This is a genomic window from Caballeronia sp. LjRoot34, from assembly GCF_964253815.1.
Lineage (GTDB): Bacteria > Pseudomonadota > Gammaproteobacteria > Burkholderiales > Burkholderiaceae > Caballeronia.
Window position 1 is genome coordinate 859,836 of the sequence record NZ_CAXUSB020000003.1, and the last position, 57,130, is coordinate 916,965.

Below are 57,130 nucleotides of genomic sequence, written 5' to 3' on the forward strand. Positions count from 1 at the left end.
TGGTTATCAAAAAGGAAGCTGACCCGCTCGATCAGCCTTTGGCGAGCTTGATGCTGGACGCGTCCGCGGTCAGGTAACCGACCGTGGCGCCGAAGCGGTCCTTGAAGTTGGCCCGCACGATCGGGTCCAGCGCGGCTTTCACCTTGTCGTGGACCGGGCTTTCCCAGTCGCCGGCGTGCTGGAAGTTGCTCATGATGTAGGTCCAGCCGTTGATCTCGTCAACCGCATGAAGGCCAGTCGATTCCGCGCCGGCCGGACACGACAGCACCCGTGACAGGGTCTGCGTGTCCACGTTGTAGGCCCACAGGAAGTTGTTCACGTGCATGCTCGAATCTTCGCCGATGAAGAGCGTGCGCAGCTTCTCCGAGAACTTCACGTTGTCCGGGTTCGCGATCTTGGCCGGGTTCGCGGTATTGCCAAGCGCATCGGACGGCGAAAGGTCTTCGCCCACCAGCGCAGCCGGCGCAGCCATGTCGACCGGTACCCATTCGCTGTTGATCGCGGCGCCGCTCGTGTCCCGCTGCCCCGTTTTCAGGTTCAACGCGTAGACCGCACCTGCGTTGATGGTTTTATCGACGGCTACATCGGTTGATGCCGCGTTGCCCTTGACCATCGACTTCTCGATGCGTGACATCGCTGTGTACACGATCTTGTCCTTCGCGTTGATCGTCGTGCCCTCGAGCTTCGTAAAGCCCATGCTCCCGCCGATATACGCCGCATACCGATGCGTCTCCAGGTACGCCGCCGCCTTCTCCATGCCCGGCTTGATGCGCATCCAGTTGAACGTGCCGTTGAAATTGATCTTCGTGAAGCTCGCGTCGCGCGGGTCCGTTGTGCTCACGTCCATGATGTCGGACGCTTGCAGCTTCGAAGCCATTGCTTCGATCTCCGCGCTCGTCGCGCTGCCAATCCTGATCCACGTCAGGTTGGCCGCGCCCGCGCCGGCCGACGATGTTTGCGCCCACTTCGCCACATACAGCGTGCCCGACGACAAGTCCTCCGCCCGATCCGCGATGAACATGAAGAGGCCGCCGTTGGTCGCGTCGTCGCCCATCATGACGGTGCGCTTGTCCGGCATCACTTGCACCAGCTCGTGCGAGATGCGCCCGAGGTTGTAGTGTTTCTTGATCGTGCCCGTGCCGTCCGGGTTCACCGTGATTTCGGGGAGATGACCATAGTTGTAGGGGTTCGCGCGGTTCGCGTCGCCATAGAGACTCGTGCTGAACGCCTTGAACTGGCTGTTGCTTGAAATGACCGTTGCGTCCGGCTCGTATTCTTCGCTCGACAGATGCGTGTTCCACGGCGACAGGCTCGCGCCGCAGGTGATCCACAATCCGTTCGCCTTCGACGTATCCACGTTGTGATACTTCACGAGCGTGAGTTTGCCGGTGGTCTGATCCTGGTCGAGCGTAAGCACGGCGATAGGCGAAGGCAACTGTCCATACACCGACACGAGGCTCTGGTCGCGCGTCGCATATTCGAACTGCACGACGGCGAAGACGGCCTTTCCCTTGATGCCGGCAACCGTGGTTTTGTCGAGTGACAGCAGCGATGTGCCGTCCGGGCAATCGGAGAAGAACTGGCGCTCTTTGCCGGTGACGGATTGATCGATGATCGGCTGGTTGTTGATGTCGTAATAACCGCCAGCGAGCGTCGTGCCACCGCTGCCGTTCGGCACCATGTCGCCCGTCACGAAAAACGGCTGGTAGGCGAGCTTGTAGGCTTGCGTGGTGCCGTCGCTGTAGCTCACCGTGAGCGTCGAGCCGACCGTGGTGGTCGCCATGGCGGCCGTGCCCACCAGCGACGGAGCCGCCATTGAAGCGAACGAAGCGGACTTGAACGACGCCGACGTGACCGGTGCGGTCGGGTTGTCGCCGCCGCAGCCTGCCAAAAGCGTGGAAACGGAGAACGCGCCCAAGGGCAGCATGGGTGCGCCCACGAGCAGTTTCAGGGCTTTACGGCGCGATACGTTGGGCTGCTCTTGCATGTCGTCTGGTCCGGTTTTCTGTTGGGTGGGGGCCAGCGCACCCTGTCATTGAAACGCCTGAGCGAATGAACCATGAGTCGGGGGGTACGCGGTGCAGGCGAAGTGTAATTTTCATTAATGAAAGCTATATGACAGTTAATAGTATTGAATATGGAAGATTTAACGACCGCGCCTGGACGTCCGGTGGTGCAGTAGTTTTTTCAACGCAATGGCGGGGAGTGGTGGTTGGCGTGCGCGGGGGCACGGGCACGCAAAAAGCTGGCGTGGATAGAACCTTCGTCATCCGGTCCGATCAAGGAGTTTTCATGAAGCACGATCTTCAATCCGCCAGCCACGCTTCAGACCTCGACTATGAAATCTTCAGGCTGACACCGCACGCATGGGTCCCGAACAACCGGCACTTGCCGGTACTGGTTTATCGCCGCGCGCTTGACCCTTCCCGCAAGGACCTCGGCCCGGCATTCGAAGCGCTGTTCGCTCGCAATGAATGGCCGCCGCAGTGGCGCGACAGCATCTTCGACTACCACCACTTCCACTCCACGGCGCATGAAGTACTGGGGGTAATATCGGGAAAAGCGGAGGTGATCGTTGGCGGACCGGGCGGTCTGGTCGTCTCGCTGGAAGCTGGCGATGTCGTGCTGCTTCCAGCAGGAAGCGGCCACTGCCTGCAAGCGACGGAGGGACGGTTTCAGGTCGTCGGCGCATATCCCGAGGGCCAGCAATGGGATATCCGGCGTGACGCGCTATCCGAGGGAGAAATCGCTGCAATGGAAGTGTTACCGTTTCCACGCAGCGATCCCGTTGGAGGGCGCGAAGGTCCATTGCTGGAGCAATGGACTTGAATTAAGGCTCAGGTTAAAAGTTGAAACGCCCATGCCTTGATGCCGTCGGCGAAGGCAAATGAGCGTGAGATAAACGGGGTTGGGCGGGGGTTAGTGGTTGGGGTTGATGCCGGGGTGGTCGGTTCTGGGGTTAGTGGTCGGGGTTGATGCCGGGTTGCTGCTTTCGGCCGTGGTGGTCTGCGAGAGTCGGATTTTCTCTTTATCACTATTAGCCACTGTGCGTGGCGGCACGTCATTTCTTTGTCCAAAGCGACAAAGAAACGAAGCAAAGAAAGCGCTTTCAACCACGCTACCCTAAGTGTCCACAGCGTGCAGTTTCTATTCATAGGTGCCCCAAAAGCACGGTGCTCGCCAGAGCCACGGATGTGTGAACCCCTCCTTCTCCGAACACCGATACCCACACGCTTCGCCACCAGTGATTGAACCTGCCTAAGGGGCACCCCGCGCTATCCGCGGACGACCAACCACCGAATTTGTACGCACCTGGAAGCTCGTCGCCAACCCTGCTGGAAACGAGGTCGCGAAGATGCGGGTGGCCGTAACCGACGAAAATAGCTGTACAGAACGCGCAGCCAATTCACAAAAAACTGAAGCAGTAAACACAAACACGCATCAAGCTGTGGCCTACAAATACGGTCGCACAGACCACGTAGCTAAGCTGTCAAAAAACCGCAGCCGTAAATACCCGTGAGGCCGTGCGGGTTCCTTAGCAATGGTGCTTGCCCGAGAGCGTACGGGGCGAAGCGTGTTCGTGTCAGGATTCGCGAGAAGGAGGGTTTCACACATCCTCCGCTCTGGCGAGCACCGTGCTTTTGGGGCACCTATGAATAGAAACTGCACGCTGTGGACACTTAGGGTAGCGTGGTTTAAAAGCGTTTTCTTTGCTTCGTTTCTTTGTCGCTTTGGACAAAGAAATGACGTGCCGCCACGCACAGTGGCTAATAGTGATAAAGAGAAAATCCGACTCTCGCAGACCGCTAAGGCCGAAAGCACCAACCCGGCATAGACTCCGACCGCTAACCCCGGAACCGACCAACCCGGCATTGACCCCGCCCACTAACCCCAGAACCGACCACCCCAGCATAGACCCCACCCACCACAGCAAAACCCCTCAAACCCCGTCCACCGGCGCGAGCGAAAACCCTCCCCTCTAGGTGTTTAACCCGACGAAACCAAGCCCCGGTAATAACCCGCTATTACCCGCTTTTGTGTCAACGTTGCATACTGAAGCGACGTTATGACACGAGTTCCGGCATGACCAAATTCCTTCACCTCATGATTCGCGTTGAATCGCTGGATCGCTCCATTGCGTTCTATCAAAACGCGTTCGGAATGCGCGAGTCGCACCGCCTTGACTTCGATACCTTCACGCTCGTTTACCTCCGCGATCCCGACACCGGCGCTGAGATCGAACTCACGCTGAACAAAGGCACAACCGAGCCCTACACGCATGGCACAGGCTACGGCCACGTGGCATTCGCTGTCGACGATATCGAAGCATTCCGCGACCGCCTGCTAACCCAGGGCCTACAACCCGGCGACCTCAAATCGCTGACCCACAACGGCGCCATCGCCGCACGCTTTTTCTTCATCACCGATCCCGATGGCTACAAGATCGAGGTGTTATCCAGGGAGGGTCACTACGTATGAACTGACGTTGGCGCGGTACACAATATAAAAGGAGACAAATCATGCCCAAGGCAATCCCCATTGCCGTAGTCGTCGCCGAGACCTTCACCCGATCGACTGGCGACACGATCCCCGCTGTATCGTCTGCGCGCGTGAGCCGCAGGCACTTCCTCCAAGGTTCCGTCGTCCTGACTGGTTTGCTCGCGGCAGGCACCCCGATCGCCCTGCTGGCGCCAAGCCGCGCCTGGGCCGTGGAACTGAGCCATATCGATCAGAACCAGGCCGACGCCATCATGGTGCTCGCACGCACGCTCTATCCGCACAAGACGCTGCCGGACGCGGTCTACGCGCTTGCGGTCAAGGACGTGGACGCAAAAGCCACCGACCCGAAGACTGTCGATGTCATCAAGACCGGCGTGGCGAAACTGAACGATGCCGCGTCCGGTAAATGGAACGACACCGCAAGCCTCTCGGACGCGCAGCGAACCGCCATTGTCGAAGCCAATCAGACCGATCCGTTCGTCCTGCTCGTGCGGGGCCAGTGCGTCACCTCGCTCTACAACAACGAGATGGCGTTTGCCCATTTCGGTTACGAAGGTGAAGCGTTCAGCAAGGGTGGCTACGTGTATCGCGGCTTCAACGACCTGACCTGGCTGCCCAATCCGCCCGCCGACGCAAGTCCGCCGGTTGCCTGATATCCGAGATCCGGGCGCACATCTGATACTGCCGAGGAGGCAAGCATGGCTAAGTTCGACTACAACGACGACTCCGTTGTCGTGATCGTCGGTTCGGGCGCGGGCGGCGGGACGCTCGCGAACGAGTTATGTCAGAAAGGGGTGAAAGTGGTCGTGCTGGAGGCCGGCAAGCGCCAGTCGTCAGCCACGTTCATCAACGACGAATGGAAATCCTTCGGGCAACTCGCCTGGACCGATAAACGCACCACGTCAGGTAACTGGCGGGTCGCCAAGGACTTCCCGGAACTGCCCGCGTGGATCTGCAAGACGGTCGGCGGCACGACCACGCACTGGGCGGGCGCATCGCTGCGTTTGCATGAGCATGAATTCAAGGCGCGCACGACCTATGGTTCCATCGATCAGGCGAACCTGCTCGACTGGCCTATCACGCTCGCCGATCTCGAACCCTACTATGCACGCGCCGAAGACAAGATGGGCGTCACGCGCACGAACAACATTCCGGGTCTGCCGGGCAACAACAACTTCAAGATCATGTACGACGGCGCGACGAAGGTCGGCTACAAGAACTGCAGTACCGGCCACATGGCGATCAACAGCCGGCCGCGCGCCGGACGTGGCCGCTGCATGCAACTCGGCTTCTGTTTCCAGGGCTGCAAGTCAGGCGCGAAATGGTCGACGCTCTATACCGAGATTCCCGCAGGCGAAGCCACGGGCAGGCTCGAATTGCGGCCGGAGTCGCATGTGATGCGTATCGAGACGAACGCCGCCGGGAAAGCGAGCAGCGTGGTCTACATGGATGCCGACGGCAAACAGCAGCGTCAGCGCGCACGGGTGGTATGCGTCGCGGGAAACTCGATAGAAACACCGCGCCTGTTGTTGCTCTCGGAATCATCGAAGCATCCGAACGGGCTCGCGAACAGCTCGGGCCAGGTGGGCCGCAATTACATGCGGCACACGACGGGCTCGGTATTCGGCGTGTTCAAGGAGCCCGTGCATTTTTATCGCGGCACGGTGATGGCAGGCATTATCACGGACGAAGCTGAATTCAATCCGAAGCGCGGTTTTGCGGGCGGCTATGAAATGGAAACCATCTCGCTCGGCCTGCCGTTCGCCGCCGCGTTCTTCGATCCGGGCGCGTGGGGGTCGGACTTTACGTACTATATGGATAACTACGCAAATACCGCCGGCATGTGGATTGTCGGCGAGGACATGCCGCGTGAAACCAACCGCGTCACGCTGAATCATGACGTGAAGGATCAGGTCGGGTTGCCGGTGGCGAACGTCCATTACGACGATCACCCGAATGACATCGCCATGCGCGATCATGCGTTCAAGCAAGGCGAAGCAATCTACGCGGCAGCCGGGGCAGTGAAAACGCTGCGCACGCCGCCCTACCCGTCCACGCACAATCTGGGCACCTGCCGGATGAGTGCGAAAGCGAGTGATGGCGTCTGCAACAAGCACGGCCAGACCTTCGATGTGCCGAACCTGTTTATCTCGGATGGCAGTCAGTTCACCACGAGCGCGGCCGAAAATCCGACGCTGACTATTGTGACGCTGGCGATCCGGCAATCGGATTACATCGCGGACCAGATGAAACGCCGTAATATCTAGAGGCTTGCCAAAGTAAACGCGGGAGCCGCAGGAGCCGCCGCCCGGCGGTTCCTTCTTCATTGTGAGGAGTTGTCCATGTGCAGGATCTACGCTCAAACCGACCCGATTCTCTATGAATGCCGCGCGCGCTCGGTGCGCATCAGCGGCGTGACGACAACCATCCGGCTGGAAAACCTGTTCTGGCAGACCTTGTCCGAACTCGCCGCCGACAACGACATGACGACCAACCAGCTGATCGCGAAGTTGCATGAGGAGATCACGCAGCATCTGGGCGAAACGACGAATTTTGCGTCGTTCCTGCGCGTCACCTGTCTTCGATATCAAGGGCTGAGGGCGAATGCATCGATGGATTTTCGCAGCCACGTGGCAGCGACGGCGACTGACAAGGTGGCGAGCTGACCGATGATAAAACCGATGACCGGACGAACATGGGCCAGATGGTCTTGCAGCGCGCTGTTAGCGGCATTCGTAGCATTAGTGGCATTCATGCTGCCGGCAAAGGTGGCGCAAGCGGCGCCGGACGGTGCGGTTGCCTTGTCGATCGTGCAGAAGAACAACTGTCTGTCCTGTCATGCCGTGGATTCGCAGGTTGTCGGACCGGCGTACCGGGAGATCGCGAAGAAGTATCACGGGGATGCTACCGCGCCCGACAAATTGTTCGCCAAAGTCCGCAACGGCGGGGCGTTCGTTTGGGGAGAAGTCCCCATGCCGGCGAATCCTGGTATTAGCGACGCCGACTTGCGTACCGTTATCGCGTGGATTCTTGCTGGCGCGCCCGATCAATGAGAAGTGGTTTTTCGCTCGCGCCGGTGGACGGGATTGGTCGGTTTTTGGGGTTGGTCGTGGGCGGGCAGTGTTGGGGTGGTCGGTTCTGGGGTTAGCGGTTGGGGTTAATGCCGGGGTGGTCGGTTCTGGCGTTAGTGGTCGGGGTTAATGCCGGGGTGGTCGGTTCTGGGTTAGCGGTCGGGGTCAGTGCCGGGTTGGTGCTTTCGGCGTTAGTGGTCTGCGAGAGCCGGATTTTCTCTTTATCACTATTAGCCACTGTGCGTGGCGGCACGTCATTTCTTTGTCCAAAGCGACAAAGAAACGAAGCAAAGAAAGCGCTTTCAACCACGCTACCCTAAGTGTCCACAGCGTGCAGTTTCTATTCATAGGTGCCCCAAAAGCACGGTGCTCGCCAGAGCCACGGATGTGTGAAACCCTCCTTCTCCGAACACCGATACCCACACGCTTCGCCACCAGTGATTGAACCTGCCCAAGGAGCACCCCGCGCTATCCGCGGATAACCCCCCTCCGAATATGTACGCGCCTCGAACCACGTCGCCAACCCTGCTGGAAAACGAGGTCGCGAAGATGTGGGTGGCCGTAACCGACGAAAATAGCCGTACAGAACGCGCAGCCAATTCACAAAAACTGAAGCAGTAAACACAAACACGCATGAAGCTGTGGCCTACGAATACGGTCGCACAGACCAGGTAGGTAACCTGTCAAAAAACCGCAGCCGTAAATACCTGTAAGGCCGTGCGGGTTCCTTGGCAATGGTGCTTGCCCGAGAGCGTACGGGGCGAAGCGTGTTCGTGTCAGGATTCGCGAGAAGGAGGGGTTCACACATCCTCCGCTCTGGCGAGCACCGTGCTTTTGGGGCACCTATGAATCAAAACTGCACGCTGTGGACACTTAGGGTAGCGTGTTTTAAAAGCGTTTTCTTTGCTTCGTTTCTTTGTCGCTTTGGACAAAGAAATGACGTGCCGCCACGCACAGTGGCTAATAGTGATAAAGAGAAAATCCGACTCTCGCAGACCACCACGGTCGAAAGCAGCAACCCAGCATAGACCCCGACCACTAACCCCAGAACCGACCACCCCAGCACTGACCCCAACCACTACCCCCAAAATCCAGCACCCCGCCCCCGCCTGCGGCATTCCTCCCCTGTCTAGGTAAAACCCCTGATTTCCCACGACCTCCTCACGCACTATCCTCGCGCCATCAACAAACAGAACGACGTTCTACCAGACAGAACAACACCAAGCACGACGCCCATAGGAGGGTTCCATGGCAAGCCTGCCAATCGACGCGGCACACGGGTCGCCTAATTCAAGCGCCAGCGCGGGCGCCACAGCATTCGGCGTCAATGCACGCATCGACCGGCTGCCGGCAACGCGGTCCATCTGGATGCTGGTGTTCCTGCTGTCCATCGGCGGCTGGTTCGAATTCTACGACCTGTTTTTCACCGCCTACGTGGGCCCGGGCCTCGTCAAAAGCGGCCTCTATTCCACGACGACAGCGTCCTTCTTCGGCGTCTCGGGACTCGGCGCGTTCGTGGCGGCGTCATTTGCGGGCTTGTTCATCGGCACGTTCTTCCTCGCAGGCCTCGCCGATAAATACGGCCGCCGCACGGTCTTCACCGTCTCGCTGCTCTGGTATTCGGCAGCAACGCTGATCATGGCGCTGCAGACCACCGCGCCCGAAATCAACCTGTGGCGGCTGATTGCAGGCATTGGCGTAGGCGTGGAGCTTGTCACCATCGATACCTACGTCAGCGAGCTCGTCCCCAAACATCTGCGCGGCCGCGCATTCGCGTTCGTGCACCTCGTTCAATATTCAGCGGTGCCCTCGGTCGCGTTTCTGGCGTGGTGGCTGGTGCCGCAAAAGCCGTTCGGCCTGGACGGATGGCGCTGGGTCGTGATCATCGGCGCACTGGGTGCAATCGTGGTCTGGGCGATCCGCCGGCGCGTACCGGAAAGTCCTCGTTGGCTCGCGCAACAAGGCCGCACGGCGGAAGCGGAGAAGGTTTTGCAGGCTATCGAGGCAAAGGTCGCGGCGCAATACGGACGCGCGTTGCCGACGCCCGTTGCAACGGTCGAACCGGCCACGACGAAGGCCGCGTTCAGCGAAATCTGGCAGCCGCCGTATCGCAAACGCGCGATCACCATGCTCGTCTTCAATTTCTTCCAGGCAATCGGGTTCTACGGCTTTGCGTCCTGGGTGCCGACGCTGCTCGTCTCCAAAGGCGTCACGATCACGCACAGCCTGCTGTATTCGTTTGTCATCGCGATCTCGAATCCGTTTGGACCGCTGATCGGGATGGCGATTGCGGACCGGATTGAACGGAAGACGCTGATCGTGTTGTCCGCGTTCGGGATCGTGGTGTTCGGCAGCTTGTTCGCCACCCAGACATCGCCGGTCATGTTGATGATCCTCGGCGTGCTGATCACGCTCTGCGGCACCTTGCTTTCCGTCGGGTATCACGCGTATCAAACCGAGCTTTTCCCCACGCGCCTGCGTGCCCGCGCCGTGGGTTTGGTGTATTCCATCTCGCGTCTTTCAGCCATGTTTTCCGGCTTCATGATCGCGTTCGCGCTGCGCCACTTCGAAGTGACCGGCGTGTTCGCCTTGATCAGCGTGTCGATGGTGATGGTGATGGGCGCGATCGGCATCTTCGGGCCCCGTACCAACAATCGCAATCTCGATGAAATTTCGCAATGACGTCTTGCATCGGCTTTTTAGCTTTGAACATGAGGTTTTGACATGACGCTTCCGTTAACCGGCGTGCGGGTGCTGGATCTATCGAATGTGCTGGCCGGGCCGTTCTGCGCGTATCAACTTGCGTTGCTCGGTGCCGAAGTAATCAAGGTCGAGCACCCGGAAGGCGGCGATCTGGCAAGGCGTCTCGGCGCCGATAAAGACGCGTCCGCGCGCGACATGGGTACGTCGTTCGTGGCCGTCAATGCGGGCAAGCAATCGATCACGCTGAACCTGAAAGATGCGCGCGGCAAGGAGATCCTGCGCTCGCTCATCAAGACGGCGGATGTCCTCGTGGAGAACTTCCGGCCCGGCGTGATGACGCGGCTGGAGCTGGGTTACGAGGCCTTGAGCGAGATCAATCCAAAGCTCGTTTATTGCGCGATCTCCGGTTTTGGTAAGGATGGCGAATTTTCGAAGCGGCCGGCTTACGATCAGATCATCCAGGGCATTTCCGGCGTAATGAGCGTAACGGGCGATGCCGACAGCGCGCCTCTACGCGTGGGTTATCCGGTCTCGGATACGGTCGGCGGCCTGACTGCGGCATTCGGCATTTGCGCGGCGTTGGTCGATGCCCGCGCGAATGGACGCGGCCGGATGCTCGATGTATCGATGCTCGAAGCCACGCTCTCGACCATGGGCTGGGTCGTGTCGAATTACCTGAACGCCGGCGTCACCCCCGCGCCGATGGGCAACGAAAACTTCACGGCGGCTCCCTCGGGCACGTTCAAAACGGGCGATGGTTTGCTGAACATCGCGGCAAACGAAACGAAGCAGTTCGTGAGTTTGTGCGCGCTGATCGGCCGCCCGGATCTCCCCGATGACCCGCGCTTTTCCGAGCGCAACACGCGCAAGGTGAATCGCGCGGCGTTGAAGGTGGAGATTGAAGCAGCGTTGGCGACGGACAGCGCGATGAATTGGGATGCGAAGTTTACCGAGGCCGGCGTGCCGGCAGGACGCGTGATGTCGGTGCCGGAAATCCTCGCGCATCCGCATCTGGTATCGCGTGAATTCGTGCGTGAATTCAACAGCAACGACGCCACGACCCGGCAGCGCGTCACCCGAGCGGGTTTCCGTTTCTCCGATGCGGACACCGCACCCTCCACCCCCGCGCCCGCGTTGTCCGCCAACACGCGCGAGCATCTTGCCACGCTCGGTTTCGACGACACACAGATCGACGAACTGCGCGCCGAAGGAGTGATCTGACATGACGCAAGCTTTTGACGCCGCCACGCTCGCCGCGGATTACTGGAGCACGTCGATCATCGATATCCATCCGGGATCGATCAACGTGCGCGGCTTTCCGATTCAGGAGCTGATCGGCGCAGTCAGTTTCCCGCAGATGATCTGGCTGATGCTGCGCGGCGAGTTACCGGATAAAGCGCAGGCGAGCTTGTTTGAAGCGGCGCTCGTGGCGTCGGTGGATCATGGCCCGCACGCGCCGTCTATCGCCATCTCACGCATGGCGACGAGTTGCGGTTTGCCGTTGAATGGCGCGATGGCGTCGGCCATCAATGCACTCGACGATGTCCACGGCGGCGCGGGCCAGCAAGCAGTCGAGCTATACGATTCGATCGTCGCGCTCGAAGACGCGGGCGTGGCTCCAGGCGACGCCGTGGCGCAAGGCGTGGATGCGTTCATCGAAACGAAGGGCAAGTATCTGCCGGGCTTCGGGCATCGCTTTCATCCCGTCGATCCGCGTGCGGTCAAGCTGCTGGCTTTAGTCGATGCCAGCGTCGAGCAAGGCGCAATCAGCGGACGATACGCGGCGGTTGCACGCGGTATTGAAGCGTTGCTGAAGCAGCGGAAAAACAAGCCCGTGCCGATGAACATCGACGGCGCGACGGCCGTCATCTACGCGGAACTCGGCTTCGCGCCGGAGTTGGCGCGCGGGGTGTTCTGCCTATCGCGTGCGGTCGGGATCCTGTCGCATGCGTGGGAACAGCGCGGGCGCAACGAGCGCAATAAAGGTCCGATGCCGCGTCAGATGGCCTACACATACACCGGCAAACCCGAGCGTCATTTCGTTTGAACGTTGACTGCGCGCCGTTGCGCGTTGCGCAACGCGCGCGCGTCGCCGCCGAGCGCATCGGTCGCACGGGCGGCGCAATCGAACAACGCGTCAATGTTGCGCGCCACGAACGCCTGATCGATTCGTGAGCTCGGACCCGCGAGCGTCAACACGCCACGCACGGTCTGGCGCACACCGAAGACGGGCATCGAAACACCGGCGGTCTCGCGGTCGCGCTCGCCCATGGAAACACAGTAGAAGTCGTCGCGAATGCGCTGGAACACTTCGCCTTCCGCGCCGCCGAACGCAAGCAACGCCAACCCGCCCGAACCGCTTTCCAGCGGCAGGACATCGCCCTCGCGAACGTGGTAACGCACGGCATGCGTCGAATCCACGCGATGCAAACACACACGCACCGCTTCGTCACGCACATAGAACGACACGCTTTCACCGCTGATTTCAGCGAGTTCGCGCATCAACGGAACGAGGATATCGCCGAGATTCAAACTGCGTTGATACAACGCGCCGAGCATGAAGGTGGCAGCGCCGAGCTGATAGCGGCCGTCGTCGAGACGCAGCAGCAAGCGGTGCTGGATCAGCGCGCCCGCGAGACGAAGCAATGTACTTTTGTAGAGCCCGGTACGCGCCGCCAACTCAGCGAGTGTCAACGACTCATCGTCCGGCCTGAATGCGAACAGAATCGCGCAAGCACGGTCGATGACGGCAACGCCTTCGCTCTCTTTCGGGCCAGGTTTGATCTCGGGCGTTTGCATGGTTAAGTGACGTGAGCGACATACGCGACGCATCTCGTCTTGTGTTTGTATCGAAGGGGAAATTTTACGCGATGCAGGGCGCGTCTCATACGGTTCATATCGAAGGCTGAAAACCCCCTTCTCTGCGGAACCTGTTTTGATGAATTTCAAAGGCGCCTCGATCGGGCGACGGCAGATGGCAAATTCGCGTGGGCGTGGCGGGGCAGATTGTTAGTTGCTTTTTCACGAAACGGTGCGCTGCGCAAACACGCCGACGCGCGTCACGCACTAGCGTGCGAAGCTCAGGAATACGTGGCAGCATTTACGTGTCGAACGTAGCGGGCCAATGGGCCAATCTCATGGAGAACACGCATGGACGATCGGAAGCTGCTGGCACGCACGGCTAAACTTGAAATTGCGTACACCGCGTCCGGGCCGGCCGACGGGCCGCCGGTCATGCTGGTGCATGGCTGGCCTGATGCCGCGCGAGCCTGGACGCCCGTAGCGGCACGTCTCGCCGCAGCGGGTTTTCAAACGATCGCTCCAGACTTGCGCGGCGCCGGCAACACGCGCTTTCTGTCGGCGGAAACTGTGCGCGACGGTTCCGGCGTGGCCCTCGCGCAAGACGCGATCGATCTGGCCGATGTCCTGGGAATAAATCGTTTCGATGTCATCGGCCACGACTGGGGCGCACGCGCGGCCTATACGCTGGCGGCGCTGTTTCCCGGGCGCATTGGACGTATCGCCGGGCTCGCACTGCAGTTCCAGCCGAAAGGCGCGTTCGAATTGCCCCACTTCTCGCAGGCGCGGAAGTTTTGGTATCAATGGTTCATGGCGCTCGATGCCGCTCCCGCAGCGGTCGCCGCCGATCCCAAAGGTTTCGCCCGTTTGCAATGGGATACGTGGTCGCCGCCCGGCTGGTTCGACGACGAAGAATTCGCTCGGACCGCCGCCGCCTTCGACAACCCCGACTGGGTGCCCATCACGCTCAACGGGTATCGGCGGCGCTGGCGTGAGGGCGAAGCATCCGATCCGGCGTATGCCGTGCTGCGGGAAAAACTGGCGGCCATCGACCAGCTTTCGACACCGACGCTAATGATCCAGGGCGGCGCCGATTTCTGCGACGAACCGGCTTCATCGGAAGGGATGGAGGGGCACTTCACGGGCGGGTATCGGCGGGTGGTACTGGACGGCGTGGGGCACTTTCCGCCCCGCGAAGCGCCGGACGAAGTGGCGGACCTGCTCATCTCGCATCTGCGCGGCGAGTAAGTGCTTGGTGAACAGAGTCACTCAACGAACATCGCCCAAGACGTGAGACCGATTTTCGACGTGAACTAAGCGCCGATGTATTCGTCCGTGGACAGCATCGTTGCATAGCCGAAGGCAAGCGCTGCCATGAAGGCCGCATGCACGTGTGCAGCAGGAACTTTGACGCCACCGAATTCCATATCGAGCGTAGCAACGGCATCATGTATGACCGTGGCCTTGTAGCCAAAGTCGACAGATGCCCGGGTGATGGCGTCGACACACATGTGGCTCATTGCCCCGGCAATTACCACTTCTTCAATGCCGTTGGCATCCAGAATGTTCTTGAGACCGGTGTCACGAAAGGCATTGATTTGATGTTTCAAGACGACGTGTTCTCCTTCCTTATTGATTACCTGCGGAGCGATCGCGGCACCTTCAGAACCTGCGACGAAAAACGCCGCGTCGCTCTTCGGGGACTCATGGCGAACGTGCACGACGAGATGCCCCGCCGCACGCGCTGATTGAAGCAGGCGCGCCGCGTTGGCGGCAGCGGCCTCGATGCCCGTCAATGTCCATTTCCCGTTTGGGAAGTAATCGTTTTGCAGGTCTACGATGATGAGTGCACGCTGGGTCATGTCTATTCTCCTGGTATTGACGAGAAACGCGATCGTTCTCTGAGACTCAAGAGTAAGCTTGCGCGACTGTTTTGCGAATTGGCAGGACTGACAAAAAACGAGGTAAAACTGACAATGGCAAAGAAAATAGCCCCCGTGGAAATAGCACTGCTGATATATCCGGGGTGCCAGCTCGCTGCCGTTCATGGGCTAACAGACTTATTCCACATTGCCGAGCGCTTATTTCAGCGGTCAAAAAGTGTCGAACACCCGATGCTGAAGGTAAGTCACATTCAGTTTGACGCGGGCAGCTCTTCTCCACCCTGGGCAGATAGCGCACCTGATTTCGTGATTATTCCGCCCTCGCTCGGGGGACTTCCCGTCGGCGATATTTTCGCTCCGATCGTGAAATGGTTGAACGACTGTCATGCGAGAGGCGCCGTGCTGGCGTCCGTTTGTGTCGGGACGTTTCTTCTCGCTCAGACCGGACTGCTCGCGAGGCGCTCGGCGACAACGCATTGGTCACAGGCGCAACTCCTTGCCGAGAGCTTCCCCGAAATTCACGTGGATGGCGACAAACTCCTGATTGACGATGGCGACATTCTGACGGCGGGAGGTGTGATGGCCTGGGCCGATCTGGGACTCAGGATAGTCGACCGTCTGCTCGGTTCTGCAGCCATGTTGGAGACTGCCCGTTTTCTTTTAGTCGATCCTCCGGGACGGGAGCAACGTTACTACAGTGCGTTCTCCCCGAAGCTCAATCACGGCGATAAAACGATTCTTGACGTGCAGCACTGGTTACAGCAGGACAGTGCCCGCCATCCCACAGTTGCTTTGATGGCTCAGCGCGCCGGCTTGGAGGAAAGAACATTTCTTCGCCGATTTCAGAAGGCGACCGGTCTTCGCCCGACAGAGTATTGCCAGCATCTTCGGGTGGGCAAAGCGCGTGAGATGCTCGAAACGAGTCAACAGCCGTTCGATCAGGTCGCTTGGAAAGTCGGTTACGAGGATGTAGGGTCATTCCGGAAAGTATTCATCAAGCTCACCGGACTGTCTCCGGGGGATTACAGGAAGCGTTTTCGAACGCAAGGCGAAGGTGCCTCGCCGATTCCTTGAGTAAAGCCTGCATGAAACAGACAGAGAAAAAACCACATCGGGCAAGGGCACTTCTCTTCACGGCGGCTCCATGGTTCGACGCGCATCGACGCAACCGCGCACCGGTTACTGACCGATCTGGCTTACGGACGGAGGAATCCATTTTCCCGCCATGATCTCTGCCTTAGGCCAATAGGCACGAATGAACAACTCAAAGTCGCCCGCTGGCGCCGGCAGCCAGTTGGCGACTTTGTCAGCGCTTGGACGCTCATGCTGCACATAGAAGGTCAACGAGCCGTCATCGCCATAGACGAGGTTCTTGTTCTTGGTGCCAACGGAGAAACGGTTGAGCTCATTCGGAGCGAAGAAGTGGGCATTGTCGTACAGCGTTAGCGACCAAAATCCATTTACCGGCGGCGTCGCGCCCTTCGGGAAAGTAATCTGGTAGGCGTTGGCCCCATTCAGCCGCTTCTTGCTGACGTCATACTCCAGGCCGTAATAGGCGGCTTCACGGCGGGGATTGACGAAGATATTGGCCTTGGCAGCGGCCGCACGAGTGTAGTAATCCGTTCCGAACTCCGCGCCATTGATTGGCGCGACCCAACCGTTTCCAACCGGGACGCCCGCGAAAGAGTATTGATGCATCTCAGGCATCATTTCCTTGTCTACGTCCACCGCAGCCTGCTTGAGCGTCTCGGCCACTTGCGGATTCTTGGCTGCGGCATCGAGCAGGGAAGAGATCCAGCCATAAACTGCCTCCTCTCCAGGCTGCGGTGGCACTTCCTTCATCACCGCAGGTAGTTCAGCGAAAAAGGCTTCCGGTTTGACCCACTGGGTTTCAGCGCCGCTACCCTGTGTGCCGCCGGCTGGATCGGACAACGTCGGAATGGCTGCCCAGTCTTTGGTTTTCATCTTGCCGTCGTACTCGCTGAGAGGGTACGCCATGATCTGACTCACCAGCGGCTGGATTGCCTTACGGTCTTGCGCCGTATCATCGAGGAAGGCGCGCGGAATCACGTACGCAAGGTTGGTGGGCGATCGGAATACGCCCTTGATTCCCCTTGGCACAGTGCCTTTCCAGTTTGGCCCAACCACCATGTAGAAACCCGGCTTGGTGCCATACATCTTGCCGACGCCTCCAAGCGTGTCAGTACGCTGATCGCCGAGTTGATACACCCAAAAACGATCAGCGAAATCGGGCACCTGAAATACCGCCGGTTCCTTTTCCAGAGAGAAAAGTCCGAACCCGTAGACGACGTCCTGATTAGGGGTTGCAACGGCGCGTTCCTCGGGCTTGATGTAGTCGGTCAACATCGTGAGCCTGTTCAGCGGCGCTAACGGCAGCACGCCGTCACCCAGGCCGGATTCCGGCACCTTCGAAAAAATGAGGTGACGATTGTGCATGTTCACAAGCGGCCATCCCCAAACGTAGGCGATCTTCGCGAGGTTACGAACATACGATTCCGGCATCTGTGTTCCAGCGACAGGGCCAGAGGGGATCGCCCGGCTAAGGCCAGGCACTGTCACACGCTGTGTGTCGGCAAACGAGTTCGGCGCGCATGAGAGGGCGGCCAGGATCATGGCGCCCCCTAAGAGCAGTGAACGCGGGCGGAGTAGCTGAACCTCTGACTTGACCATAGGAGTCCTTGGTTATGCATCATTCCTTTCCCGGGATTCACCGGCCGGGGCCTGAGCAGGGCGCCGACATGCACCCGCTTTGCCAGAAGCGACGTCCATCGCAGAATGAGGATGTAATCCCGAGGCAAATTCGACCGATATCAGATTTTGTATCGCAATGCACGCGGCCCAGCTAACTTCCCGTATTTTTTTGGATTTCAGGACTGGTGCCTGTGAGTCCCGCATTTAGTCCCGCGTTTCAAGAAATATTTTCTTTCGACGCACACAAAGGTCCGGATATCAATTATTGGTTTAGGTCGGCGTCGTCTCATCTCGTACTCAATCAAGGGGATAAGCGAATGCAGATACACGGTGCGGCCTCTCGGTAATCGACGAGACTCAACCCATACACGCTGCGTGGCCCTTAGCCGGCCATGCCTGACAATGAGGCGGTTCCAATGCAACCCGTGCTTAAGCTCACGTTTTCAGTTTGCGTTGCTTGTCTGCTAGGCTCGTGCTCCAGCTCGCCCCCGCAGTCAGGCAGTGCGGAGGCGGCCCAGCCGGCATCAATGTCAACGTCAACGTCGCACTATGAGGCCCTCGCCGACTTACCATTCGATGGCGGCTATCCAACCCGGGACGGCATCAAGACGTTGCGGGACGAACTGCTATTCCAGCGCGGGGTGCAGAGTTATATTTGGGCGCTGCCGGCGTTGAATGTGTACGCCATGAAGGAAGGGTCCGAGGCGAAATTCGGCGCGGGCTACAACGTGCTGCCAATCTGGAAGCAACGCCTCAATGCCAAGACGCTGGTAACCACGCCAAATTCGGACGTGATCTATGCCATGGGCTACCTGGATCTGCACCAGGATGGCCCGATGGTCATTGAAGTGCCCCCGGGACTGCAAGGTATTCTCGACGACTTCTTTCAGCGTCCGATCTGCTCTATCGGCAAGATCGATGGCCGGCAGTGGTGTGGCGACGTCGGGCTGCCTGGGCCCGATAAGGGCAAAGGGGCTAAATATCTCATCGTGCCACCCGACTACCAGGGAAAGGTCCCGCCCGGTTATCTGGCGTACCGCTCACGTACCTACAATGTTTTCGTGTTTTGGCGTGGCTTCTTCAAGGACCCCAAGCAATTGGAAGCGCCCGTGCAAGTCATGCAACAGACGCGCATCTATCCGCTTGGAAAAGAGTCGTCGGCCAAGCCGATGCAATTTCCGGATGCATCGGGCGTGCCGGTAAACATGCTTTATCCAAAGGATGTGACGGCCTTCGATATGCTTTCTCGCTTTCTCGATCACGAATATGTTGACCCGCAGGACATGGAGATGCGTGGAATGCTCGCGGCGATCGGCATTGTCAAAGGGCAACCGTTCAAGACTGACACGCACAACCGTGAGCTACTCGACGACGCAGCGAAAACGGCCAGCAAAATCGGCCTCGCGGGCTCTTATGAGCCGCAGACAATCGTGTCTAACGGCACGTGGTACGAAGACCGACGCTGGCTCAATGTTTTCCCCGGCAATGCGACGTTCACGGGGGACACGTTCAACTATATCGACCCGCGTACTGGATTTTTTACGAACGCTTACTCGGCCAGCCCGGGCATGGCTGTGAACATGGAGAATGTCGGCGCAAAATATCCGGCCACATTCGTCGACGCGAACGGCGACTTCCTACGCGGCCAGAACAGCTATCGTCTGCGGTTACCCAAAGACGTCCCCGCCGCGCTGTTCTGGTCCGTTACGGTTTACGACTCGACAACTGCGTCCGGACTGGACAATGGTCAGCCCTTCCCTTCGATCAACACGATGGACAAGCCCATCCAGAACGCAGACGGTTCAACGGACATCTATTTCGGGCCCGAGTCACCAGGCACCGGCAAGAACTGGCTTGGAACGTTGCCGGGAAAAGGCTACTTTGTCATTTTGAGGCTCTATGGACCGACTAAAGCCTTCTTTGAGAAAACCTGGAAACCGAGCGATGTCGAAAAGCTGAACTAATGCAGCGGGATCGCGGTGAGCTTGGGACGCTCCACGCTTATGTCAAGGCGACGAGATTTGTCGGCCATTTTCGGTTGACGTATTCTCGCAGGTCAGATGTTCGGACACCCTTAACCACCGATCGCAATAACACCATCCGATGCAAGCACAACTCAGAATCGCCCGACCCGTCAGCGATCTTCCCCGGTTAGAGAGCATGTATTGCGCAGCCCTAAACCTGGTCGTGCTGGCACGATTTCAAGATCACCAGGGCTTTGACGGGGTAATGCTCGGACGTTCCGGAATGGACTATCACTTCGAGTTCACCCAGTGTCGAAAATATCCGCTATCGCCAACTCCGACGCCCGAGGATTTGCTGGTGTTTTACGTCCCGGATCGAGAAGCCTGGCAGTCAACGTGCGAGCGCCTTATCGAGAATGGATTCGTTTGCGTGACGTCGTCCAATCCCTATTGGGACGTATCGGGTCGAACATTCGAAGATCTCGATGGCTACCGAATCGTTTTGCAAAATGCGCCCTGGTCCTCCTGACGAGGTGTACTTTATTCGGGAGCTGGCTCGAGCTTTGCTCCATGCAACTTGACCAGGGAAAGACGAATTTCGGCCACTGTCAGCCACTCAACAATGCTGTATGGATCGTTGAAAATCGACTGCGACTGCGTGGCGCGGATCACGCCGTGGCGCCGCGCCAGAATTTCGCTGGCGCAGCGGCGCGTGCATTGAACTGACGGACGTCTTACCGATACCGTACAGACATCCCCAGCCTCGCGTGAGAGGCTTTGTAATACCCCGCATACACGCGTAATTCAGGTGTTTCTCTCACTGAGTCAAGTGCCCGCTGCTTTTGACAGGCTGAAGAGGGGTGGTAAATGAAAAATGATTTTCATACCACGGAGAATCGGCTACTGTGCCCCCTCCCCGAAGCGGAATGGGTGCGTCTGAAAACACAACCGGTGTCGGTTGACCCGGCGCCGGGATGGGTGGTGTACGAGGCTGGCGACCACGTCGACCACACCCGTTCGCGGCACGGTCGAAGAAGCAAGCTTCGAGCGCTTCTGGTTCTGGTCCTGTCGTGCTGCCTGAGCACGGCGCTTCGGGCGCAAAAGCCGGCATCCACCGATGCCACGCAGGCGAGCGCGAAGGCAACTCCCCGCGCCGGCCTTGACCGCTCCGGTAAAACCCGCAAGGGCAAGGCCTCATACTACGGCCAGAAGTTTTACTCAAAAAAGATGGCCGACGGTACGCGCATGAATCCGCAATCCAATGTCGCCGCGAGCAAGACTCTGCCGCTTGGCACCAAGGCCCAGGTAACGAATCTGGAAAACGGCGCCAGCGCGGTTGTCGAAATCAGGGATCGCGGCCCCTATGTCAAGAATCGAATCGTCGACGTGTCGCCCAAGACCGCCGATAAGCTCGGTTTGAAAGAAAATGGCACCGCCCCGGTCGAAGTCAAGCCTGTGGAAGTTCCGCAGCCCGACGGCAGCGTGAAGCCGGGCGCAGGCGCAGCGGAAACCCTGCGCGGCAAGTAACCGGTCGACTCCCAGGATAGCCATTCCTCATATTGAATTGGCGGCCCAATGACAACGGGGCGCTTCTCGTCGTTGCGCTTGTGAAACCGCTTCATGAGCGCATCGTCTCGCGTTGACTGTCAGCATCTTCATGGGCAATGGCCATCGCCATGGACTCCCTGTTGACATGCTTCGACGCTCAAAAGTGAACGACCACTGAACGACAGGAGCCGCTCGGCCCGGCTCGACCAATGACAGCGCTGGCCTTATGGCGCTCGCAACCTGGATTGCGTGTCACATGCTCACACTTTCCTCGATAGCTTGCTCGATGATCGATAACCCCTTATCGATCTCAGCCTCGGCAATGGTAAGCGGAGGAGCCAAGCGGAAGACATCTCCAAGTCCCGGCAACTGAACAATATTCATGTGCAAGCCGAGTTCGAGGCAGCGACGCGTGATTGCAGCGGAAAGAGCGGGGGCCGCAGTTTTCGTTGATCTGTTGCCGACGATTTCGATCCCGAGCATCAACCCGCGTCCGCGTACATCGCCGATACATTCGAAGCGGCCTTGAAGCGTCTCCAGACCGTCGCGCAAACGCGTACCGATTACACCAGCGCGTTCAACCAGGGCATCCCGCTCTATGATCTCGACGACTTTGAGACCCACAGCTGCCGGCATCGGATCGGATACATGTGTCGTATAAAAAAGGAACCCGCGTTCATGTGCTTGATTCTCGATGTCCTGAGTCGTCAGCACGGCAGCCAGTGGAAGGCCCGCGCCAAGCGTTTTGGACAAGGTCAGGATGTCGGGCACCACGCCGTCGTGCTCACACGCGAACATGGTTCCGGTTCTGCCCATACCGGTTTGGGCTTCGTCCACAATCAATAGCATCCCGCGCTCGACGCACTTCGCTTTTAGCGCGCGCATATAGCCTTGCGGCAGTTCAATCAAACCTCCCGAGCTCAGGATTGGCTCAGCGATGAACGCCGCGAGGCTGCCGCAAGACTGCCGGTCGATCAGGTCGAATGCATAGTCGAGTTCAGCCGCCCAATCATAAACACCGTTGCGTTCGAATCGTGGCCGGTACGGATAGGGCGCCGGAATGGCAAAGGACCCCACGGCGGCCGGACCGTAACCCTTGCGGCCGGCGCTATAAGTGGCCGAAGCCGCACCGCCGGTCATGCCGTGCCACGATTGAGCGAAGCTCACGATCTCGTGCCGGCCGGTTACGAGCTTTGCCATCTTGATCGCTGCTTCGTTGGCTTCTCCACCGGTGCTGAGCAGCAAGGAACGATCAAGTCCTGCAGGCGCGATGCCGGCGAGGCGGGTTGCCAGGTCCACGACCGGCCGCGAAAGCATCCCGCTGAAAAGATGGGTGAGATTCCGTGCGCTCTCTGCGATAACTTCGGCGATTTCCGGATGGGAGTGGCCAAGTATGGCGCTCATCTGTCCAGAGGTGAAATCGAGTATCGCCCGGCCCGTGGAATCATAGACGTGGCTGCCGCTGGCACGCTCGATTATGACGGGCGAGAATGTACCGCCATAGCGGATCAGGTGCCGCTGAGCGTTTGACCAAAAGTCCCGATCGGTTTGTGCTGACATGACGGTGTCCAGTGTGGAGGGCGGGTGCGCCGAAGGTCAATGTATGCGAACTAAATCGGCAGGTGGAAATGAAAAGTTGTGATGCCTGCCATTCGAGGAGCTGATGCCATCATGTTGCAGCTGGATTTCGATTTGCTCAGGACGTTCGTCGCCATAGCCGATGCCGGGTCCCTCACGCGCGCGGCGGCGGAAGTTGGCCGCACGCAATCCGCGATCAGCATGCAGCTCAAGAGGATCGAAGAGATCGTCGATGGCGCGGTGCTGGTGCGTACCGCACGCGGCGTGGAACTGACGTCGCGCGGCGATCGGCTGTTGTCGCACGCCCGAAGGCTGGTGCGAGCGCACGACGAGGCGCTGGTCGACGTAACCGGTCGCGGGCTCACCGGTTCAATCCGGCTCGGATGCCCCGAGGACTATTGCACGGAGTTCCTTCCGGCCGTGCTACGCGCAATAGCGGCGCAGCATCCGCGGGTCGCACTGGAAGTCGTATGTGCGCCTACGCCCTTGCTGGAGAAAATGCTCGATGCGCGTCGTCTTGATGTGGCATTGGTATCGCTCGCGCCGGAGGGGAACCTGGAGCGGGTGATTCGCTGGGAGGATCTGGTGTGGATCGCATCGCAAGACTTTTACCACCCAAGCGATGGCCCTCTTCAAATAGCCTTGTCGGTGCCCGAAACGCTCGACCATCAGGCGGCGCGGCGTGCGCTCGAATGTGCCAAGGTCAGCTACCGCGTGGCTTATGAGAGCGTCAGCAAGGATGGTCTGCTGGCAATCGTGCGGGCGGGCATTGCTGTCGCCGTGCTGACGAGAGGCGCCGTTCCTGCAGATTTGCGGATCATGCCCGATGGAGAGATGCTGCCCCCGCTTCCGCATGTTGGCATTGCCGTCGTTTCGTGCTCGGGTACAGTCGATTCGCTTCTTGTGGAGAGTGTGAAGGACCTCATGACCCGCACCTTGAAAACGATGTCGCCGCTTTCGTCATGACGGGTTCCGGTGCGGTTTCGGTTCGACTGACTACCTCGTCCGGGCCTTCACTCGCTTTCTCGCTTCCTCGATTACGTTAACCACTTTCCGTTTGCGGGACATTGATTTCGGAGAGCTTGGACGCGGCTCCGTTCGCTCTTGGTCCGCCGCTTTCCCACCGACATCCACATGCCAGCGTCCCTTGCGACATCGTTGCCCATATGCCGATACGCGATCATGACGCTCACGGAAAAATTGCGGAAAATGCATTAATCCACTAGCATTTTGAGGATCCGCCCAACCGCCAAGGCTAATTCCGTGAAGGACATCTTCTCGCTGCGCCTCTACACCCGGGTCGCCCGGCTGGGCAGTTTCTCTGCGGCTGCGCGGGAATTCAGCCTGTCGCAATCGCAGGCTTCGCGGACTATCGCCGACCTGGAAAGCGAACTCGGCGTCAGGCTCTTGACACGCACGACACGCGCCGTCGTCCTGACCGACGCGGGTGCGCAGTTCCTGTCGCGCATCGATCCGATCCTTGTCGCGCTCGACGAGGCGGAGCAGAGCGTGCGCGAAGGCGGCGATCTGCGCGGTGTGCTGCGCATGAGCATGCCCAGCAGCGTCGCCACGCGCGCAGTGATTCCGCAGCTCGCACCGTTCATGGCGCTGCATCCCGAACTGCGTGTCGAGGTGATGCTCGGCGACCGGCCTCAGGACCTGGTGCGCGACGCAGTGGACGTGGCGATCCGCCTGGGACGGCTGGTCGATTCCACGGCGACGGCCCGGCTGATCGCGACCATCGCTCGCGTCATAGTCGCTTCTCCCTCATACCTTGATCTGCACGGCGCGCCCGATACGCCGGAGGCCCTGAACCGGCATCGCATAGTCGGCGGGCCGGCCTCAGCGGTGCCGACTGCGTGGCGCTTCACGCGCGGCCAGCACGAAATCGCGGTTGACCTCGAAGCGCACTTCTCGACCACCGAAAACGACGGCGCCGTGGCGGCCGCGACGGCCGGCCTCGGTATCACGTCGACGAGCGAGTGGGCATGCCGTCGCGAACTGACCGACGGCACGCTCGTGCGCCTCCTGCCTGACTGGCAACTCGCGGGCATACCGGTTCACGCCTACTTCCCAATGGGACGGGCGACCCGCGCAGCAGGCCGTGCGGTCGTCGAGCATCTCGTCGCCGGCTTCCAGCGCGACGAAATGGGGCTTTCCCCGACGCTTTCCTAGCAGGCCCGCACGGTCGTCCCTCGTCCTCATTAATGCATATTATGCATAAGAGATAGCCTGATCCGGTGGCTACCGGGATGGCGACGCGCGCTCTATCTTTCCCTCACGGCACAACCACGCAGCGATGAGGAAAGACGATGACCCGCTCGGTACGCATTCACGAATTCGGTGGACCTGACGTGCTTCGCATTGAAGACGTCACGATTGCCAATCCGGCCGCAGGTGAAGTGCGCCTGCGCATTCATGCGATCGGTCTCAACCGGACCGAGCTGACTCTTCGGTCCGGCCGTTCGCCGGTCAAACCTGCCCTTCCCAGTGGCATCGGCTTTGAAGCTGCGGGCGTAATCGACGCGCTCGGGCCGGACGTGACCGGCTTTGCGCCCGGCGATCGGGTAGCGCTCGTGCCCGCCTACGGCGCCGCGCAGTATCCGCTCTATGGCGAGATGTCGATCGCCCCAGCGCGTTCACTGATCAGGATTCCCGATCAACTCGATTTCGTCGACGCAGCCGCCGTCTGGTCCGCGTTCGGCACGGCGTGGAGCGGTCTGGTCGCGGTCGGCCGCCTGCAGGAAGGGCAAGTAGTATTGATTTCCGCCGCATCCAGCAGTGTCGGGCTCGCGGCAATCCAGGTCGCCAACCGTCTGGGTGCGCGACCGATCGCGCTCACACGCAGCGCGGCCAAGGCGGACGCGTTGCGCCGGTTCGGCGCCTCCGCCGTCGTGGTGTCGGAGTCGCAGGATGTGGCGACGGAAGTCGGGCGTCTCACCAATGGCCGCGGCGCCGAACTCGTGTTCGATCCGGTCGGCGGCCCAGGCTTCGCACAACTCGCGAAAGCGACTGCGAACGGCGGCACGATGGTGTTGTATGGCGCGCTCGCGACCGATGCGACCGTCATTGTGCCGTTCGACATCTTCGCCCGCGACGTGACGGTGCGTGGCGTCGCACTGACTGTTCGAATGCGCGACGACGTGCAGCTCGCAGCGATGAAGCGCTTTGTCGGCGAGGGTATCGCGGATGGCTCGTTGCGTCCCGTCATTGCGAGGACTTTCAGATTCGACGAAATCGCCGACGCTCATCGCTTCATCGAAGCGGGCGAGCAGATCGGCAAGGTTGTCGTCACGCTCTAAACCTCCGGACAGATACTCACTATGACTTTCGAATCCTTGTTCAAGCCGATCCGCATGGGCAGCCTCGATTTGCCCAACCGCATCGTGATGGCCCCGCTTACGCGCATGCGTGCGAGTTCGGCCGATGCGATCCCGACCGAACTGCAGGCCGAGTACTACGCACAACGGGCATCGGCCGGGCTGATCATCGCCGAGGCGACCGCGATCAGTCCGGACGGTTACGGTTGGGCCGACACACCAGGTCTCTGGAACGCGGCGCAGGTGCGCGGCTGGCGCAAGGTGACCGACGCCGTCCATGCGGCCGGTGGCCGGATCGTCGCGCAGTTGTGGCACACCGGCGCGATCGCGCATCCCGACCTGCGAGCCGGCGCGCTGCCGCTGTCCGCTTCCGATGTGAACGTGCAGCACGAATCCGTGACACGACAAGGCCGTGTCCCCACGGTGGCTCCGCGGCCAATGACCGAAGCCGAGATACGGCAGACCGTGGCCGACTATGCGCGCGCCGCCCGCAATGCGATGGACGCCGGTTTCGACGGCGTGCAGATTCTCGCCAACTACCTGTACCTGCTCGCGCAGTTCCTGAACCGCACGACCAACCGGCGCGTGGACCGCTATGGCGGCAGTATCGAAAACCGTGCACGCATCCTGTTTGAAGTAGTCGAGGCGGTGCTCGGGGAGGTCGAGCCCGCACGCGTCGGCGTGAAGATCAGTCCGATGCACGAGCACGGCCCGTTCGCGGCGAACGACGAGACGCTGCCGATGGCCGAGTACGCGATCCGCGAATTGGGAGGGTACGGCCTGTCCCATCTGCTGCTGATGGGCAACACCACTGATTTCACGGGCACGCCGCTGGAACACCTGATGGACGACGGCATGTTCCGTCATTTCCGGCCAATCTATCGGGGCACGCTGATCGCGAATGTAAAGATGGACGCGGCGCGCGGCACTGCATTGATCGACGCCGGCCTCGCGGACATGGTTGCGTTCGGGCGGCCGTATATCGCCAATCCCGATCTTGTTGAGCGAATCGCGAATGGTGCAGCGCTCGCGGAGATCGATTGGACCACCGTGTATGGAGCAGGCCCGCAGGGTTACACAGACTATCCGTCCCTGCGTTTGTGCACCGTTTGACCCCTTCAACCTTTCAGCAAAGCGAGACCGACATGAGCAACACGACGCCCGAACAGAACAAGGCCCTCGTCCTCGAGGCTTTCGACACGCTTTTCAACCAGCGCGACTACGCGGCCGCCGAACGCTTCTGGTCGGAGCGCTACATCCAGCACAGCGCGCACATCGCGCCGGGACGCGAAGGTCTCTTCGCCCTGATCCGTACGCTGCCCGCAACGCTTCGCTACGAGAACCAGTTGATCGTGGCCGAAGGTGACTACGTGATCGCACATGGCCGCTTCTCCGGCAATGGACGGACGAAGGCTTGGATTGCCGCCGACGTCGTGCGTATCGAGAACGGCAAGCTTGCTGAGCACTGGGACGTGCTGCAGGAAGAAGCCACGGAAACGGAGTCGGTCAGCGGCCTGCCGATGTTCGGCGAACGCTTTCCCTCCTGAACTTTTTCAAACGTAAGGATACGATCATGAAACCCACAGGTAACACAATTTTCATAACGGGCGGTGGCTCCGGAATCGGACGGGCGCTTGCCGAAGCGCTGCATCGGCGCGGCAACAAGGTTATCGTCGGTGGCCGGCGGCGCGCACAACTCGATGAAGTCGTCGCGGCCAATCCGGGCATCGACGCAATCGAGATCGACGTCGCCGACCCGGCAAGCGTCGAACATGTGGCGACGACGATGATGGCGGACTATCCCGATCTGAATGTGCTCATCAACAACGCGGGCATCATGCAGATCGACCATGCGGACGAACGGCTCGACGATGCGTTGATGATGGCAACAGTTGAGACCAACCTGGTTGGACCAATGCGCCTCACCTCTGCTCTGATCGAGCATCTGAAGACGAAACCAGACGCGGTCGTTGCGTACACGACATCTGTGCTCGCGTTCGTTCCACTGGCCGTCACGGCCGTGTATTCGGCCACCAAAGCCGCGTTGCACTCGTACATTCTTTCGCAACGCTTCTTGCTGAAAGACTCGCCGGTTCGTGTGCTCGAAATCGCGCCGCCATGGGTACGCACGGATCTGATGAACAGTCGCGAAGCGGAACAGGCAATGCCGTTGGACCAGTTCATCGACGAAACAATGAAGGTGCTTGATAGCAGTGCTGACGAAATCGTCGTCGACGCCGGAAAGATGTTGCGCAGCAATGTAGGGCCGAAGGAACACGAGTTCGTCAATGCCTTTAACGCGCAGATGAGGTCGGTGCTCAACGGGTAATGAACAGTGCGCGCTCCAATGCCGGAAGTCGGTCGATTCGGCCTGGCTATGCGTGATTCCCACAACCTGCAGTGATGGAGTTGAACCGATGGAAACGTTGAAAATTTCGGTGCTCGGCACCGGCGATATGGGCGGCGCGATTGCTACAGCGCTCAAAAAACGAACCAATCACACGATTCACGTGCGCGGCTCGAATGACGCCAGCATTTCCTCAAAGAAGCTGGTTGGCGAGCTCGGCGTGACTGCGGCAACACCGCAGGATTTGTCCACGAGCGACATCGTGTTTATCGTCGTGCCGGCGACCGAGCTCAGTGGGGCTGCCGCTACGCTTGGTGGCTACACAGGTATCGTGGTAGCGGTCTCGGTTTCTGGCACCGTCGGTCGCGATGGTCGGCCCAGTTCGGCCGAGACACTCGCTGCGTCGCTCCCGGGCGCCAAGGTCGTGAGCGCGTTCACTTCGATCTGGTCGGACGTCATTCGGACCCCTGGCACAGACGGACAGGTCAGTGCGTTTGTTGCGTCCGATCATGAAGATGCAAAAGCGGCAGTCTCTGGGCTTGCGAAGGAATTGGGATTCCATGCGATCAATGGCGGCTCGCTGGCAAACGCAGTGTACGCCGAGGCCATGGGCATGTTCGCGGTGCGGCTTGCAATCGATTCCGGTTACGGCCGCACGATCAGCTTCAGCGCATTCAATGTCCGCTGACGTTTTGCGGACTATGCAAATGCTCGTTGAGCAGATGAGTTCGCCAAGCGCTCGGCCGGTATTTTCGGAGAGAGATTCATGCTCGGCAAGCTCGCTTTTTGTGAGTCAGGAAAAGATAAAATGGAATCGAACACTCTGAAGCTGTTTTCTCCCGTCAAGGTCGGAGCGCTTGAACTGTCGCACCGCGTCGTACACGCGCCCATGACCCGTCTGCGTTCAGACGAGGACCACAGCCCTAGCGCGATGATGGTCGAGTATTACCGCCAGCGGGCTTCGGAAGGCGGCTTGCTGATCACCGAAAGTGCGCATCCGTCCTACGACAGCCGCGGCTATATCGGCGCACCCGGAATCTATACGGAAGAGCACGTCGAGGCCTGGAAGAAGATCACCGATGCGGTTCATGCCAAAGGCGCGCGTATTGTCATGCAAATTGCTCACGACGGCCGTCAGTCGCACGTGGACCTGAGTGGGGGCAATGCGCCGATCGCACCGTCCGTCGTACCCTATGAAACAATGGTGTTTACGCAAAACGGCTGGGTGCCGAATTCGCCGCACCGCGCACTCGAAACAGAGGAAATTCCCGCGCTGGTCGAATCGTTCCGCAAGGCAGCGGCACGTGCCAAGGAAGCGGGCTTCGACGGCGTCGAATTGCACAACGCAAACGGCTACCTGGCCGATACGTTCTTGCAGGACGGCACCAACAAGCGCACGGATGCCTACGGCGGCACGATCGAAAAGCGTGCCCGTTTCTCTCTGGAACTGGTCGAGGCTTTCGCTTCCGTCTGGGGCAGCGAACGCGTTGGCGTGCGGGTGTCGCCGAGCGGACGCTGGGGCGCGATTTCGGACAGCAATCCAGAAGCGACCTTCGGCTACTTCGCAGAGCGGCTCAAGGCGTATGGCCTTGCCTACCTGCATGTCATCGAACCACGCGTGATGGGCACCGAGACACTCGAGGAAGGGCAGGCGCCGGTCGCGTCATCGTTCCTGCGCAAGATCTTCAAAGGGCCGATCATTGCGGCAGGCGGATTCGATCGCGAAGGTGCCGAGCAAATTCTGCAGCAAGGCGACGCCGATCTGGTGGCATTCGGGCGCCTGTTCTCTTCGAATCCGGACCTGCCGGCGCGCTATCGTCATGGCTATCCGTTGACACACTACGTGCGTGACGCGTTCTGGGGCGGAGACGAAAGCGCGTATATCGACTTCCCGGCATACGCTGCCTAGACTTGGAGGTTGCGAGCGCTTGACAAGCACATTTCCGTTTTCAGGATCTGCGAGCGTTCATCGATGAGATCGTCCTCGGCGAGAAGAATCCCGCAAGACATGAGTGGTTTTTTCCAGACGGACACGGATAACGCGGCACGGCGGAACTGCTATGCGCTTAGGGTCTTAGGGTAGATGTTGCTTCGCAGATCAACGCGACCCTCAGGTGCTTAGCCTTGGTCTTTGCTTGCGCGGTGACGCAAAAAAAGCCCAACCTATAGCTGGGCAAAATCCATCGGGATCGGAGCAACCCCGCTGGAGGAGGTGCTGTTCGTTGATTCGAATTGACTGAGCGAAAGGGATAAGCGCACAGGATTGCTGCGCGCTCACCAGCCGCCTTCGCATCGTCTTCAATACCGGCAGGGTCACTGCACGGCATGGCAATACAACCAGCGTTGCTTAGTGGCCGGAGTAGATCGACCTTCCATTGTCGTTCAGCATGGGGCTCACGACTGCGCGGGCACCCGATGCCGACGTGCCATCCGTCACACCACCGAAGCTGTTAGCAGCGCCGTTTTGCGCAGCGACCCGTGCTTCTGCAGCTTGAATATCAGCCGGGTAATGCGGGTCATCGCGGCCGGGTTGATAGCCCGCCTTTTCAAGCTGGACCAGTTGAGCTTTCACTTCGGCACGGGTAACGGGCGCATTCGATTGAGCGAACGACGACACGGCCGGGACAGCGAGGACTGCGGCAACAATAAGCGATTGAACGAGTTTCATGACCTACCTCCGAATCTTGATTTTCTTCGCGAACAACCCTGTTCGCGTTTCAGTGTTTCAAGTGTAGGTAAATGCACGCTTAAGATTAAGAGCAGACCGCGCAAGGGATTATTGTCGATTTAAGTGTTAACCCTATAGTCCCGAAAGGGAGTTGATAGCGTCGTCATACAAATGGCTGACGGTTATCGAACGGCTCTTTTATCTGCGCCGCCGCGAATGGGGCCAGCACGCTCTTCAATCGCGCGTCGAACCGGGTCGCGCAGACCCAGGAAGAACGCTAGCTCCGCCACGATGAATAGCGGCCCGACCGCCAGCCCGATTACATCGTCCACGAAAGCCGGCTTGCTGCCTTCGAAGTAGTGCCCGATAAACTGGATCACCCAGCCGATAAAAAACAGCCCCAGGCCCCAGGCGAGCCACTGCCCGGTCGTTTGCATCGAGAGCAGCTTCCCCGCCCATACGCTCAGCCCGAGCAAGAGAGTCATCAGGATACCGAATCGTATGTCGAGCCGGAGATAAAACACGGCGACCGCTGCGGCGAGCAGCATTGCCGGCGATACGCTCAATGTGCCCGTCACGCCAACCGATGGCCGCGCTAACAAAGTGGCGACCGCAACCACAATCAGTGGAATGCCAATGAGGTGCGAAATGATGTTGCGCGAGTCGCGGTGATACACCGCGTACTGTCCAAGCTGGTCAACCAGGGATTTCATGGCACTACCCTCCAAAGCGTGGCTAACGGCATTGTGTGCGATCAAACTCGCTAACGGCGTTCAACCCATTCGTCCTTTCCGGCTAGCGTACGCAATGACGGCTTAACGCGCATCCGCGTTGTCCCGGATAGTCCGCCGGGCGTCGAACAAGTTAAAAGCGAGCATGTCGTAAAACGGTTTCTTATCTTGATCGTGCGTCCGGGTTGACGCCGCTTTGCGGAAAAATCCGGATGACCCAATCGACAAAAGCCTTGATGGCCGCGCCCGCATTTCTACCGTTCGGATAAACGATTGAAATGGGCACGGGTGCACTTCTTGCGCTTGCCAGAACCTCTTTCAGCCGCCCGGTTTCGAGGTACGGCGATGCAACAAACTCCGACAACTGGATCAGTCCCAATCCTTCCAGACCGCATTGCAAATACGCTTCTGTTTCGTTGACGGAAAAACGGCTTGGCATTGTCACGGTGACGTTTTCGCCGTCTACACTAAAGCGCCAGTCAAGGGGCCGGCCCGTGGCGTTCGATATATAGTTGACCGCGCGATGAGCGCCCAGCGCTTCGACGCTATCAGGTTCTCCGTACTCCTTCAGATATCGCGGGGACGCGCAGGTCAACCAGCTCAGGTGACCCAGCCGGCGTGCGGTCAATGTGGAATCCGTCAGATCGCCGGTGCGGATGACGCAATCAATACCATCGTAAATCAGGTCGACGGGACGGTCGCTAAGAACCAGCGCCAGTTCAATACCGGGAAAAAGCTGTTCGAATTCCCGCAGTCGCGGCAGCACGACCGCGCGTCCTATGACACCCGGCATACCCGCTCGTATTCGCCCACGCGGCGCCGTCGCGTCCGCCAGCAGGCCGCTCTCTGCCTGGACTATGTCCGACAGAATCGTCCGGCATGACGCGTAGTAGCGCTCGCCTGCATCGGTGAGGCTGAGCGTTCGTGTGCTTCGCCGAAGCAAAGGCGTACCCAGATGCCGCTCAAGATTCTTGATCAACGTCGTTACTGACGACCGGGGCATCGACAGGGTCTGCGCCGCCTTGCTGAAGCTCTGCGTTTCGACGACCCGCGCAAAGGTTGTCATCGCTTGAAGTTTGTCCATGAACGGGGTACGTGTCCGGTTTGTATTTTGGTGGCGGCGGGTGGCTCAAAAGCGCCGTTCATCCTGCACTGATCTTCAGCCTCTTCCGCCGGATCGTTCGATGCACACGCGTTCTCATTTCCGTGACGGCGAACAATGCCGCGCACCCCCGCCACTACACTTCCGATTGTCCGGCTGACCCCTCCTTTAACGCTGCGGAGTAGTGAGCCGGTGAAGACAGGTCGCGTCAGCACGCGCTTCCGATAACTTTTCTCAAGCCAAAAAGGGTACTCGCATGTCGCAAGCTAATTCTATTCTCGTCCTGGGTGCCGGCGAACTCGGCATGGCCATGTTGCGTAGTCTCGCGCATCGCGCTCCGCCGGGGTCAGGCATTTCTATCGCAGCGCTCCTGCGTCCGTCGACGATCGATTCGCAAGCGCTCGCCAAGCAAAAGGACATTGCCGAGCTGCGCTCGCTTGGCGTCGAACTGCTTCCGGTCGATCTGGCCGAGCAGTCGGAAGAATCGCTTGCCGCTGTTTTTGGCCGCTTCCACACTGTCATCTCGTGCACGGGATTCGTGGGCGGCAGCGGCGTTCAGCTCAAGCTCGCCCGCACCGTACTGAAGGCGCAAGTGAAACGATATTTCCCCTGGCAATTCGGTGTTGACTACGATGTCATCGGCCGGGGTAGCCCGCAGGATCTGTTTGACGAGCAGCTCGACGTGCGCGACCTGCTGCGCTCGCAAGATCAGACAGAGTGGGTGGTCGTATCGACGGGCATGTTTACCAGCTTTCTCTTCGAACCATCGTTTGGCGTGGTGGACCTCGGGCGAAACACCGTGAATGCATTGGGAAGTTGGGACAACAGCGTGACCGTCACAACGGCTGACGACATTGGTGCCCTGACGACCGAGATCGTGTTCGCCGAACCGCGCGTCGTCGATCAGATCGTGTACATAGCCGGCGACACCGTCACCTATCGTCAATTGGCCGATGCAGTCGACGAGCTACTGGATCTGAACGTCCATCGCACTGAATGGACCGTGCCGGAATTGAAACGCGAACTGGCCGACGATCCCGACAATGCGATCAAGAAATATCGCGCGGTATTTGCCGAAGGAAAAGGCGTGGCGTGGGACAAGTCGCAGACTTTCAATACCCAACGCGGCATTGCGGCGTGTGGGCTTGAAGACTGGATGCGCGCCAATCTTGTGGCAAACGAAAGCGTTACGCTTGCGGACGTCGGCGATCGGTAATTCCCCGGCCGTACTGACGGTGCGCTCACACGATCCGCCGCATAACCGGTAGCACGGGCAGCACCCGCGGCCGCTGCAACTTACGCCGCTGGGCCACATGTAAATTTTCGTGCAGCGCGTCGGCCGCGGCATCGATGTTTCCATCGAACAACGGGCGCACGCGGTCGCCGGTCGGTGCCGATCTTCTACGCCTCCACCGTCCGCGCATTCAGGATGCGCGGCAGATTCACTTCAATCCAGTCCGCCAACGACGTGACCTGGCGCGCGACTTCCTCCCCCAGCGGCGTCAGCCGATAGTCCACATGCGGCGGCACTTCGTCATACGCAGTGCGTATCACAAAACCGTCAGCCACCAACCACTGCAGCGTCTGCGCGAGCATCTTTTCGCTCACGCCATCTACCCTCCGGCGCAGATCGCTGAAACGGCAAGTCTGCTCCAGCAGCACCATCAGCACGAGAACACCCCATCGGCTGGTGACATGCTTGAGCACTTCCCGCGACGGGCAATCCGCCGACAGCAATTCGCCACGACGCAACTGAGCCGATAACGGCACGCCGTCGCGGGCAAAACCACCATTTGAGTCCATGGATACTTACCTCGGCGTACGTACTTACGAAAAGTTAGTTTATCCGATACGGTACGGTTTCTGTCGCATTCACCCCAGGAGTTTGATCATGATCGTCGTTACCGGAGCCGCCGGCCAACTCGGCCGGCTCGTTATCAAAGCGTTGTTGAAAACCCAATCGGCAAGCGAAATTGTTGCCGCCGTACGCAGTCTGGAGAAGGCGGCCGACCTCGCCGCGCTGGGCGTGCAAGTCCGGCGCGCCGACTATAACGAACCGGCCACGCTCGAAACCGCCTTCAAGGGCGCAGACAAGGTGTTGCTGATTTCATCGAATGAACTTCGCCAGCGCGCAGTCCAGCATCGCGCCGCAATCGATGCCGCGAAGCGCAACGGCGTGCAATTGATCGGCTACACCAGCGTGTTGCACGCCGATACATCGCCGCTAGGATTAGCCGATGAACATCGCGAGACGGAAGAGGCGCTGCGCGCATCAGGCGTACCGTTCGTTTTGCTACGTAACGGCTGGTACACGGAAAACTACACCGGCAACCTTGCCCCCGCGCTCGAACACGGTGCGATCCTCGGCAGCGCGGGTGACGGCAAAATTTCCTCGGCGGCACGCGCCGACTATGCGGAGGCGGCCGCGCTGGCGATGACTCGCGACGCTCAGGCGGGACACATTTATGAACTGGCCGGCGATTCCGCTTACACCCTCGCCGAGCTCGCTGCCGAAGTAACGCGGCAGTCGGGCAAGAAGGTCGAGTACCAGAATCTTTCCGAGTCGGACTACAAAGCCGCGCTGATCGGCGTCGGGTTGCCGGAGGTCCTGGCTGCGCTGCTGTCGGACTCGTCTACGGGTGCATCAAAGGGCGCACTCTTCGATGAGGGTCATCAGTTGAGTCAACTCCTTGGCCGGCCGACTACGCCCCTGGCCACCGTGGTGGCCGAAGCGCTCGCGGTGTAATCGCGCGTTTTCTGGTGCGTGTGGGTTAGTGACGGTGCCTGCACGCACGATTCGTTCAATGTGACGACGGCGTTGCGATGTCCTCATAGTTTTCCAGTCGCTGAACCCAAAGAACGCTTCCCAATATCGACGCTCGACGTCGGTTCGTTCATAGACTTCTTCTATTTCGTCCGGCGTGCGCGCGTCGGCGCTTCAGATTTCACTACCCTATCGAGCCTCGTCGTTGCACCTCAACCAGCGCGACGACGAACGGCCAACACCTGCGAAGGTTCGTATACTTATCAGATGTGGCGTTTTTTGTTGTCAAACCGCCTCCACGCTGGTAGCCTCACTCCAAGCTATTGAAACGAAAGCATAAATAACTCATGCCAGCTGCTTTACCACCATCATCCGTTCGCAATCCCGAGAACCGCACCTCAATCAAGCGGCTTACTCGTGAACATTTCGCGCTCTATCGCGGATATCTGGATGGCGTTTCGGTCGAGCAACTACATGCGACTTACGGCGACGCCACTACCGACATCCGGGCGACCCGACGTCTGATCGGCCTGTTGCGCGACACCCTGTCGGGCGCTGCGCGCCGCACCCGCGATGTCGAAGCCACGCATCTTCTGCGCCTGAGACCAGGGAGCATTCCTGACGCACAGCGGTCAGCAACCGGCGAGATGCCATCGCTGGAGGCCTATCGAGAATCCGTCGATCCAAACGGTTTCCATAGTGAAGCCGAACTGCTGGAGCTTTATCAGGCTGAATTTCCACAGGAAAACGGCCTGGGTGTTGACCGGCGTTCAACCCGCAATGCCCGCCTGCGCCGACGTCAGATCGACGCCCTCGCCCGCATGGAAGCCAGTCTGGTCCAAGCGCCGCAGCCGGACCACCCGGTTGCAAGCTGGCTCGACCCCGCGATTGCCGGCCGTCTTCAACACTCTGGTATCCATACGCTCGCCGATCTCCTCGGATTCATCGAGCAGCGCGGCCACCGCTGGTATGCAAGCGTGGCGCGGGTCGGACCAAAGGCAGCGCGCCGGATAGTTGACTGGCTCGCTCTTCACGCCGATTCGCTCCGTCACATGCTGTCCACGCGCGCGCTCACTCCCCGCCGGCGCTTGTCCAGCAATGATCCTTCGCTTATGCGGCCACGCCAGAGCGGCATCGTGCCGATCGAATCACTCGCTGTACCCGCGGAAATAGATGGATCGACGGGTACTAACCGGGCGCGAAATCACGGTTTGCCGTGTTCGCTCGAAACAGATTTGCAGGCAATCGAAGCGTGGCTTGCCGCTCGGCAACACAGTCCGCACACCGCCCGCGCCTATCGCCGGGAGGCCGAACGCCTGCTTCTGTGGGCAATCAACGAAAAGAAAAAGGCGCTGTCGTCGCTGGATGGCGCCGACTGCGAGGGGTATATCGGGACGTTTTTGGCCGATCCGCAGCCAGCCGTCCGCTGGGTCGGACGCGCGAAAATCGAGCGAACTCACCTGGATTGGCGGCCGTTTGTCGGCGCCCTCTCCAATCGCAGCCGGGAGACCGCGCGGGCAATTCTTCACGCAATGGGCCAGTGGCTGGTCGAGCAGAACTATTGGGCGCACAACCCGTTTTCGAATGCCCCGGCGGTGACGATCGGCCCGCGAATTGACGTTTCAGGGCGCTCGCTCAACCACGGGCAGTGGCAGAGCGTGGTCCAGGCGGCCTCTCGGGACCGGTATTCTCAACGGGAATTGCGTGACTATCTGGCGCTGAATCTTGCCTACTCAACGGGGCTGCGGCGAGCGGAACTGGCACACGCAACAACCGGCCAGCTGATCCAGCCTGCGCTGGAAAGTGGACTGGAAAGCGCATGGGCTAACGCCTGGCAACTGGCAATCCCAGGAAAAGGCCGTGCGGCACGAACCATTCCGGTCCCTCAGGCCGTAATGGAATTGCTTTTTGAGAGCCTGCGGGCGCGCGGTTTGCCCGGGGACCCCAGCGCTTGTCCAGCCGACACTCCGCTTCTGGCGCATTTTCGCACCGGCAATTCATTGACGCCCGATGGGATGGGGCAGGTATTCCGGCGGCTTTTCTCTTGGGCCGCAGTTCTCTCAACACAGCAGAATTTGCTCGATTCGCATCGTTGTTTCAGTGCGAGCACTCACTGGGTCCGTCACACCCACTCGCATCACGCACTCGAAAGCGGCGCGGATTGCCGCGAGGTCCAGGTCCGCCTCGGCCACGCCAACCTGTCCACCACGCTTCTTTATGTGAAAGCCCGTGGTCATGGTTCGTCCGCTAACGGTAAAAACGGCGTCTTGTCGACGCGCCAATAGCCAAGAAATACCTCGCCGGCGCTTGAATCTACAGACCTAAAGCGCCGCAAAACCTTCGATTTGCCTCAAGTCTTTTCTCACCTTTTTCCTCCAAGCCCAACAACCACGTGCCTTTGCGGCTACCCCGGCCCGGCAAAGTTTACTTGCGTTTACTCCGTATACCTCTTAGTCTTCGGTTACCGTCGGTTCTACCTTTTGAGGGAGAATCCACGTTTTTGGTAGAACCAGTGCCACCGGGAAGAACGCATGGATATTAACCTTTCGACGCCACCCATCGAGGTGACGCCGGACGACCTCGTCAATTTGGCGGCTCGCTCCGCAAAAATGCTCGAGCGAATTCGCACTCAAATGCTCCAGCCGTTCCCACGGAAGGTTGCCCCGGTGTTCCCGAGCGGCAAACTGCAGGAACTGTGTGGCATCGACAAAGCCCGATTCTCCTATCTGATCAAGAAAGGGGAACTGCCTCAAGGCACTCAGGAGAAGGCCGGAGCCGCGCGGCAATTTACGCTCGCTGAAACCATCGAGTGGGTCAAGGCTGAACGCAAGCCGAGACAACGTCCGGCGGGGAAAGACGGGAAAGTCATTGCTATCGGCAACTTCAAGGGCGGCGTGACCAAGACCACGACGTCCATGGTGCTGGCGCAAGGCTTGTCGTTGCGTCACGGCCGCCGGGTCCTCCATATAGATATGGACCCGCAGGGCAGCGCGACCACGTTGTACGGGATCAACCCGCACGCGGAAATCAACGGCGACCAGACTATTTTGCCCTTGATCGAGGCTTACGTCAGCGGCGAAGCCTTCGACATGAAGCATTTGCCGATGCAGACGTATTGGGAAAACCTTGACCTGATCCCATCATCCACGGATTTGTTCAACGCCGAATTCATGCTCCCTGCGCGCGTTCACGCTTCGCCGAGTGCAAAGTTCTGGAACGTGCTGAACGACGGGCTCAAGGAACTCAAGCACGAGTACGACTACATCATCATCGATACCGCGCCCACGTTGAGTTACCTGACCATCAATGCGCTTTTCGCGGCAGATGGGGTGATTGTGCCGGTGATGCCGGACACGCTCTCGTTTGCATCGATGGTCCAGTTCTGGTCGCTTTTCTCCGACATGGTCTCCGGCATGAAGCAATTCGGGGAATCAGCCGACGAAGCCAAGGTGTTCGATTTCATCGACATCCTGGTGACGCGCATGCCGAATAAGGCGAATGCGTCCATCGTTCGCGACTGGGTCATTACGACCTATGGCGAGCGTGTATTGCCGGTTGAAATCCCGGAAACCGACCTTGCCCGGACGACCACCAACGATTTTTCGACGGTGTACGACTTCCCGAACTACGACGGCAATGCCGCAACGCTTCGACGAATCCGCGTGCCATACGACCAGGTCGTGGATCTGATCGACAGCAAGGTCTGTTACCTCTGGGACAAGGAGTAAGCATGTCTACAGCAGCGAAACAAAAGGCAAAGGCAGCAGGCATTCGACTGGACGACGATGGCATTGACACGCCTTCGGAACCGGTGGCGCCTCGCACCGCGCCTGGGCAGTTGATCGGTCTTCAAGGGCGGGTTCACAGCCAGCAGGCTGAAATTGACAAGCTGAAGCGGGCACTGGAACAGCGTGCGCCCGGCAAACTTCCGCTGAACAAGCTTCACGAGATTCCCGGCCGTCGCCGACGTCTTACGCCTTCAGAGTACGCAGAACTTAAAGCGAACCTGATGGTATACCCTCTCGCGCAGCCTATTACGGTGCGCGAACGCCACGACGGCGAATACGACATCGTGGCTGGTCATAACCGGGCGTCGGTGTATCGCGAACTCGGTCGCACCGAGATTGACGGCATTGTGCTGGACATCGATGCGTCGATGGTCGAGTACGCCGCCTTCTTCTCCAACCTCTTGTCACCCACTCTTTCGGATTTCGAGAAATTCTGGGGCTTCAAGTCGCTCCAGGACTCAACGGGGATTACGAAAGAGGATCTGGCGAAGGCTGCCGGCATTAGTGACTCGCACGTCGGGCGGATCATGAAATTCGATCTGCTTCCTGACGAGTGCAAGGAATTGCTGGCAGCTCGACCCGAGCGCTTGGGAAGTAACGCGGCAGAGCAAATGGCCAAGGCGGTAGCTGAGGGGCGGGAGGACAAGGTCAAAGCAGCGATCGAGCGGCTTTTGGCTGATGACACTTACACCCAGGCGCAAGCGGTCGCGGCAACGAAGCCAGACCGGGCGCCTCGTGAGAAGCACGAACCACTGATCGTCAAACGCGGCGCCAAGAAAGTTTGTCAGATCTCGGCCAGAAATGGCGTTGTCGGGGTTTCATTCTCCGGCAAAGCCGCTGACGAGGCAGAGCAATGGGCAGAACGAATTCACGCATTCATTGAGTCGGAACTCGAAAAGCAGTGATCCCTAGTAGGGAACTGCTTTAAATCAATGACTTAGCTCGCAGCACATCAGCACCCTGAAGTCGTGAATCAAGGTTCAGGACTTCCCTAGTAGGGAATCGTTAAAAATCATGGACTTAACCAAACGGCCGAGAACGATCATGAACTGATTTCAATGCTGGAAAAACAAAAGCCTTCGGCGGGAACCGAAGGCTTTTGAGTAACCGGGCTTCGCTGTCGCTTGCCCACCGCTGCATTTCTCCGACGGGAATCGGATAAAGGCCCAACACCTCGAAGTGTAGCGGATAGCGATCGGCAGTCAAGCGTTTCTCTTCCATTTTGAAGAAATGGACGTGTGACATGCTTATCGCGCAACTTTCCGTTGCTGGCGAGGGGGACTTGTACCCTCTTCCACCCTCCGACGATTCCGTCGATATCGACCAAACCGCGCTGGATGAATTTCTAGCCGGTCAATCAAACCTCCCTTGGGTCGTATTCCGGGCCGCGCATCGTGCTGCGAGCTTCCCGGCACTCCCTGCTCGCGCTCGCGCCGTGTTGGCTGCACTTGCACGCACCGTTGACGCCAACCGACCGTACGCTGCCATATTCGCCCGTCGTGAGCTCCTGACCGGGCGCGCCATGCAATCGATGCGCACGTTCTATCGGAGCCTGGACGATCTCGAAGCAGCCGGTTTGATTGAGCGCGTGCCGCAGAAGCGCTTCGGAACCGCTGGCTTGTTCGGCCGCGCCTATCTGCATCTCACGGAAAAATCCGCGGTTGTCCTCGGCTACACGTCACCGTTGTCCGAAACTCAGTCTTCTAAAACTCAATCTCCTGATCATCAGCTTTCTGCCGCTCAATCCGATGGCCTGGCTTCGCCCGGTGTTGAGACACTCAGCGCACAGGCCCATTCATTTAGCCCGCCGTGTGTCACGGTGGCAGACGGCGCTATATATAAGGATCTACTCCCTAAGAATCAAAAGAGACAACCAGGAGAGCTCCCTGCGGATCTCCAGCGCTTGCTGACTTTGGGTTTTCGTCAATTTTTGATTTTTAAACTCATGCGAGAAGCGAAGGCGCAGGCAAAGCTGCTTTCCGACGTCGTCGAAGCGACCTGGGAGCATCTGCGAAACGCGAAGCGCCCGATCAGCTACCTTCGTGCCCTGCTCCGTTCACCGGTTGATTTCGGGCATCAGATTCGAGCCAAGCGACTCGCCGCAGAGCAACTGGCCGAAAAGAACGCTCGAGCCGCGAATATCGACGCCGCTGTGCTCCAGTGCGCTGGACACGTATTTATCGATATCGCCAATACCCGCCTCATCACCGTCTCCAGCACAGCCGATTCGATCACCGTCCACGACTACCGAGAAGCAAAACCACGCGTGTCGACTGGGCAGTGGGCAGCCGCGTTCATCGCTGCGCTGAGTGCAAGGGAAGTTGTCCGAGCGACGCCCGATCAGCTCGCTGCATTCCGATTGAAGTGCGACAACAATCGTGCGGTCCAACCGGCGGCCACAGCGCCAGCCGGACATGCCATGCCACGAACAAGGACATCGACGATCAACGATCGCCTAAGTGACATGAAGAAGATGCTCCGGGCTACATGCGCCGGCGTTTCCTTGAACACGCGTGACACGCGGCTTGCCGAGAGTTCGGGGCAAGATTTGAAGGCCAATGAATGACGGCACGTATCGGCTCGTTTTCGCGAAATTCTGAGAATCGGATGCTCTTCGCCATCGCCGCCCGGATCGGTACCGATCGATCTGGCATGACCAGCCGTGCATTATTGAGCGCGACGCGGTATGGGTATCGGGATATCAGCATGAAATCGATGCGCTATCTTTCGGCTCACTGGATAAGCGCTTACGCGTTCAACCGCGTTTCGCAGACAAGCATCAAGCCGACTTACGCCGAAAGAGGCTGCGGAATACAACCATTACAACTATCCCTGAAAACCCGATCGAACAACATAAGCATCCGCGCGCATCGCCGAGGCTTCGGGCCTTACATCCTGTCCGATCTAATTCGCATAGTCGCAACTAACGGTCAGCCGATCATTCGTCTGCCTTCCGCGCGGGCTAGAGCCCAATATTCAGCCCGATCACCCAATCTGCTTTTAACGGGCCGCGGTCCGGCCATTCGCAAATCAATCGCGAGATATGCACCGCATAGTTGTTCGACAAATATCCCGGCGCGAAAGCGTGAACGAGTCGGCATGCCCTGTCTGGAGTCCAAATTCAGCGATCGAAAGGTAACGTCGAAAAGAAGTCGGTCACCGAAGCTTCTAGTGAACCAACCGACATTGGACATCGCAAGTCATTTTGTATGACAATCATTCAATATAATGGCGTTGCGAAATAACAACACACGCCACCCCATCGGCATAACGCTGGGCCTACGATCATTCGTTTTGGCATGCCGTATCAAGTATCATGCCGAGGTGATCTTTGTCAGACGGGAATACAATAATGACAGCCGGAATGGGTTTGGTGCGGCCGGAAACGCTGCGTCATCAGGTAGAGAATGTGCTCCGACAAGCCATTGTGTCCGGTCGCTTCGCGCCGGGCGCGCGGCTTATCGAACGTGAATTGTGTGAGACGCTGGGTGTCAGCCGGACGTCGGTTCGGGAGGCATTGCGCCGGCTGGAAGCGGAAAAGCTGGTACGCAGCGTGCCGCACAAGGGGCCGGTGGTCGCGATCATGTCGAAGCAGGAGGCCACTGAATTGTATGCAATTCGAGGTTTGCTCGAAGGTTTCGCCGCCGGAGAGTTTGCTCGAATTGCGGACGATGAGGCCATTGCCCTGTTCGGCGAAAAAGCAAAGCTGCTGCGCGCGCAAGCATTGGCCAACGATCAGGCTGGCGTGATCAAGGCGAAGACCGAACTCTACGATGTACTGCTCGATAACTGCGGCAATGCCCTGGTGAAAGAGATCCTGACGAGCCTGTATTCGCGGGTCACTTTGCTGCGCGCGACTTCGTTGATGCATCCAGACCGCCTTCCGGCCAGCCTCCGTGAGATCGACAAGTTGTTCAAAGCGCTGAAGGCACGCGATGAGGAAGGGGCCGGCGCGGCGGCACGACTGCATGTGGCAAATGCGGAGAAAGCGGCAATGCAGATGCTTGACGAAACAGCGGCGGAGCAGCAATAAGACGCGCAGGTAAAAGGGAGCACACCAGCTTCCGGCAACAGACGCTGAAACCCGAAAACAATACGAACTGAAACATAAAAAGGCCGTTTCCAACGCGAGTTGGAAACGGCCTTTTCAGTACTGCAGTTGCCATTTGCCGGCCCCCGCGCAGAATGCAAAGCAACGCCGCTCAATCATCACTGGCCACCTTTCTATCCGTGAGCGATCCAGGCGAGACTCAATTTTCGCTGGCGCCTCAATGACCGAAATAGACAGAGTGGGTTCCGTCAGGCTGGGTCGTATCGGAGCGCATGCCTGAAGCGGAAGTACCGCTCACCGAGGGGCCATAGGACGTAGCGGCCACGCCGCGTTCCGCTTCCACGCGCTGTTCGGCGGCTTGCGCTTGGTCGGGATAATTGGTGCGGTCGGCCGCCGGGTTATAGCCCGCTTGCTCCATTTGCTGAAGGTCGTTCTTTACCGCAGAGCGTGTCACTTGCGTGTTGTCCTGAGCGAACGCAAATGTCGGCGCGGCGAGCGCTGAGGCGATAACAACAGCAGGAATAAGAGCCTTGAACATGATCATCTCCAATGAAGTTTGCTAAGCAGGTACACGCAAACCGCAGGCCAGATCAGTGATCGCTTAACTCTTTGGTCAATTCCCCTTGCCGGTAACAACAATTCGATTCCCCGCGCCGATTTGGCCGCCGCTTAGTTGCGAACCGGGCAATAAAAGTCATGCTAAGGATTGCCCACAATAGTCAGCGCTTACACCGGAATGAAAAGGAGAAGCCTGCAAATCAGCTTAGGCAATGGACGCGCGCCCTAAGCAAGCCCTGGACGTTTGTAGTGGTCAAGTTACTCACCCCTGAGCCTCCCACGATATCTCTTCTCGGGACTTACTTATTTAAATAACTTGTTTTTGAAAAATGTCGTAAACGCCTACGATAGTTTCTTGAACATATCAATCCGATGTCGTGAGCAGCTTACAACCCAACGGCCATGACCTACGACGAATCCGCCACGCACTCTACCGATCTGCTTGCACCGTCTGCCCCCGCAGTGTTGCGCGGCGATGACGCCTACGAACGCATCCGCCGCGATCTGCTTTCATGCAAGCTGATGCCCGGGTCGACCGTTACCGAAAGCCAGTTGATGTCGGAGTACGACATTGGTAAAACGAGTTGCCGTATTGCACTCGTGCGGCTCGTGCACGAAGGCTTCGTGCGTTCTCTGCCGCGACAGGGTTACCGCATTGCAGCCATCACATTGAAAGACGTGGAAGAGGTCTTCGCGCTGCGGGTACAACTTGAACCACTGGCAGCGCGGCTAGCCTGCGGCCGAGTTGACGTGGAGTTGCTGCGCCGCCTCGAAGCGGCGTGCCGCGTGCCGCATCCGGAGCGGGCGTTATCGGCGCAAATTGATGTTTTTCTCGACGCGAACCGCGAATTTCATCTGGCGATAGCGGCGGCGAGCGGCAACGAGCGATTGCATAGAACGCTCGCGAGCCTGCTCGATGAAATGTCGCGCCTCGTTGCGCTTGGCTTTGGCGTACAGGGAACCAAACCCGAGATCAAGCACGATCACAATGCGATGATCGATGCGTTCATCGCAGGCGACGGACGTCGCGCGGAGACTATTGCGCGCCGTCATATAGAGACGTTCCAAAGCATGACAATGGAGAAGGTCTACGCGAGTCTTTCCAGCGCGGGGGCATCGTTGCCACTGTACACGGTGGCGGAGCTTCGCCGATGAGCGCTGCCATTTCCTTGCGCGGAATAGAAAAGAACTTCGGATCACTAAAGGTCTTGGATCACGTTTCCTTCGATGTCGCGCAAGGTGAAATAGTCGCGCTGCTCGGCACGTCGGGATGCGGCAAGAGCACGCTGCTCAACATGGTGGCGGGATTGCTCGAACCGGGGGAGGGCGAACTGTGGATCGACGGCAAGCGGACCGAAGGCACGAAGGATCGCAACGCGCTCTCATATATGTTTCAGGAAGACCGGCTGTTGCCCTGGCGCACTGCGCGCGCGAATGCCGAGTTCGGCCTGGAAGCCGCGAGCCCCGCGATTCCCGCCCGCGAACGCCATACCCGCGCGAACGCGGTCCTCGATCTGGTCGGCCTGCAAGGTTTCGCCGATGCCCACCCGCATCAGCTATCGGGCGGCATGCGCAGTCGCGTCGCCCTCGCACGGAGCCTTGTCACCGGCCCTCGCATCCTGCTGATGGACGAACCGTTTTCAAAGCTCGATCCGCAGATGCGCTCCCAAATGCACGACGAACTACTGCGCATTCACGCGATGCAGCGCATGACCGTGCTGTTCGTGACCCACGACGTGGAGGAGGCGATCGTGCTTGCGGATCGAGTCGTGGTGCTTGCGCCGCGTCCCGGCCGCGTGCGCGAGATTGTTGACGTCGACCTGCCGCGCCCGCGAACCGCCACGGATCCGACCGTGGCCGAGGCGATCCGCCAATTGCGTCTTTTGATCTGACCCATGTCCACTGTTCCGCGTAGTTCGTTTGCTTCAACCGTTGCGCAACGCGTTGTGCTCGTTATCCTGCTTCTGGCGGCATGGTGGGCCGCGTCGCTGCGCATGCCGCAATTTGTATTGCCCGGGCCGCTGAGAGTGGCGCATGCATTTGTGGGGCTCGTTCAGAGCGGCACGTTCTTCGATGACCTAGGCATCACGCTGTATCGCGTTGTGGCTGGATTTCTTCTGGCGGCCGCCGTTGGTGCACCTCTCGGCATTGCGCTCGGTGCGAATCCGCGCGTGGCGCATTTCTTCGAGCCGTTGCTGTCCATTGTGAACACGGTGTCGTCGGCGATCTGGGCGGTGTTCGCCATCATCTGGTTCGGCATCTCGAACGCAACCACCATCTTCGTGGTGTTCATGACCGCGATGCCGCTGATCCTGACGAACGTATGGCAAGGCGCACTGACAGTAGACCGGAACCATGTCGAGCTCGCGCGTAGCTTTCGCATGTCGCAGACGCAGATCATGCGCAAGATTTTCCTGCCGACCATCCTGCCGCATTTCTTCGCCGGTGCGCGCCTCGCATTCGGTTTTGGCTGGCGTGTCTCGCTGGTGGCGGAGACGATTGGCTCGTCGAACGGCATTGGCTACCGCCTGCGGCAGGCTGCCGATCTCGTGCAGACCGATCAGGTTTTCGCGTGGACCGTCACGCTCGTTGTCCTGATGCTGCTGCTCGAAGCGGGCGTGCTGAAGCCGCTTGAGCGCCGCCTGTTTCGCTGGAAAAAGACCGACTGATCTAACGGGAAACAAGGAACCATGAAAGCCATTTCACTACTCAGGCGAGCGGCGGTTGCAACCGCCGTTACGACGACCGCGATGCTCGGTACTGTGCAAACGGCGCATGCCGAACCCATGCGCATCGGCTATTGGACAAGCGGCGTGAGCCTGGGCTTCGGAGCGGTGCTCGAGGCACAAAAATTCCTGCAGCAACGCGGTCTCGACGTTACCTTCATTCGTTTCTCCGACGTCAACGCGCCCAATCGCGCGTTGGCCGCCAACGCGATCGACTTCGCATTCGCGGCACCTGCCGCTGCTGTTTTCAGCACAGCGGCCGAGGGCGTTCCATTGAAGATCGTGCTTGCCACGCAACCGGCCGATGTCGAATTCGTCGCGCCTGAGGACTCGCCGATCAAGTCGCTCGCCGACCTGCGCGGCAAGAAAGTCGGTATGTCGCCACCGGGCAGTTCGGTCGCGGCGATTGCCACCGCGGTGCTGCAGGGCAACGACGGCATCAAGGCGAACGATTTTTCCATCGTCCCGGGAAATGAAGCGCGGCTCGCCCAGTTCCTCGTGCAAAAGCAGGTCGACGCCGCTGCATTGCGATCGGTAACCATCGCACAACTAAAGGAATTGAAGGTGAAGCGGCTCGGCAGTTTTGGCGCTGAGTGGAAGAAGCTGACGAAATCCGACGCAACGCCCTATATAGGCGTGAGCGCGATCCGTGCGGATTACCTGGCCCAGCATCCGCAGGACGTGGCGAAGCTGATCGCAGGCATGCGCACGGCGTTGCAATGGGGCGCAACGCATCAGAACGACGTCGCGGCAATCCTGCAAAAGAGCGCGAATCTTCCCGCCGAGGACGCGCAAGCGTATGCCGCGCGCTGGTCGGACATCAATCGCGTGACCTTCGAGCCGATCGATCTCGAGACGCTCAAGCGTGAGCATCAGATCTTCGTGGATGGCGGTGTGATCAAAGGCACGCTGCCCGCCGATCTCTTCGATACCGGCCCGTATGCCGCATCGAAATCAATCCAGTAAAACGGAGTAGACACTGTGACAACCAGCATTCCATCGACCATGAAGGCACTCGTGCTGAACCAGCACGGCGACCTCGATCAACTCCACGTGGTGACCGACAAACCCGTGCCGAAGGCAACACCCGGGCATGTGGTGATCCGCGTGCGTGCGTCGTCATTCAACTACCACGATGTGTTCACAGTGAAGGGCATGCCGGGGATCAAGGTGCCGTTTCCGGTGGTGATCGGTCTCGACATGGCGGGTGAAATTGCGGAGTTGGGTGAAGGCGTGGAGGGCTGGAAGGCGGGAGACCGTGTGCTCGTGAATCCGCTTTATCCCGAGAAAGGCCTGATGGGCGAAATGCTCGATGGCGGCATGGCGCAATACTGCCTGGTGTCGGTCGGGCAGTTGATTCCGTTACCCGATGCCGTGAGTTACGACGCCGCGTCCGCGTTGCCGGTGGCGTACGGCACGGCGCACCGCATGCTGGTCACGCACAAGACCGTGAAAGCAGGCGACCGCGTATTGATTCTCGGCGCAAGCGGCGGGGTAGGCACGGCGTGCATTCTTATCGCGAAGCAACTGGGCGCCGAGGTGATCGCGTGTGCAGGCAGCGACGAGAAGTGCGAGCAACTGAAAGCGCTCGGCGCGGATCATACGGTGAACTACAAGACCACGGACTTTTCGAAGTGGGCGATCGGTGAGTACGGCAAGCCGCAGCGCCGGACTTACGAGGGCGGGGTGGATGTGGTGGTGAATTTCACCGGCGGCGACACCTGGGTGCCGTCGCTGAAGTGCTTGAAACGCGGCGGCACGTTGCTTGTATGCGGCGCAACGGCTGGCCATGCACCCGCCGAAGACCTTCGATACATCTGGAGCTTCGAACTGAAGATCATCGGCTCGAACAGTTTCTACGATGAAAACCTGCGCGCGCTGCTCGATCAGATTGCGGCGGGAGAACTGGTGCCGGCCATCGACCGGACCTTGCCGCTTGAGCAAGCGGCCGAGGGACTGCGCCTGATTCGCGACCGCGAGGTGCTGGGTAAGGTCGTGGTCAACCCCTGAATCTATTGATGAGATACGCTGAGGAAAACATCATGAGCGAAGCAACATTGCCGAGCGCGCAGGATATCGAGGCGCGTTTGCGGCGCGGCCCGTTTCACGAATGGCTGGGTTTGAAGGTGGTATCAGTGAGCGAAGGCGAGATCGAGCTGCGTGCCACGTGGCGCGAAGAATGGGTCGTGAATCCCGACAAGGGCTACACGCACGGCGGCATTCTCGCCGCACTCGTGGACCTGGCGGCGGACTGGGCGCTGGTATCGAAGACCGGACGGGGCGTGCCCACTATCGATCTTCGCGTGGACTATCATCGCGCCGCGTTCCAGGGCGACTTGACCGTGAAGGGCAAGGTGATCAAGTTCGGCTCGCAGGTCTCCGTGTCCGAAGCGCAGGTCTTCGACAAGGACGGCAAGCTCGTCGCCAGCGGCCGCGGCGCCTATTCAACGGCAACGGTAACCCCAACCCCCTGATGCTGAAGCTCGACCATCTCGTCATCAACACACGCTTTGATACCGACGCTGCTCAGCGCACCTTCGAGCAACTCGGCTTCACGGTTGCGCCGCGCGGGTATCACACGCTCGGGTCGATCAATCACGCGATTGTGTTCGATGACCACTACCTTGAACTCATCGGCGTGCCTGCCGATGGCAAGACCGTGCGCGAGGAGATTGTGTCGAGTCCGCTGGGTCCCGACGGTCTCGTGTTCCGCATCGACGATCCGGCCGCGACCTTCAATACCTTGCAGCGTGCCGGTTTCCACGCGACGCTGCCGCAGACCTTCTCGCGGCCGGTCGAACTAGACGGCGAGCCCCCCGCCGATGCGCGGTTCACCACCGTGCGGCTGAAGCCAGGCCAGCTTGATGGAGGCCGCGTCTATTTCTGCCAGCACCTGACGCCCGAGCTCGTTTTCCGCAGCGAGTGGCAGAGCCATCCGAATGGCGCGACGGGTTTGAGCGCGCTGCATCTGATCGATGTTGCACCCGAACCGTATGTGCAACTCGGTGAGATCGAGCCGGGCTTCGAACTGGTGTACTGGACGCGTGCTGACTTCTACGCGCGTTTTGGCACGACTGCGCAGTACGTTGCTGCTCGCGGACCGCGTTATGCCGCGATCACGGTGCGCACGCCGGCCTGGCGCTCGGTGGGTGAGCGCGCGGACGCCGCGGGTTTCCCTGCGTCCGTCGAGATGCAAAGGGCGCTCGTCGCGCTGCCTCGCTTCGATACCTTGCTGGAATTCATACCATGACTTTGCCGACGAATCTCGGCGCGCTGATTACACGCGGCGAGGGCGCCGATACACTCGCCATCATCGGCCTTGACGATGGTTTCAACGAGCGCCGATACACCTTCGCTGAACTCGATGCGCTCGCCGACGCAGTGGCCTATACGCTCGCCGCTCAGTACGCGCGAGGCGAGCGCGTTGCATTGCTCGCGGCCAATTCAGCGGACTATGTCGCGACGATGCTGGGCATCATGCGCGCGGGGCTGGTCGCCGTGCCGGTCAACTATAAATTCCCACGCGCGCTGATTGCGGACGTGATCGCGGATAGCGGAGCGCGTCTCGTCTTCACAGATTCCCAGCGGGTAGGCGATGCGCCTGCGACCCTGCCGCGCGTGGTGTTCGGTGGTCAAGAGGAAGCCCCTGGTGCGCAGGGATTTCAATCGTTTATTGCAGCGGAAAAATCGCACGGCCCGACCTTCGTGCCCGTCGTTCCACACGAAAACGAAGCCGCTTTGTTCCTCTATACATCGGGTTCCACGGGGCGGCCCAAGGGCGTCGTGCTTTCGCACGCGAGTCATCTCTGGGTGGTCGAGACGCGCTTGAAAGCGCAGCCACTGAGCGGTGAGCGTGTGCTGATCGCCGCGCCGCTTTACCACATGAACGCGCTCGCGCTGGTGTTCCTTACGTTGAGCGCTCGCGCCACGACCGTGTTGATGCCCGCTTTCAACGCGCGCAATTACATTCGCGCTATCGATACTTATCGCTGCACGTGGCTCACTTCCGTGCCGCCGATGATCGCCATGATGATGCAGGAGCATGAACTGCTTGCGCGCACGGATTTGTCGTCGGTGCGTTATGTGCGGATGGGCTCGGCGCCGGTCAGTGGTGCGTTGCTCGAGCGGACTCACGCGCTGCTGCCGAACGCGACGGTCATCAACGCGTACGGCACGACCGAGGGTGGCCCGGTCGTGTTCGGACCGCATCCCGCAGGCTTGCCCACGCCGGCGCACGCGATCGGGGCGGCGCACCGCCAAGTCGAACTTCGTCTCATCGATACAAACGGCGAGCTCGCGAGCGAAGGTGAACTGGAGATGTGCAGCCCGGGCCTGATGAACGGTTATCACAATCGCCCGGACCTGGCGACGCCGATCACGCCGGACGGCTTTTATCGCACCGGCGATGTATTTCGCCGCGACGAAAACGGCTTCTACGCGTTCATCGGACGACGCGACGACATGTTCGTTTCCGGTGGAGAAAACATCTTCCCGGGCGATGTAGAAAAGATGCTCGAGCGGCATCCGTCGATCCAGCAAGCGAGCGTGATTCCCGTCGACGATGCGATCAAGGGTACGAAACCCGTGGCCTTTGTCGTGCTGAAACCGGGGGCGCAATTGAGCGCGGAGGAGGTGAAGGCGTTCGCGCTGGAGCACGCCCCGGCCTATCAGCATCCGCGGCAAGTCTGGTTCGTCGATGCGTTTCCGCTCGCGTCGACCAACAAGATCGACCGGGCGGTTTTAAAGCGCGAAGCGGCAAGGCGGCTGACGGAGGAAGGGAATCCTGGAAAGGATAGGGGACGCTGACTATCAAGTTATATCATCAGTTTTGATATATTTAAAATGTGATGATATAGTTTGAAACATGAAACCCGATCAATGGCATTTTTCTCGTCCTGAGCTCGCTGCAGGTTATCTGAACCTGTTCGGGCTGGGTCTTTCTTCCGCGCGCACGCTGTTCGCACGGCGGCGGATGGGTAAAACTGAATTTCTGCTGAAAGACCTCATCCCGGCAGCCATGGCGGGCGGTTACCTGAGCGCGTACGTGAACCTGTGGGACGACGACGAGGAGCCCGCCGGCGCGCTGGTCGGTGCCCTCTACGGCGCTATCGAGCCTAACTGGTGGACCAGGCTTGCACGTCAAGCCAAAAATCCGGTCAGGAAGCTCAAAGCCACGGGCAAGATTCCTGCATTCGGCGAGGCGTCGGTCGAGGCGGAATTATCGGCGGAGGACAAGAAGTATGTCGGCACGCTTTTATCGGACGCGCTCAAGGCCTTCGATTCCCAGCCGAAACCACTGCTTCTGATCATAGATGAAGCGCAGGTTCTTGCTGCCGCAACCCACTCGAATTTTGCGCATGCGTTGCGTGCCGGGCTGGACGTTCGCAAGGATCGGCTGAAAGTGATCTTTGCCGGCAGTTCGGAATCGACCTTGCGAACCATGTTCGGACGCTCGTCCGAGCCATTTTTCAACTGGGCGCCCCTTGAACCTTTTCCGCTGCTCGGTCGCGATTTCCTCGAGTTCATGGTGGAGAAGGTCAATACCATTGCCAAGCATCAGCTCTCGATGAAACATGCGGTCGCGGCTTTCGATCAGCTCAACTGCACGCCGGAGTTCTTCCGGCGTTTTCTGGAGCGGCATCTTACGTATCCGTTCGATGGCCCCGAAGCGGCGTTGCAATTCACCAAAGAGCACGTGTTCAACAACGAGCAATTCAAGCGCCAGTGGACCGGATTACTGCCAGCCGACCGCGCGCTGCTCGGCATGATGGCCGACGGCATGGTTTCGGACTTTCATAGTCAGGCGGCACGGGAGCAACTGGGGACCTTGCTCGGCTTGCCCAAAGCGCCGCCGATGAACACGCCCGCGCATTCGTTGCGCCGGCTTCAGGCCGACAACATCGTGACCAAACTGGCGCATGGTGAATATCGCTTTGAAGATGAAGCGTTCGCGCAGTGGATCCGTGAACAACGCACCCTGGGTGAGGATGCCCCGGGCTGACGAACGCGCTTTTTTAAGCCTTCGCACTTGAAACGAGCGGTCAATGCGCATCGCGGCTGGAACCGGAAACGGTCCAGCCGCGACGTCACGCGCTTTAAGCGCACTAAGCATTAAGCGCGGCGTCTGAACCATCCCGTGAGCGATAAACGGTCGCGCGTCGCGGGCAATACTTCGTGCAGCATGTCGGCGGATAAAAACACCGCGATCCGGTTGCCGACCGGCGCGATATCTCGCGCGCTCGAACCTTCCGGATGCAGCCTTAAAGCACCGCCGTGCTCGGGCAGCCAGTCCGCATTCAGATAGACGATCACGGATACGGTCCGACTGTCGTCGTGGCGAAACCGGTCACGGTGCTGCATGTATGAAGCGCCCGGTGCGTAGAACGCAAAGTGGCTTTCGTATTCGTCGAGACCCAGGAACAGGCCGCGATTCAATGCGATGCGAAGGGTTTCCATGATCGCGAGATAACGGTCGCACGCGTCCGACTGACCCGCCTCCAGCCACCGGATCCGGTCGCCGCGCACGCCAGGTTGCAGCGAGCGTGCCGCGCCCTGGCTGACACGCGCCAGGGTCAGCTTCCCGGCCGCCGCGAGTGCCGCGCATTCCAGCGCCAGCGCGAGGGTCAGGTCCGGCGGCAGGAAAATGTCCTGCTCCGACCAGCCATGTTCATGAACGGCATCGACAATATGACGATGCAGGTCATCTCCGGACGCATCGGAATGCGCCGGCGGTTGCGATCGGATCACTGCGGGTTCCTTCGAATGAAGGTGCTGGGTGGAAATTCGGGCGGCCGTCCGAGGCGAAGCTGGACCTAAGCGGGTATCGGATATGAGCGGGGTGGGGCTTTAATCTGAGCGGTAGATATTAACACCGGCTCCTGACTGTTCCAGTGACGCGGACTCGCGGTGCTCTGGCCGGTTGACCGGCGCCTCGTGCCGTTCAATCGCCCGTGAGCATCAACATTGCGATCGCCGTGGGCGAAGCGTATGGCGCCAAGGTGTTGCCCTGGGCTTTTGCGGTGATACTTGCGTTGGCTTTTCCAGCCGGATGTTTTGCTTTGCTTTGGTCAGCGGGTTTCCATCGATGATGCAGGCCTGTTGAGCGTTTGGTCGGCTCGCGCCGTGGGAGCCTTGATCGGTTCATCGGCGTAAGCGAAACCTGTTCGCTACACCAAAGGCAACCACACTTCCGTCCGAAGCGCTTCCGGAGGAGTGACTTCGGGCCGGTTCAGGTTGACCTCCAGCGGCGGTTCGTCGCGAAGCTGTTCGCCCGATGACGGCAGCCAGTCCCGATACGCCGCCTTCCACGTGCGATGCAACGTCGTATAAGGACCGACATGGGTGAAAACCGCATAGCGGCCGCTTGCGATCGGTTGCCAGTTCAGCGTGCCGGAAAGTGTCAGGCCGTCCGGTTGCTCGCACTGCCCGCTGCCTGTGGCCATCGAATAACCGAACACCAGGCCCGCGACAAAACGGCAATGCGGATCGTCAGGACCTTTGGGGTCGTCGGGAACCACGCTCATGTAACTCGACACGTGATCACGAAGCTCGGCGTCATTGACTACTTGCATCAACTCGCCGAATGCCTGTTGCGCTGCCCGCATCATGTTGTTGTCGACCATGCCGCGCCCCGTGGCGGTCAGGGCGACGATGCCCTCGGGCAAGTGGGTCATTCGAGAGACTTGCATGACGGCGGCTCCTTTGAGAGCAGAGGGAAAATCGGGTTCACGACAATGTGTAAAAAGGTCGTTCCACGCGGGGACATTGCCTCGACGCACATCCGTCGGCGTGGTGTCGAGATCACGGCGCATTGCTTTGGCGAGTGCCTGTGCGGACTCGTAGCCTACCTTCGACGCAATATCCGATACCGCTTCATGGCCGCTGACCAGCAGCGCACAGGCGCGTCGAAGCCGCAGCAAGGTAACGTAGTTCGCCACCGTGCGGCCCGTATAAGCGCGGAACATCCGATGAAAATGATGGCGCGACATGGCAGCGCAATCGGCGAGGGTTTCGGCGGTTAGCGGTTCGTCGAGATGACTCTCTGCATGGGCCAGCGCGCGGGCAATCAAGTCAGCGTGGCGATCGGATGTCGGTCTGGAAATAGGCGGCGGCATGGACGCATTGTAGAAGGCGATGCTCGCGCGGCACGTGTCCCAGCGTGCTCGATGCGGGTCATTCGCGCTGGCACCGCAGGTCGGGTGATTCCCGTTGTCGAGGTCAGGACCAAGCGGATTTTCCCGGCGCGACGCGCCGCTGACCAAACCGAGGCAGCGGCCCAAATCCGAGCTACATCAAGCGCTTAGATAGTCGCCAGACACGTTATCCACAGGGTTCTCAACATAAACGGTGAATAACCCGCGCGGCCATTTCGCTTCATCGTCGCACGGCGTAAACACCTTCTGCCGGACTAAACCGGAATCGGAAAATGAACGCCCGCCCGCTGAGCCGCGTTCACGATATGCGCTTCAATTGCCCGCCCCGCGTGTTCGCTGTCGCGCGCCTTCAACGCTTCGACAATCGCCAGATGCTCGTGATACGTCGACAGCACAAGTTCCCGCCGATAAAACGGCAAACGCTGGCTCTCTTTCATGATGTCGGCGCTGCCGCGCAGGATCGATTCAATGGCCGTATTACCCGCGAGGCTCACGATGCGCATATGGAACGCGAAATCGAGTTGCGCGGCTTCGTCGAGTTCGGCGCAGGTCAGTGCGCTTTGCAGCGAGTCGAGATTGTCCTGCAGCCAGACGATGTCCGCGTCCCCAATAGCCGGCGCCGCCAGCCGCGCGACGAAACCCTCGAGCGCGAAGCGCATCTGGTAGGTATCGGGAAGCGACGCCTGATCGGCGAAACGCCAGGCGTGCGTGCCGGCCGCCTCGGCGCTGTTCACATACACGCCCTTGCCGGGACGAATATTCAGCATCCCGAGCGCTTCGAGCGTGGACAGCGCTTCACGCAGCGAGGCACGGCTGATCGCCAGTTCCTCCGACAACTGCCGCTGCGCCGGCAGCAAACTTCCCACCGGATAAACGCTCGTCTCGATGCGCTCACGAATAGTCGCGATGGCGGCATCGGTCACGGTATGCGGAACATTTTTCATAGGACAGTTAAGAGTGGCGCGGTCTGACCGCCATTGTAGGCGCGACACCGCCGAAGCGTCTGCTCTGTCACGCCTTTTCCGCTTGAAAGCGCGCTGAAAACCCGGGTAAACCGGTATCAAACGGATCTTGACTCCACTATATCGGCTTTCTAATATTCCTCATCAGCAACTGGTCCGACCAGTCTGAACAGTTAGCATGATCACCATCCCGTGCCGTGCGACACCGAGGAGAAACATTGTGTTGAGATTTCTTAATTCCCTGTTTGGACGAGTCATGATCGCGCTGGTCGCGGGGATCGTGATCGGCGCGGTGTTTCCCCATTTCGCGCAAACGCTGAGGCCGCTTGGCGACGGTTTCCTCAAGCTCATCAAGATGGTGATCGGACCGATCGTGTTCTGCGTGGTCGTCTCGGGCATGGCAAGCGCGGGCAACCTGAAGAAAGTCGGGCGCGTCGGGCTGAAGTCGGTGGTCTATTTCGAGGTGATGACCACGCTCGCGCTCGTGATCGGCGCTTTGCTCGCGTATGCAACCCGACCGGGCGTTGGCATGAATATCGACCTGCATACGCTCGACGCCGGTTCGCTCGCCACCTACACCGAACACGCGAAAAGCCTGAAAGACACGGCCGGCTTCCTGCTGAAGATCATTCCCGATACCGCCACCGACGCTTTCGCGAAGGGTGACATCTTGCAGGTACTCGTGTTCTCCGTGCTGTTCGGCGCGGCGCTCTCGCTGCTGGGCGAGAAGGCGCAACGCGTGACGAGTCTTATCGATGAACTCTCGCACGTGTTTTTTCGCATCATGGGTTTCATCATCAAGCTCGCGCCGCTCGGCGTGCTCGGCGCGATTGCGTTCACGACCGGGACCTATGGCGTGGAGTCCCTGAAGCAACTCGGCATGCTGGTGGTTGTGTTCTATGCGAGCTGCCTGCTCTTCGTCTTCGTCGTGCTCGGCGTGGTGATGCGGCTCACCGGTTTCAGCATCTTCAAGCTCGTGCGTTATCTGCGCGAGGAATTGCTGATCGTGCTCGGCACCGCTTCGTCGGACGCCGTGCTGCCGCAGATCATGCGCAAGCTCGAATGGATGGGCGTGAAGGATTCCACCGTCGGCCTCGTGATCCCGACCGGTTATTCGTTCAACCTCGACGGTTTCTCGATCTATCTCACGCTCGCCGTGATTTTCATCGCACAGGCCACCAATACGCCGCTGTCGATCCACG

General features: G+C 59.5%; 53 protein-coding genes (2 of these 53 only partly in view). 40 read left to right on the forward strand and 13 right to left on the reverse strand.

From position 1 onward, the window contains the following. Nucleotides 1-22, forward strand: partial view of a cytochrome-c peroxidase gene (locus ACSQ36_RS34835; protein ID WP_436185583.1) — the final stretch only. 1,409 nt of this gene lie to the left of the window's left edge; the window shows 22 of its 1,431 coding nt (coding positions 1,410-1,431); the start codon falls outside the window, past its left edge; it ends in the stop codon at nt 20-22. A 9-nt stretch (nt 23-31) separates the two neighbouring features. On the opposite strand, the gene ACSQ36_RS34840 is transcribed toward ACSQ36_RS34835, so the two are convergent. Further along, entirely contained in the window at nt 32-1,987 is a 1,956-nt protein-coding gene (locus ACSQ36_RS34840; RefSeq protein ID WP_436185584.1) for a PhoX family protein, read from the reverse strand. A gap of 305 nt (nt 1,988-2,292) precedes the next feature. Between ACSQ36_RS34840 and ACSQ36_RS34845 the strand changes: the two genes are divergently transcribed. The 9 genes from ACSQ36_RS34845 (at nt 2,293) to ACSQ36_RS34885 (ending at nt 12,321) form a co-directional block, all read left to right on the forward strand. Next, a complete protein-coding gene (locus tag ACSQ36_RS34845; protein WP_436185585.1) occupies nt 2,293-2,829 on the forward strand; it encodes a cupin domain-containing protein in 537 nt (178 codons plus the stop codon). Between the two features lie 1,254 nt (nt 2,830-4,083). Further along, a complete protein-coding gene (locus ACSQ36_RS34850; RefSeq protein ID WP_436185586.1) occupies nt 4,084-4,479 on the forward strand; it encodes a VOC family protein in 396 nt (131 codons plus the stop codon). Between the two features lie 41 nt (nt 4,480-4,520). Beyond that, nucleotides 4,521-5,153: a twin-arginine translocation signal domain-containing protein gene (locus ACSQ36_RS34855; protein WP_436185587.1), complete on the forward strand. Its 633-nt coding sequence runs from the start codon at nt 4,521-4,523 to the stop codon at nt 5,151-5,153. 45 nt (nt 5,154-5,198) lie between these two features. After that, nucleotides 5,199-6,767: a GMC family oxidoreductase gene (locus tag ACSQ36_RS34860; RefSeq protein WP_436185588.1), complete on the forward strand. Its 1,569-nt coding sequence runs from the start codon at nt 5,199-5,201 to the stop codon at nt 6,765-6,767. 75 nt (nt 6,768-6,842) lie between these two features. Continuing rightward, the gene (locus ACSQ36_RS34865; RefSeq protein ID WP_213767568.1) at nt 6,843-7,166 is read left to right on the forward strand and encodes a ribbon-helix-helix domain-containing protein; all 324 of its coding nucleotides are present in this window, start codon (nt 6,843-6,845) and stop codon (nt 7,164-7,166) included. 15 nt (nt 7,167-7,181) lie between these two features. Continuing rightward, a complete protein-coding gene (locus ACSQ36_RS34870) occupies nt 7,182-7,553 on the forward strand; it encodes a c-type cytochrome (protein WP_436185589.1) in 372 nt (123 codons plus the stop codon). Nucleotides 7,554-8,819: 1,266 nt separating this feature from the next. Then, complete coding sequence (locus tag ACSQ36_RS34875) at nt 8,820-10,253, forward strand: MFS transporter (RefSeq protein ID WP_436185590.1); 1,434 nt, start codon at nt 8,820-8,822, stop codon at nt 10,251-10,253. A 42-nt stretch (nt 10,254-10,295) separates the two neighbouring features. Next, the gene (locus ACSQ36_RS34880; RefSeq protein WP_436185591.1) at nt 10,296-11,495 is read left to right on the forward strand and encodes a CaiB/BaiF CoA transferase family protein; all 1,200 of its coding nucleotides are present in this window, start codon (nt 10,296-10,298) and stop codon (nt 11,493-11,495) included. Between the two features lies 1 nt (nt 11,496). After that, nucleotides 11,497-12,321 carry a citryl-CoA lyase gene (locus tag ACSQ36_RS34885; RefSeq protein WP_436185592.1) on the forward strand — a complete coding sequence of 275 codons (825 nt, stop codon included), beginning with the start codon at nt 11,497-11,499 and terminating at the stop codon, nt 12,319-12,321. On the opposite strand, the gene ACSQ36_RS34890 is transcribed toward ACSQ36_RS34885, so the two are convergent. Next, on the reverse strand, nt 12,309-13,073 hold the full coding sequence (locus ACSQ36_RS34890; RefSeq protein WP_436185593.1) for an IclR family transcriptional regulator: 765 nt from the start codon (nt 13,071-13,073) through the stop codon (nt 12,309-12,311). The genes ACSQ36_RS34885 and ACSQ36_RS34890 overlap by 13 nt on opposite strands. A 351-nt stretch (nt 13,074-13,424) precedes the next feature. Between ACSQ36_RS34890 and ACSQ36_RS34895 the strand changes: the two genes are divergently transcribed. Further along, a complete protein-coding gene (locus ACSQ36_RS34895) occupies nt 13,425-14,321 on the forward strand; it encodes an alpha/beta fold hydrolase (protein WP_436185594.1) in 897 nt (298 codons plus the stop codon). 65 nt (nt 14,322-14,386) lie between these two features. Here the strand turns inward: ACSQ36_RS34895 and ACSQ36_RS34900 are convergent, their stop codons facing one another. Beyond that, a complete protein-coding gene (locus ACSQ36_RS34900) occupies nt 14,387-14,935 on the reverse strand; it encodes a cysteine hydrolase family protein (protein ID WP_436185595.1) in 549 nt (182 codons plus the stop codon). A gap of 114 nt (nt 14,936-15,049) precedes the next feature. Between ACSQ36_RS34900 and ACSQ36_RS34905 the strand changes: the two genes are divergently transcribed. After that, entirely contained in the window at nt 15,050-16,030 is a 981-nt protein-coding gene (locus ACSQ36_RS34905) for a GlxA family transcriptional regulator (RefSeq protein WP_436185596.1), read from the forward strand. A 105-nt stretch (nt 16,031-16,135) separates the two neighbouring features. On the opposite strand, the gene ACSQ36_RS34910 is transcribed toward ACSQ36_RS34905, so the two are convergent. After that, nucleotides 16,136-17,479 carry a DUF1254 domain-containing protein gene (locus ACSQ36_RS34910; protein WP_436185597.1) on the reverse strand — a complete coding sequence of 448 codons (1,344 nt, stop codon included), beginning with the start codon at nt 17,477-17,479 and terminating at the stop codon, nt 16,136-16,138. Nucleotides 17,480-18,195: 716 nt separating this feature from the next. Here ACSQ36_RS34910 and ACSQ36_RS34915 point away from each other — a divergent pair. The 3 genes from ACSQ36_RS34915 to ACSQ36_RS34925 all read left to right on the forward strand — a co-directional run bounded on the left by ACSQ36_RS34915 (nt 18,196) and on the right by ACSQ36_RS34925 (nt 21,159). Next, the gene (locus ACSQ36_RS34915) at nt 18,196-19,632 is read left to right on the forward strand and encodes a DUF1254 domain-containing protein (protein WP_436185598.1); all 1,437 of its coding nucleotides are present in this window, start codon (nt 18,196-18,198) and stop codon (nt 19,630-19,632) included. Between the two features lie 139 nt (nt 19,633-19,771). After that, on the forward strand, nt 19,772-20,161 hold the full coding sequence (locus ACSQ36_RS34920; RefSeq protein WP_436185599.1) for a VOC family protein: 390 nt from the start codon (nt 19,772-19,774) through the stop codon (nt 20,159-20,161). Nucleotides 20,162-20,613: 452 nt separating this feature from the next. After that, nucleotides 20,614-21,159 (forward strand): septal ring lytic transglycosylase RlpA family protein, encoded by a 546-nt coding sequence (locus ACSQ36_RS34925; protein WP_436185600.1) that lies wholly within the window; start codon nt 20,614-20,616, stop codon nt 21,157-21,159. A gap of 273 nt (nt 21,160-21,432) precedes the next feature. On the opposite strand, the gene ACSQ36_RS34930 is transcribed toward ACSQ36_RS34925, so the two are convergent. Next, nucleotides 21,433-22,740, reverse strand: coding sequence for an aspartate aminotransferase family protein (locus tag ACSQ36_RS34930; RefSeq protein ID WP_436185601.1), 1,308 nt, complete (start codon nt 22,738-22,740; stop codon nt 21,433-21,435). 111 nt (nt 22,741-22,851) lie between these two features. Here ACSQ36_RS34930 and ACSQ36_RS34935 point away from each other — a divergent pair, with 111 nt between their 5' ends. The 8 genes from ACSQ36_RS34935 (at nt 22,852) to ACSQ36_RS34970 (ending at nt 30,334) form a co-directional block, all read left to right on the forward strand. Further along, nucleotides 22,852-23,724, forward strand: coding sequence for a LysR family transcriptional regulator (locus tag ACSQ36_RS34935; RefSeq protein WP_436185602.1), 873 nt, complete (start codon nt 22,852-22,854; stop codon nt 23,722-23,724). 297 nt (nt 23,725-24,021) lie between these two features. Beyond that, nucleotides 24,022-24,933, forward strand: coding sequence for a LysR family transcriptional regulator (locus ACSQ36_RS34940; protein ID WP_213767557.1), 912 nt, complete (start codon nt 24,022-24,024; stop codon nt 24,931-24,933). A gap of 137 nt (nt 24,934-25,070) precedes the next feature. Then, nucleotides 25,071-26,060, forward strand: a complete 990-nt coding sequence (locus tag ACSQ36_RS34945; RefSeq protein ID WP_436185603.1) for a zinc-dependent alcohol dehydrogenase family protein — start codon at nt 25,071-25,073, stop codon at nt 26,058-26,060. Between the two features lie 21 nt (nt 26,061-26,081). Next, complete coding sequence (locus ACSQ36_RS34950; protein WP_436185604.1) at nt 26,082-27,191, forward strand: alkene reductase; 1,110 nt, start codon at nt 26,082-26,084, stop codon at nt 27,189-27,191. Nucleotides 27,192-27,223: 32 nt separating this feature from the next. Next, entirely contained in the window at nt 27,224-27,625 is a 402-nt protein-coding gene (locus ACSQ36_RS34955; RefSeq protein ID WP_436185605.1) for a nuclear transport factor 2 family protein, read from the forward strand. A gap of 26 nt (nt 27,626-27,651) precedes the next feature. Continuing rightward, a complete protein-coding gene (locus tag ACSQ36_RS34960) occupies nt 27,652-28,407 on the forward strand; it encodes an SDR family oxidoreductase (protein ID WP_436185606.1) in 756 nt (251 codons plus the stop codon). Between the two features lie 88 nt (nt 28,408-28,495). Next, nucleotides 28,496-29,113: an NADPH-dependent F420 reductase gene (locus tag ACSQ36_RS34965; protein ID WP_436185607.1), complete on the forward strand. Its 618-nt coding sequence runs from the start codon at nt 28,496-28,498 to the stop codon at nt 29,111-29,113. Between the two features lie 120 nt (nt 29,114-29,233). Further along, nucleotides 29,234-30,334, forward strand: a complete 1,101-nt coding sequence (locus tag ACSQ36_RS34970) for an alkene reductase (RefSeq protein WP_436185608.1) — start codon at nt 29,234-29,236, stop codon at nt 30,332-30,334. 438 nt (nt 30,335-30,772) lie between these two features. On the opposite strand, the gene ACSQ36_RS34975 is transcribed toward ACSQ36_RS34970, so the two are convergent. From ACSQ36_RS34975 to ACSQ36_RS34985, 3 genes are all read right to left on the reverse strand, one after another. Continuing rightward, entirely contained in the window at nt 30,773-31,093 is a 321-nt protein-coding gene (locus ACSQ36_RS34975; protein WP_436185609.1) for a DUF4148 domain-containing protein, read from the reverse strand. A gap of 182 nt (nt 31,094-31,275) precedes the next feature. Next, nucleotides 31,276-31,806 carry a DUF962 domain-containing protein gene (locus ACSQ36_RS34980; RefSeq protein WP_436185610.1) on the reverse strand — a complete coding sequence of 177 codons (531 nt, stop codon included), beginning with the start codon at nt 31,804-31,806 and terminating at the stop codon, nt 31,276-31,278. Nucleotides 31,807-31,987: 181 nt separating this feature from the next. Then, nucleotides 31,988-32,908, reverse strand: coding sequence for a LysR family transcriptional regulator (locus ACSQ36_RS34985; protein WP_436185611.1), 921 nt, complete (start codon nt 32,906-32,908; stop codon nt 31,988-31,990). A gap of 274 nt (nt 32,909-33,182) precedes the next feature. Here ACSQ36_RS34985 and ACSQ36_RS34990 point away from each other — a divergent pair, with 274 nt between their 5' ends. After that, nucleotides 33,183-34,142: an aromatic alcohol reductase gene (locus ACSQ36_RS34990; protein WP_436185612.1), complete on the forward strand. Its 960-nt coding sequence runs from the start codon at nt 33,183-33,185 to the stop codon at nt 34,140-34,142. 185 nt (nt 34,143-34,327) lie between these two features. On the opposite strand, the gene ACSQ36_RS34995 is transcribed toward ACSQ36_RS34990, so the two are convergent. Continuing rightward, entirely contained in the window at nt 34,328-34,729 is a 402-nt protein-coding gene (locus ACSQ36_RS34995; protein WP_436185613.1) for a winged helix-turn-helix transcriptional regulator, read from the reverse strand. Nucleotides 34,730-34,817: 88 nt separating this feature from the next. Here ACSQ36_RS34995 and ACSQ36_RS35000 point away from each other — a divergent pair, with 88 nt between their 5' ends. The 6 genes from ACSQ36_RS35000 (at nt 34,818) to ACSQ36_RS35025 (ending at nt 43,511) form a co-directional block, all read left to right on the forward strand. Then, complete coding sequence (locus ACSQ36_RS35000; RefSeq protein ID WP_436185614.1) at nt 34,818-35,672, forward strand: SDR family oxidoreductase; 855 nt, start codon at nt 34,818-34,820, stop codon at nt 35,670-35,672. Between the two features lie 365 nt (nt 35,673-36,037). Further along, a complete protein-coding gene (locus tag ACSQ36_RS35005) occupies nt 36,038-37,975 on the forward strand; it encodes a phage integrase family protein (RefSeq protein ID WP_436185615.1) in 1,938 nt (645 codons plus the stop codon). 246 nt (nt 37,976-38,221) lie between these two features. After that, a complete protein-coding gene (locus ACSQ36_RS35010) occupies nt 38,222-39,418 on the forward strand; it encodes a ParA family protein (RefSeq protein ID WP_436185616.1) in 1,197 nt (398 codons plus the stop codon). A 2-nt stretch (nt 39,419-39,420) separates the two neighbouring features. Then, a complete protein-coding gene (locus tag ACSQ36_RS35015) occupies nt 39,421-40,383 on the forward strand; it encodes a ParB/RepB/Spo0J family partition protein (RefSeq protein ID WP_436185617.1) in 963 nt (320 codons plus the stop codon). A 338-nt stretch (nt 40,384-40,721) separates the two neighbouring features. Next, nucleotides 40,722-42,044, forward strand: a complete 1,323-nt coding sequence (locus tag ACSQ36_RS35020) for a replication protein O (protein ID WP_436185618.1) — start codon at nt 40,722-40,724, stop codon at nt 42,042-42,044. Nucleotides 42,045-42,830: 786 nt separating this feature from the next. Next, a complete protein-coding gene (locus ACSQ36_RS35025; protein WP_436185619.1) occupies nt 42,831-43,511 on the forward strand; it encodes a GntR family transcriptional regulator in 681 nt (226 codons plus the stop codon). Nucleotides 43,512-43,746: 235 nt separating this feature from the next. Here the strand turns inward: ACSQ36_RS35025 and ACSQ36_RS35030 are convergent, their stop codons facing one another. Beyond that, nucleotides 43,747-44,067: a DUF4148 domain-containing protein gene (locus ACSQ36_RS35030; protein ID WP_436185620.1), complete on the reverse strand. Its 321-nt coding sequence runs from the start codon at nt 44,065-44,067 to the stop codon at nt 43,747-43,749. Nucleotides 44,068-44,489: 422 nt separating this feature from the next. Between ACSQ36_RS35030 and ACSQ36_RS35035 the strand changes: the two genes are divergently transcribed. Genes ACSQ36_RS35035 through ACSQ36_RS35075 form a run of 9 tightly spaced genes read left to right on the forward strand, consistent with a single transcriptional unit; the run spans nt 44,490 to nt 52,814 of the window. Then, nucleotides 44,490-45,242: a GntR family transcriptional regulator gene (locus tag ACSQ36_RS35035; RefSeq protein ID WP_213767538.1), complete on the forward strand. Its 753-nt coding sequence runs from the start codon at nt 44,490-44,492 to the stop codon at nt 45,240-45,242. Beyond that, complete coding sequence (locus ACSQ36_RS35040) at nt 45,239-45,979, forward strand: ABC transporter ATP-binding protein (protein WP_436185621.1); 741 nt, start codon at nt 45,239-45,241, stop codon at nt 45,977-45,979. The genes ACSQ36_RS35035 and ACSQ36_RS35040 overlap by 4 nt, the downstream gene beginning before the upstream one ends. Before the next feature lie 3 nt (nt 45,980-45,982). After that, entirely contained in the window at nt 45,983-46,756 is a 774-nt protein-coding gene (locus ACSQ36_RS35045) for an ABC transporter permease (protein ID WP_436185622.1), read from the forward strand. Nucleotides 46,757-46,777: 21 nt separating this feature from the next. Then, nucleotides 46,778-47,779 (forward strand): ABC transporter substrate-binding protein, encoded by a 1,002-nt coding sequence (locus ACSQ36_RS35050; protein ID WP_436185623.1) that lies wholly within the window; start codon nt 46,778-46,780, stop codon nt 47,777-47,779. A gap of 39 nt (nt 47,780-47,818) precedes the next feature. Continuing rightward, complete coding sequence (locus ACSQ36_RS35055) at nt 47,819-48,823, forward strand: quinone oxidoreductase family protein (RefSeq protein WP_213767572.1); 1,005 nt, start codon at nt 47,819-47,821, stop codon at nt 48,821-48,823. A 32-nt stretch (nt 48,824-48,855) separates the two neighbouring features. Then, nucleotides 48,856-49,287, forward strand: coding sequence for a PaaI family thioesterase (locus tag ACSQ36_RS35060; protein WP_436185624.1), 432 nt, complete (start codon nt 48,856-48,858; stop codon nt 49,285-49,287). Further along, nucleotides 49,287-50,063 (forward strand): VOC family protein, encoded by a 777-nt coding sequence (locus tag ACSQ36_RS35065; protein WP_436185625.1) that lies wholly within the window; start codon nt 49,287-49,289, stop codon nt 50,061-50,063. Before ACSQ36_RS35060 ends, ACSQ36_RS35065 begins: the two co-directional genes overlap by 1 nt. Then, a complete protein-coding gene (locus ACSQ36_RS35070; RefSeq protein ID WP_436185626.1) occupies nt 50,060-51,619 on the forward strand; it encodes a class I adenylate-forming enzyme family protein in 1,560 nt (519 codons plus the stop codon). The genes ACSQ36_RS35065 and ACSQ36_RS35070 overlap by 4 nt, the downstream gene beginning before the upstream one ends. A gap of 58 nt (nt 51,620-51,677) precedes the next feature. Then, nucleotides 51,678-52,814: a hypothetical protein gene (locus tag ACSQ36_RS35075; protein WP_436185627.1), complete on the forward strand. Its 1,137-nt coding sequence runs from the start codon at nt 51,678-51,680 to the stop codon at nt 52,812-52,814. Nucleotides 52,815-52,924: 110 nt separating this feature from the next. Here ACSQ36_RS35075 and ACSQ36_RS35080 read toward each other — a convergent pair whose 3' ends face one another. The 3 genes from ACSQ36_RS35080 to ACSQ36_RS35090 all read right to left on the reverse strand — a co-directional run bounded on the left by ACSQ36_RS35080 (nt 52,925) and on the right by ACSQ36_RS35090 (nt 55,910). Beyond that, nucleotides 52,925-53,560 (reverse strand): 2OG-Fe(II) oxygenase, encoded by a 636-nt coding sequence (locus ACSQ36_RS35080; protein ID WP_436185628.1) that lies wholly within the window; start codon nt 53,558-53,560, stop codon nt 52,925-52,927. Nucleotides 53,561-53,979: 419 nt separating this feature from the next. Continuing rightward, complete coding sequence (locus ACSQ36_RS35085; RefSeq protein ID WP_436185629.1) at nt 53,980-54,927, reverse strand: AraC family transcriptional regulator; 948 nt, start codon at nt 54,925-54,927, stop codon at nt 53,980-53,982. 293 nt (nt 54,928-55,220) lie between these two features. Next, a complete protein-coding gene (locus tag ACSQ36_RS35090; protein WP_436185630.1) occupies nt 55,221-55,910 on the reverse strand; it encodes a FadR/GntR family transcriptional regulator in 690 nt (229 codons plus the stop codon). Between the two features lie 238 nt (nt 55,911-56,148). Here ACSQ36_RS35090 and ACSQ36_RS35095 point away from each other — a divergent pair, with 238 nt between their 5' ends. Then, nucleotides 56,149-57,130: the 5' portion of a C4-dicarboxylate transporter DctA gene (locus tag ACSQ36_RS35095; RefSeq protein ID WP_436185631.1), read on the forward strand. Its footprint extends 341 nt past the window's final position; the window shows 982 of its 1,323 coding nt (coding positions 1-982); its start codon is at nt 56,149-56,151; its stop codon lies beyond the right edge, outside the window.

Excerpts from the sequence above, each read along its gene's own strand:
- ACSQ36_RS34840 (WP_436185584.1), bottom strand. The coding sequence starts at position 1,987 with ATGCAAGAGCAGCCCAACGTATCGCGCCGTAAAGCCCTGAAACTGCTC.
- ACSQ36_RS34845 (WP_436185585.1), top strand. The coding sequence starts at position 2,293 with ATGAAGCACGATCTTCAATCCGCCAGCCACGCTTCAGACCTCGACTAT.
- ACSQ36_RS34850 (WP_436185586.1), top strand. The coding sequence starts at position 4,084 with ATGACCAAATTCCTTCACCTCATGATTCGCGTTGAATCGCTGGATCGC.
- ACSQ36_RS34855 (WP_436185587.1), top strand. The coding sequence starts at position 4,521 with ATGCCCAAGGCAATCCCCATTGCCGTAGTCGTCGCCGAGACCTTCACC.
- ACSQ36_RS34860 (WP_436185588.1), top strand. The coding sequence starts at position 5,199 with ATGGCTAAGTTCGACTACAACGACGACTCCGTTGTCGTGATCGTCGGT.
- ACSQ36_RS34865 (WP_213767568.1), top strand. The coding sequence starts at position 6,843 with ATGTGCAGGATCTACGCTCAAACCGACCCGATTCTCTATGAATGCCGC.
- ACSQ36_RS34870 (WP_436185589.1), top strand. The coding sequence starts at position 7,182 with ATGACCGGACGAACATGGGCCAGATGGTCTTGCAGCGCGCTGTTAGCG.
- ACSQ36_RS34875 (WP_436185590.1), top strand. The coding sequence starts at position 8,820 with ATGGCAAGCCTGCCAATCGACGCGGCACACGGGTCGCCTAATTCAAGC.
- ACSQ36_RS34880 (WP_436185591.1), top strand. The coding sequence starts at position 10,296 with ATGACGCTTCCGTTAACCGGCGTGCGGGTGCTGGATCTATCGAATGTG.
- ACSQ36_RS34885 (WP_436185592.1), top strand. The coding sequence starts at position 11,497 with ATGACGCAAGCTTTTGACGCCGCCACGCTCGCCGCGGATTACTGGAGC.
- ACSQ36_RS34890 (WP_436185593.1), bottom strand. The coding sequence starts at position 13,073 with ATGCAAACGCCCGAGATCAAACCTGGCCCGAAAGAGAGCGAAGGCGTT.
- ACSQ36_RS34895 (WP_436185594.1), top strand. The coding sequence starts at position 13,425 with ATGGACGATCGGAAGCTGCTGGCACGCACGGCTAAACTTGAAATTGCG.
- ACSQ36_RS34900 (WP_436185595.1), bottom strand. The coding sequence starts at position 14,935 with ATGACCCAGCGTGCACTCATCATCGTAGACCTGCAAAACGATTACTTC.
- ACSQ36_RS34905 (WP_436185596.1), top strand. The coding sequence starts at position 15,050 with ATGGCAAAGAAAATAGCCCCCGTGGAAATAGCACTGCTGATATATCCG.
- ACSQ36_RS34910 (WP_436185597.1), bottom strand. The coding sequence starts at position 17,479 with ATGCCGGAATCGTATGTTCGTAACCTCGCGAAGATCGCCTACGTTTGG.
- ACSQ36_RS34915 (WP_436185598.1), top strand. The coding sequence starts at position 18,196 with ATGTCAACGTCAACGTCGCACTATGAGGCCCTCGCCGACTTACCATTC.
- ACSQ36_RS34920 (WP_436185599.1), top strand. The coding sequence starts at position 19,772 with ATGCAAGCACAACTCAGAATCGCCCGACCCGTCAGCGATCTTCCCCGG.
- ACSQ36_RS34930 (WP_436185601.1), bottom strand. The coding sequence starts at position 22,740 with ATGTCAGCACAAACCGATCGGGACTTTTGGTCAAACGCTCAGCGGCAC.
- ACSQ36_RS34935 (WP_436185602.1), top strand. The coding sequence starts at position 22,852 with ATGTTGCAGCTGGATTTCGATTTGCTCAGGACGTTCGTCGCCATAGCC.
- ACSQ36_RS34945 (WP_436185603.1), top strand. The coding sequence starts at position 25,071 with ATGACCCGCTCGGTACGCATTCACGAATTCGGTGGACCTGACGTGCTT.
- ACSQ36_RS34950 (WP_436185604.1), top strand. The coding sequence starts at position 26,082 with ATGACTTTCGAATCCTTGTTCAAGCCGATCCGCATGGGCAGCCTCGAT.
- ACSQ36_RS34955 (WP_436185605.1), top strand. The coding sequence starts at position 27,224 with ATGAGCAACACGACGCCCGAACAGAACAAGGCCCTCGTCCTCGAGGCT.
- ACSQ36_RS34960 (WP_436185606.1), top strand. The coding sequence starts at position 27,652 with ATGAAACCCACAGGTAACACAATTTTCATAACGGGCGGTGGCTCCGGA.
- ACSQ36_RS34965 (WP_436185607.1), top strand. The coding sequence starts at position 28,496 with ATGGAAACGTTGAAAATTTCGGTGCTCGGCACCGGCGATATGGGCGGC.
- ACSQ36_RS34970 (WP_436185608.1), top strand. The coding sequence starts at position 29,234 with ATGGAATCGAACACTCTGAAGCTGTTTTCTCCCGTCAAGGTCGGAGCG.
- ACSQ36_RS34975 (WP_436185609.1), bottom strand. The coding sequence starts at position 31,093 with ATGAAACTCGTTCAATCGCTTATTGTTGCCGCAGTCCTCGCTGTCCCG.
- ACSQ36_RS34980 (WP_436185610.1), bottom strand. The coding sequence starts at position 31,806 with ATGAAATCCCTGGTTGACCAGCTTGGACAGTACGCGGTGTATCACCGC.
- ACSQ36_RS34985 (WP_436185611.1), bottom strand. The coding sequence starts at position 32,908 with ATGGACAAACTTCAAGCGATGACAACCTTTGCGCGGGTCGTCGAAACG.
- ACSQ36_RS34990 (WP_436185612.1), top strand. The coding sequence starts at position 33,183 with ATGTCGCAAGCTAATTCTATTCTCGTCCTGGGTGCCGGCGAACTCGGC.
- ACSQ36_RS34995 (WP_436185613.1), bottom strand. The coding sequence starts at position 34,729 with ATGGACTCAAATGGTGGTTTTGCCCGCGACGGCGTGCCGTTATCGGCT.
- ACSQ36_RS35000 (WP_436185614.1), top strand. The coding sequence starts at position 34,818 with ATGATCGTCGTTACCGGAGCCGCCGGCCAACTCGGCCGGCTCGTTATC.
- ACSQ36_RS35005 (WP_436185615.1), top strand. The coding sequence starts at position 36,038 with ATGCCAGCTGCTTTACCACCATCATCCGTTCGCAATCCCGAGAACCGC.
- ACSQ36_RS35010 (WP_436185616.1), top strand. The coding sequence starts at position 38,222 with ATGGATATTAACCTTTCGACGCCACCCATCGAGGTGACGCCGGACGAC.
- ACSQ36_RS35015 (WP_436185617.1), top strand. The coding sequence starts at position 39,421 with ATGTCTACAGCAGCGAAACAAAAGGCAAAGGCAGCAGGCATTCGACTG.
- ACSQ36_RS35020 (WP_436185618.1), top strand. The coding sequence starts at position 40,722 with ATGCTTATCGCGCAACTTTCCGTTGCTGGCGAGGGGGACTTGTACCCT.
- ACSQ36_RS35025 (WP_436185619.1), top strand. The coding sequence starts at position 42,831 with ATGACAGCCGGAATGGGTTTGGTGCGGCCGGAAACGCTGCGTCATCAG.
- ACSQ36_RS35030 (WP_436185620.1), bottom strand. The coding sequence starts at position 44,067 with ATGTTCAAGGCTCTTATTCCTGCTGTTGTTATCGCCTCAGCGCTCGCC.
- ACSQ36_RS35035 (WP_213767538.1), top strand. The coding sequence starts at position 44,490 with ATGACCTACGACGAATCCGCCACGCACTCTACCGATCTGCTTGCACCG.
- ACSQ36_RS35040 (WP_436185621.1), top strand. The coding sequence starts at position 45,239 with ATGAGCGCTGCCATTTCCTTGCGCGGAATAGAAAAGAACTTCGGATCA.
- ACSQ36_RS35045 (WP_436185622.1), top strand. The coding sequence starts at position 45,983 with ATGTCCACTGTTCCGCGTAGTTCGTTTGCTTCAACCGTTGCGCAACGC.
- ACSQ36_RS35050 (WP_436185623.1), top strand. The coding sequence starts at position 46,778 with ATGAAAGCCATTTCACTACTCAGGCGAGCGGCGGTTGCAACCGCCGTT.
- ACSQ36_RS35055 (WP_213767572.1), top strand. The coding sequence starts at position 47,819 with ATGAAGGCACTCGTGCTGAACCAGCACGGCGACCTCGATCAACTCCAC.
- ACSQ36_RS35060 (WP_436185624.1), top strand. The coding sequence starts at position 48,856 with ATGAGCGAAGCAACATTGCCGAGCGCGCAGGATATCGAGGCGCGTTTG.
- ACSQ36_RS35065 (WP_436185625.1), top strand. The coding sequence starts at position 49,287 with ATGCTGAAGCTCGACCATCTCGTCATCAACACACGCTTTGATACCGAC.
- ACSQ36_RS35070 (WP_436185626.1), top strand. The coding sequence starts at position 50,060 with ATGACTTTGCCGACGAATCTCGGCGCGCTGATTACACGCGGCGAGGGC.
- ACSQ36_RS35075 (WP_436185627.1), top strand. The coding sequence starts at position 51,678 with ATGAAACCCGATCAATGGCATTTTTCTCGTCCTGAGCTCGCTGCAGGT.
- ACSQ36_RS35085 (WP_436185629.1), bottom strand. The coding sequence starts at position 54,927 with ATGCCGCCGCCTATTTCCAGACCGACATCCGATCGCCACGCTGACTTG.
- ACSQ36_RS35090 (WP_436185630.1), bottom strand. The coding sequence starts at position 55,910 with ATGAAAAATGTTCCGCATACCGTGACCGATGCCGCCATCGCGACTATT.